This is a genomic window from Mesorhizobium sp. M0166, from assembly GCF_040322255.1.
In the GTDB taxonomy this organism is placed as follows: Bacteria; Pseudomonadota; Alphaproteobacteria; order Rhizobiales; family Rhizobiaceae; genus Mesorhizobium.
Genome location: NZ_JAMYTD010000007.1, coordinates 1 through 57,291, shown reverse-complemented (window position 1 = coordinate 57,291; position 57,291 = coordinate 1). Strand labels below are relative to the sequence as shown.

At 64.0% G+C, this 57,291-nt stretch carries 52 protein-coding genes (1 of these 52 only partly in view); 46 read left to right on the top strand and 6 right to left on the bottom strand.

The window, feature by feature from the left end; translation table 11 throughout:
- The 12 genes from ligD to NKJ46_RS11095 form a co-directional block, all read left to right on the top strand.
- Nucleotides 1-1,900, top strand: the 3' portion of a protein-coding gene (gene ligD / locus NKJ46_RS11150; protein WP_502903385.1) for a DNA ligase D. The gene continues 38 nt to the left of window position 1, outside the view; only the last 1,900 of its 1,938 coding nucleotides appear in the window; its start codon lies off the left edge, out of view; its stop codon occupies nt 1,898-1,900.
- Between the two features lie 191 nt (nt 1,901-2,091).
- Nucleotides 2,092-3,048, top strand: a complete 957-nt coding sequence (locus NKJ46_RS11145) for an ArdC family protein (protein ID WP_352664860.1) — start codon at nt 2,092-2,094, stop codon at nt 3,046-3,048.
- On the top strand, nt 3,045-3,416 hold the full coding sequence (locus NKJ46_RS11140; RefSeq protein WP_352664858.1) for a DUF2958 domain-containing protein: 372 nt from the start codon (nt 3,045-3,047) through the stop codon (nt 3,414-3,416). The genes NKJ46_RS11145 and NKJ46_RS11140 overlap by 4 nt, the downstream gene beginning before the upstream one ends.
- A gap of 174 nt (nt 3,417-3,590) precedes the next feature.
- Nucleotides 3,591-5,717, top strand: a complete 2,127-nt coding sequence (locus tag NKJ46_RS11135) for a ParB/RepB/Spo0J family partition protein (RefSeq protein ID WP_352664856.1) — start codon at nt 3,591-3,593, stop codon at nt 5,715-5,717.
- Nucleotides 5,718-5,803: 86 nt separating this feature from the next.
- Entirely contained in the window at nt 5,804-6,280 is a 477-nt protein-coding gene (locus NKJ46_RS11130; RefSeq protein ID WP_352664854.1) for a UCP036055 family protein, read from the top strand.
- Between the two features lie 89 nt (nt 6,281-6,369).
- On the top strand, nt 6,370-6,795 hold the full coding sequence (locus NKJ46_RS11125; RefSeq protein ID WP_352664852.1) for a hypothetical protein: 426 nt from the start codon (nt 6,370-6,372) through the stop codon (nt 6,793-6,795).
- A complete protein-coding gene (locus tag NKJ46_RS11120) occupies nt 6,792-7,058 on the top strand; it encodes a DUF6117 family protein (protein WP_352447728.1) in 267 nt (88 codons plus the stop codon). Before NKJ46_RS11125 ends, NKJ46_RS11120 begins: the two co-directional genes overlap by 4 nt.
- Before the next feature lie 172 nt (nt 7,059-7,230).
- Nucleotides 7,231-11,559: a strawberry notch-like NTP hydrolase domain-containing protein gene (locus NKJ46_RS11115; protein WP_352664850.1), complete on the top strand. Its 4,329-nt coding sequence runs from the start codon at nt 7,231-7,233 to the stop codon at nt 11,557-11,559.
- Nucleotides 11,556-12,593 (top strand): DUF7146 domain-containing protein, encoded by a 1,038-nt coding sequence (locus NKJ46_RS11110; RefSeq protein ID WP_352664848.1) that lies wholly within the window; start codon nt 11,556-11,558, stop codon nt 12,591-12,593. Before NKJ46_RS11115 ends, NKJ46_RS11110 begins: the two co-directional genes overlap by 4 nt.
- A 340-nt stretch (nt 12,594-12,933) precedes the next feature.
- Entirely contained in the window at nt 12,934-13,860 is a 927-nt protein-coding gene (locus NKJ46_RS11105) for a DUF2493 domain-containing protein (protein ID WP_352664846.1), read from the top strand.
- A 57-nt stretch (nt 13,861-13,917) separates the two neighbouring features.
- Nucleotides 13,918-14,379, top strand: a complete 462-nt coding sequence (locus tag NKJ46_RS11100; RefSeq protein WP_352538295.1) for a hypothetical protein — start codon at nt 13,918-13,920, stop codon at nt 14,377-14,379.
- Nucleotides 14,380-14,578: 199 nt separating this feature from the next.
- On the top strand, nt 14,579-14,746 hold the full coding sequence (locus NKJ46_RS11095; RefSeq protein WP_352504281.1) for a hypothetical protein: 168 nt from the start codon (nt 14,579-14,581) through the stop codon (nt 14,744-14,746).
- Between the two features lie 113 nt (nt 14,747-14,859).
- On the opposite strand, the gene NKJ46_RS34740 is transcribed toward NKJ46_RS11095, so the two are convergent.
- Nucleotides 14,860-15,186, bottom strand: a complete 327-nt coding sequence (locus NKJ46_RS34740; protein WP_502903384.1) for a hypothetical protein — start codon at nt 15,184-15,186, stop codon at nt 14,860-14,862.
- Between the two features lie 741 nt (nt 15,187-15,927).
- Between NKJ46_RS34740 and NKJ46_RS11085 the strand changes: the two genes are divergently transcribed.
- The 11 genes from NKJ46_RS11085 (at nt 15,928) to NKJ46_RS11035 (ending at nt 21,781) form a co-directional block, all read left to right on the top strand.
- Nucleotides 15,928-16,254: a DUF736 domain-containing protein gene (locus tag NKJ46_RS11085; protein ID WP_352547069.1), complete on the top strand. Its 327-nt coding sequence runs from the start codon at nt 15,928-15,930 to the stop codon at nt 16,252-16,254.
- A 172-nt stretch (nt 16,255-16,426) separates the two neighbouring features.
- On the top strand, nt 16,427-16,687 hold the full coding sequence (locus tag NKJ46_RS11080) for a DNA -binding domain-containing protein (RefSeq protein WP_023715497.1): 261 nt from the start codon (nt 16,427-16,429) through the stop codon (nt 16,685-16,687).
- Nucleotides 16,688-16,822: 135 nt separating this feature from the next.
- A complete protein-coding gene (locus NKJ46_RS11075; protein ID WP_352664844.1) occupies nt 16,823-17,026 on the top strand; it encodes a transcriptional regulator domain-containing protein in 204 nt (67 codons plus the stop codon).
- A 16-nt stretch (nt 17,027-17,042) separates the two neighbouring features.
- The gene (locus NKJ46_RS11070) at nt 17,043-17,588 is read left to right on the top strand and encodes a DUF2285 domain-containing protein (protein ID WP_352664842.1); all 546 of its coding nucleotides are present in this window, start codon (nt 17,043-17,045) and stop codon (nt 17,586-17,588) included.
- Nucleotides 17,589-17,728: 140 nt separating this feature from the next.
- Nucleotides 17,729-18,010, top strand: a complete 282-nt coding sequence (locus NKJ46_RS11065) for a helix-turn-helix transcriptional regulator (RefSeq protein WP_352664840.1) — start codon at nt 17,729-17,731, stop codon at nt 18,008-18,010.
- Nucleotides 18,011-18,028: 18 nt separating this feature from the next.
- The gene (locus NKJ46_RS11060) at nt 18,029-19,189 is read left to right on the top strand and encodes a replication initiator protein A (RefSeq protein ID WP_352664838.1); all 1,161 of its coding nucleotides are present in this window, start codon (nt 18,029-18,031) and stop codon (nt 19,187-19,189) included.
- Entirely contained in the window at nt 19,186-19,542 is a 357-nt protein-coding gene (locus tag NKJ46_RS11055; protein ID WP_352664836.1) for a hypothetical protein, read from the top strand. Before NKJ46_RS11060 ends, NKJ46_RS11055 begins: the two co-directional genes overlap by 4 nt.
- Nucleotides 19,539-20,060 carry a DUF2840 domain-containing protein gene (locus NKJ46_RS11050; protein WP_352664834.1) on the top strand — a complete coding sequence of 174 codons (522 nt, stop codon included), beginning with the start codon at nt 19,539-19,541 and terminating at the stop codon, nt 20,058-20,060. The genes NKJ46_RS11055 and NKJ46_RS11050 overlap by 4 nt, the downstream gene beginning before the upstream one ends.
- A complete protein-coding gene (locus NKJ46_RS11045) occupies nt 20,057-20,602 on the top strand; it encodes a S26 family signal peptidase (RefSeq protein ID WP_352664832.1) in 546 nt (181 codons plus the stop codon). Before NKJ46_RS11050 ends, NKJ46_RS11045 begins: the two co-directional genes overlap by 4 nt.
- A gap of 66 nt (nt 20,603-20,668) precedes the next feature.
- Nucleotides 20,669-21,004: a DUF736 domain-containing protein gene (locus tag NKJ46_RS11040; RefSeq protein WP_352664830.1), complete on the top strand. Its 336-nt coding sequence runs from the start codon at nt 20,669-20,671 to the stop codon at nt 21,002-21,004.
- Nucleotides 21,005-21,007: 3 nt separating this feature from the next.
- Nucleotides 21,008-21,781 (top strand): lytic transglycosylase domain-containing protein, encoded by a 774-nt coding sequence (locus tag NKJ46_RS11035; protein WP_502903383.1) that lies wholly within the window; start codon nt 21,008-21,010, stop codon nt 21,779-21,781.
- Between the two features lie 107 nt (nt 21,782-21,888).
- Here NKJ46_RS11035 and tnpC read toward each other — a convergent pair whose 3' ends face one another.
- The 3 genes from tnpC to tnpA form a co-directional block, all read right to left on the bottom strand.
- Nucleotides 21,889-23,418 (bottom strand): IS66 family transposase, encoded by a 1,530-nt coding sequence (gene tnpC, locus NKJ46_RS11030; protein WP_352664826.1) that lies wholly within the window; start codon nt 23,416-23,418, stop codon nt 21,889-21,891.
- 72 nt (nt 23,419-23,490) lie between these two features.
- Entirely contained in the window at nt 23,491-23,844 is a 354-nt protein-coding gene (gene tnpB / locus NKJ46_RS11025) for an IS66 family insertion sequence element accessory protein TnpB (RefSeq protein ID WP_352664824.1), read from the bottom strand.
- The gene (gene tnpA / locus NKJ46_RS11020; RefSeq protein ID WP_502903382.1) at nt 23,841-24,737 is read right to left on the bottom strand and encodes an IS66-like element accessory protein TnpA; all 897 of its coding nucleotides are present in this window, start codon (nt 24,735-24,737) and stop codon (nt 23,841-23,843) included. The genes tnpB and tnpA overlap by 4 nt, the downstream gene beginning before the upstream one ends.
- 254 nt (nt 24,738-24,991) lie before the next feature.
- Between tnpA and NKJ46_RS11015 the strand changes: the two genes are divergently transcribed.
- From NKJ46_RS11015 to NKJ46_RS10940, 16 genes are all read left to right on the top strand, one after another.
- Nucleotides 24,992-26,731, top strand: coding sequence for a relaxase/mobilization nuclease domain-containing protein (locus NKJ46_RS11015; RefSeq protein WP_352664820.1), 1,740 nt, complete (start codon nt 24,992-24,994; stop codon nt 26,729-26,731).
- Between the two features lie 25 nt (nt 26,732-26,756).
- Complete coding sequence (locus NKJ46_RS11010) at nt 26,757-28,742, top strand: conjugal transfer protein TraG (protein WP_352664818.1); 1,986 nt, start codon at nt 26,757-26,759, stop codon at nt 28,740-28,742.
- Between the two features lie 6 nt (nt 28,743-28,748).
- The gene (locus tag NKJ46_RS11005) at nt 28,749-29,204 is read left to right on the top strand and encodes a CopG family transcriptional regulator (RefSeq protein ID WP_352664816.1); all 456 of its coding nucleotides are present in this window, start codon (nt 28,749-28,751) and stop codon (nt 29,202-29,204) included.
- A gap of 363 nt (nt 29,205-29,567) precedes the next feature.
- Entirely contained in the window at nt 29,568-29,915 is a 348-nt protein-coding gene (locus NKJ46_RS11000) for a type II toxin-antitoxin system RelE/ParE family toxin (RefSeq protein WP_502903391.1), read from the top strand.
- Nucleotides 29,912-30,226 carry a helix-turn-helix domain-containing protein gene (locus NKJ46_RS10995; RefSeq protein WP_352664812.1) on the top strand — a complete coding sequence of 105 codons (315 nt, stop codon included), beginning with the start codon at nt 29,912-29,914 and terminating at the stop codon, nt 30,224-30,226. The genes NKJ46_RS11000 and NKJ46_RS10995 overlap by 4 nt, the downstream gene beginning before the upstream one ends.
- 217 nt (nt 30,227-30,443) lie before the next feature.
- The gene (trbB, locus tag NKJ46_RS10990; RefSeq protein WP_352664810.1) at nt 30,444-31,460 is read left to right on the top strand and encodes a P-type conjugative transfer ATPase TrbB; all 1,017 of its coding nucleotides are present in this window, start codon (nt 30,444-30,446) and stop codon (nt 31,458-31,460) included.
- 35 nt (nt 31,461-31,495) lie between these two features.
- Nucleotides 31,496-31,789 (top strand): TrbC/VirB2 family type IV secretion system protein, encoded by a 294-nt coding sequence (locus tag NKJ46_RS10985; protein ID WP_352665095.1) that lies wholly within the window; start codon nt 31,496-31,498, stop codon nt 31,787-31,789.
- Nucleotides 31,790-31,818: 29 nt separating this feature from the next.
- On the top strand, nt 31,819-32,085 hold the full coding sequence (locus NKJ46_RS10980) for a VirB3 family type IV secretion system protein (protein ID WP_269906768.1): 267 nt from the start codon (nt 31,819-31,821) through the stop codon (nt 32,083-32,085).
- Between the two features lie 14 nt (nt 32,086-32,099).
- Nucleotides 32,100-34,538 (top strand): conjugal transfer protein TrbE, encoded by a 2,439-nt coding sequence (gene trbE, locus NKJ46_RS10975; RefSeq protein ID WP_352664806.1) that lies wholly within the window; start codon nt 32,100-32,102, stop codon nt 34,536-34,538.
- Complete coding sequence (gene trbJ, locus NKJ46_RS10970) at nt 34,535-35,293, top strand: P-type conjugative transfer protein TrbJ (protein ID WP_352664804.1); 759 nt, start codon at nt 34,535-34,537, stop codon at nt 35,291-35,293. Before trbE ends, trbJ begins: the two co-directional genes overlap by 4 nt.
- Nucleotides 35,280-35,699 (top strand): putative entry exclusion protein TrbK-alt, encoded by a 420-nt coding sequence (trbK-alt, locus tag NKJ46_RS10965; RefSeq protein ID WP_352664802.1) that lies wholly within the window; start codon nt 35,280-35,282, stop codon nt 35,697-35,699. Before trbJ ends, trbK-alt begins: the two co-directional genes overlap by 14 nt.
- Nucleotide 35,700: 1 nt before the next feature.
- The gene (trbL, locus tag NKJ46_RS10960) at nt 35,701-37,062 is read left to right on the top strand and encodes a P-type conjugative transfer protein TrbL (RefSeq protein WP_352664800.1); all 1,362 of its coding nucleotides are present in this window, start codon (nt 35,701-35,703) and stop codon (nt 37,060-37,062) included.
- A 2-nt stretch (nt 37,063-37,064) separates the two neighbouring features.
- Nucleotides 37,065-37,748 (top strand): conjugal transfer protein TrbF, encoded by a 684-nt coding sequence (gene trbF, locus NKJ46_RS10955; RefSeq protein WP_352664798.1) that lies wholly within the window; start codon nt 37,065-37,067, stop codon nt 37,746-37,748.
- Nucleotides 37,745-38,884: a P-type conjugative transfer protein TrbG gene (gene trbG / locus NKJ46_RS10950; RefSeq protein WP_352664796.1), complete on the top strand. Its 1,140-nt coding sequence runs from the start codon at nt 37,745-37,747 to the stop codon at nt 38,882-38,884. The genes trbF and trbG overlap by 4 nt, the downstream gene beginning before the upstream one ends.
- Nucleotides 38,881-40,137 (top strand): TraB/TrbI/VirB10 family type IV secretion system protein, encoded by a 1,257-nt coding sequence (locus tag NKJ46_RS10945; protein WP_352664794.1) that lies wholly within the window; start codon nt 38,881-38,883, stop codon nt 40,135-40,137. Before trbG ends, NKJ46_RS10945 begins: the two co-directional genes overlap by 4 nt.
- Before the next feature lies 1 nt (nt 40,138).
- Nucleotides 40,139-40,363 (top strand): DUF2274 domain-containing protein, encoded by a 225-nt coding sequence (locus tag NKJ46_RS10940; protein ID WP_352664792.1) that lies wholly within the window; start codon nt 40,139-40,141, stop codon nt 40,361-40,363.
- 27 nt (nt 40,364-40,390) lie between these two features.
- Here NKJ46_RS10940 and NKJ46_RS10935 read toward each other — a convergent pair whose 3' ends face one another.
- Together NKJ46_RS10935 and NKJ46_RS10930 are read right to left on the bottom strand one after the other, a co-directional pair.
- Complete coding sequence (locus tag NKJ46_RS10935) at nt 40,391-41,335, bottom strand: LysR family transcriptional regulator (RefSeq protein WP_352664790.1); 945 nt, start codon at nt 41,333-41,335, stop codon at nt 40,391-40,393.
- Nucleotides 41,336-41,346: 11 nt separating this feature from the next.
- Complete coding sequence (locus tag NKJ46_RS10930; protein WP_352664788.1) at nt 41,347-42,342, bottom strand: class I SAM-dependent methyltransferase; 996 nt, start codon at nt 42,340-42,342, stop codon at nt 41,347-41,349.
- 278 nt (nt 42,343-42,620) lie between these two features.
- Here NKJ46_RS10930 and NKJ46_RS10925 point away from each other — a divergent pair, with 278 nt between their 5' ends.
- From NKJ46_RS10925 to NKJ46_RS10895, 7 genes are all read left to right on the top strand, one after another.
- Nucleotides 42,621-43,508, top strand: a complete 888-nt coding sequence (locus NKJ46_RS10925; protein WP_352664786.1) for a helix-turn-helix transcriptional regulator — start codon at nt 42,621-42,623, stop codon at nt 43,506-43,508.
- A 107-nt stretch (nt 43,509-43,615) separates the two neighbouring features.
- A complete protein-coding gene (locus NKJ46_RS10920; protein ID WP_352664785.1) occupies nt 43,616-44,821 on the top strand; it encodes an MFS transporter in 1,206 nt (401 codons plus the stop codon).
- Between the two features lie 394 nt (nt 44,822-45,215).
- Nucleotides 45,216-46,223: a hypothetical protein gene (locus tag NKJ46_RS10915; protein ID WP_352664783.1), complete on the top strand. Its 1,008-nt coding sequence runs from the start codon at nt 45,216-45,218 to the stop codon at nt 46,221-46,223.
- A 1,096-nt stretch (nt 46,224-47,319) separates the two neighbouring features.
- Nucleotides 47,320-49,056 (top strand): hypothetical protein, encoded by a 1,737-nt coding sequence (locus NKJ46_RS10910; RefSeq protein WP_352664781.1) that lies wholly within the window; start codon nt 47,320-47,322, stop codon nt 49,054-49,056.
- Nucleotides 49,053-49,937: a hypothetical protein gene (locus NKJ46_RS10905; RefSeq protein WP_352664779.1), complete on the top strand. Its 885-nt coding sequence runs from the start codon at nt 49,053-49,055 to the stop codon at nt 49,935-49,937. Before NKJ46_RS10910 ends, NKJ46_RS10905 begins: the two co-directional genes overlap by 4 nt.
- Complete coding sequence (locus NKJ46_RS10900; protein ID WP_352664777.1) at nt 49,938-55,439, top strand: DEAD/DEAH box helicase; 5,502 nt, start codon at nt 49,938-49,940, stop codon at nt 55,437-55,439.
- Between the two features lie 90 nt (nt 55,440-55,529).
- The gene (locus NKJ46_RS10895; RefSeq protein WP_352664775.1) at nt 55,530-57,227 is read left to right on the top strand and encodes an ATP-binding protein; all 1,698 of its coding nucleotides are present in this window, start codon (nt 55,530-55,532) and stop codon (nt 57,225-57,227) included.
- Nucleotides 57,228-57,291: the final 64 nt, after the last annotated feature.

Sequence of the window (57,291 nt, the reverse complement as noted above, 5' to 3'; positions counted from 1 at the left end):
ACGGCCCAGAGACTCAGACTCTGTCCCTACATATCGGCTCCCGGAGTTTCGTCCCTTCCAGCTATGCACGCTGACAGACCACATACCGGTGGGCGAGGATTGGCTCTTCGAGATGAAGTTCGACGGGTATCGTGCCCAAGTCGCCATCGCCGGCTCGAATGTCGTCGTCTATACCCGCAATGGCCACGACTGGACCCGACAGTTCAAGGTCATCTTGCCGCCGCTTCAGAGACTGACCAAGGGCGCGGTACTGATCGATGGTGAGATCGTCGCCATCGACAGCCAGGGCCGCACGAACTTCTCCATGCTGAAAACCGGCATTGCCGCGGGTATGCCCCTCAAGTTCTACGCCTTCGATCTGCTTGAATTCGATGGCGAAGATCTGTCGAACCAGCCGCTCCTCGAGCGCAAGGCGCGACTTGAGTCCCTGCTGGGCGCGCGCCGCCCTGACGACAGCCTGCAATTCTCCAGCCACATCGTCGACCAAGGCAAAAGGGTGTTCGACGCCATGTGCGAGGGCGGCCAAGAAGGCGTCATCGCGAAGCGCGCCGACAGCTCCTACGTCGGCGACCGCACCGGGAGTTGGCTCAAGATCAAGTGCACGAAGCGACAGGAATTCGTTGTCGGCGGCTATCGCCCAAGTGACACAGGACATGGCATGGCCTCGCTAATCCTCGGCACTTACGACAATGGCAAGCTCATCTATCGCGGCCGCGTCGGCACGGGGTTCACCGAGGCGATGCGCAAGGACATCCTCGCAAAGCTCGAGAAACGCCGTGTTGAGAAACCGGCTTTCGTCTCCGTTCCGAGAGACATTGCCCGCCGTGCCCGGTGGGTGAAGCCCGAGCTTGTCGCCGAAGTGACCTATGCCGAGGTGACACCGGACGGCAGCTTGCGACATCCAAGCTTTGAGGGCATGCGCGAAGACAAGCGAGCCGACCAGGTGGTAATGGAAATGCCGAAGACGCCGGCAACTCCTGGCTCCGCCAATCTCGATCCCGGAATCGGCAAGGAGATCGCCGCTGCTATCGGCGTCAAGCTGACGCATCCGGACAAGGTCATGTATCCGGGGACCAAGGTGACCAAGGCCATGCTCGCCGCCTACTACGCCGTGGTCGCCGAGAAGATGCTGCCGCACATCCAGGATCGGCCGCTGTCGCTGGTGCGCGATACCGATGGCGACCTGCAGCAGACTTTTTTTCAGAAGCACAAACTGCCAGGCATGCCCAAGGCCATCCATGACGGCCAGTTGGAGAAGATGTCGGGCAAGGAAAGCCGCATCTTGTGGGTCGATGACCTGGCTGGGCTGATCGCAGGCGTCCAGATGAACGTGCTCGAATTCCACATCTGGGGAAGCCGTCGTCAGCAGCCGGATCTGCCGCACCGCATGATCTTCGACATCGACCCCGACGAGGGCTTGGGCTTCACTGCCGTCAAGCAGGCAGCCCTCGACATTCGGGCCATTCTGGAAGTGCTAGGACTGCAATCGTGGCCGTTGCTGTCCGGCGGGAAGGGCGTTCATGTGGTCGTCCCGCTCGTCCCGGAGGCAGACTGGGACGAGGTCAAGAGCTTCTGCCAAGATTTCGCCGAACTGCTGGCCCGTACGGATCCGTCGCGCTTCGTCGCCAATATGAGCAAGGCGAAGCGCAAGGGCCGAATGTTTCTCGATTACCTGCGCAACGGCCAGGGCTCCACCGCAATCTGCCCCTGGTCGACTCGGGCACGCGCGGGGGCGTCGTGCGCGGTGCCCGTCAGCTGGGAGGAGTTGCCCACCTGCGAAAGCGCCAATGGTTTCGATGTTTTCGCCGCCGCCGCGCGGGCTCAGTTGCCCGAAGCCTGGGAAAGTTATTTCGACGTCGAACAAACGCTTACCGACCGGATCCGCCACGCAGTCCGGTAGCCGTGACCATACCTAGATAGTCAGCGACATTTGCTGATTTGGCGCGAACCGCCTTTGCCCCAAGTTCGAGAGCGTCCCCCCTTCTGCGGGAGGCCCCCGCAACGCCGTCTAGAGTGAGAGTACGTACCCGTTTGCCGTGACGGGTTGAGAGCTGGAGGGAAGGCCTCCGGCGCCCGTCGCGGAGAACTGCGATGTCCAGACATTACGCTCGCGCCGGCGCCGACCGGACAAGCCTCTATGACGATATCACCAACAAGATCATCGCCGAGCTGGAAGCTGGGCGCTTTCCCTGGGTGCAGCCCTGGGGCACGGCGGCGGCGCGAGCGCCGCTCGCCTTGCCGGCCAATGCCGCCTCTGGCCGCACCTATTCAGGGATCAACGTGCTAATCTTGTGGGGTGCGGTCGTCGAGCATGGGTTTCCCTTCCAGGGCTGGCTGACTTTCCGCCAGGCGCTATCGCTGGGCGGCCATGTCCGCAAGGGCGAACACGGGACCACCGTCGTCTATGCTGACCGCTTCATCCCTAACGACGAGAAGAACCGCGCGCGGGAAACCGGCGAGGCAGCACAGGCCATACCGTTTCTGAAGCGCTTCATTGTGTTCAACGTAGCGCAATGTGAAAATCTGCCCGACGATCTGGCCGTGGCTCCGCCTGCACCAGAGCCCGGACTGATCGAGCCGGCCGTCGACGCGCTAATCAAGGCGACAGGGATCGATTTCCGCATCGGTGGCAACAGCGCCTACTATGTGCCGGCGCACGACTACGTGCGGGTGCCGCCACCGCAGGCCTATTTCGAGACCATCGACTGGCACCGCACCGCCCTGCACGAGCTTGGGCATGCAACCGGCCATGCCTCCCGCGTCGGCCGTGATCTCGGCGGCGCCTTCGGCACCAAGAGATATGCTTTCGAGGAACTGGTTGCCGAGATGAACGCGGCCTTCTGCTGCGCCTCGCTTGGCATCGTACCGACCGTGCGCCACGCCGACTACCTGGCCTCCTGGCTCGAGGTCCTGCGCAAAGACAACCGCGCCATCGTGCGTGCCGCCTCCCAGGCCAGCAAGGCGGCCGACTGGCTGCTCGCCTTCCTGTCGCAACCCGACAGCGGAGCCAAGGCAGGTCCGGCCGAGATCGACAGGAGGGTAGCATGATCCTCCTCACCGACGAACTGCGCGAGCGCCTGCTCACCAATGGTCGCGAACGCAACGCCGATCACGTCCCGGTCGTGAAGTTCTTCAATCCGCTCGGCGAAGGAACCTGGCTCGCGACCGAGCTGGATGCCGATGGCGACGCCATGTTTGGCCTCGCCGACCTCGGCTATCCCGAACTGGGCAGTTTCTCGCTCCTCGAGATGACGTCGGTCCGGCTGCCCTTCGGCATGGGCATCGAGCGTGACATTCTCTTTGCCACAGCCCTGCCGATTTCGGTCTGGGCAGAGGCCGCCCAGCGGGCCGGAAGCATTCGCGACGCGGAACGCATCCTCTACAACGCCGCCCGGTCCGGCCGAGACGGCGAGTGAGATCTCAGTTTGAGATCCGCAAAGCCGCAGATGCGCGGAGTCGTGTCTGCGGCCCTTTGCCCCTCCAGATCTTCCGTGTGCGGCGTAGTTCTCAGAGTGAGAGGGCTGCGCCCGTCTTTTTGACGGGTTTGGAGGTCGAGAGAGTCTCGGCCGCCCGTCGCGGAGATAATCCCCATGGCAACCGTCAAGCAGAAGATCACCCTCAACACATCGCGCGACATCCCCTTCAACAAGCTGATGCTGAGCCAGTCCAATGTCCGACGCATCAAGCGCGGGGAAACGATCGAGGACCTCGCCGCCTCGATCGGACGGCGCGGCCTGCTCCAGAGCCTCAACGTCCGGCCAGTGCTGGATGGCGAGGGCAACGAGACCGGCATGTTCGAGGTGCCGGCGGGCGGGCGCCGCTATCGCGCCCTCGAATTGCTGATCAAGCAGAAGCGCATGGTCAAAACCGAGCCCGTGCCCTGCGTCGTCACCGACGCCCACAGCGCGGTGCCGATCGAGGAGGATTCGCTGGCCGAGAATTTCCAGCGCGAGGATCTCCATCCCCTTGACCAGTTCCGGGCCTTCCAGACCCTGCACGACCAGGGCGCCAGCCATGAGGAGATCGCGGCACGCTTCTTCGTATCCGCAACGTTCGTGCAGCAGCGCCTGCGCCTCGCCAGGGTCTCGCCCAAGCTGCACGATATCTACGAGCAGGAGGGCATGAAGCTTGAGCATCTCATGGCCTTCACCGTGACCGACGATCACGCCCGTCAGGAGCAGGTTTGGGAGGCGCTCGAAAACTCCTGGTCGAAGGAGCCGCAGCAGATCCGGCGCCTACTGACGGAGACCACGGTGCGCGCGAGCGATCGCCGGGCGCTGTTCGTCGGTGTCGAGGCCTATGTCGCCGCCGGCGGCGTGGTGCTGCGCGACCTGTTCGAGGCCGACAATGGCGGCTGGCTGCAGGACCCCGCTTTGCTCGACCGCTTGGTCCGCGACAGGTTGAAGTCGATCGCCGACGAGATCGCGGCGGAGGGCTGGAAGTGGATCGTAGTCGATGCCGATTTGCCCTACGGGCACAATCACGGTCTGCGGGCACTGGCCGGCACCCCCGTCGATCTGAGCGACGCGGAGCGGGCGGAACGCGAAGCCCTGCGGGCGGAGTACGATCGGCTGGAAGCCAAGTATGGCGAGGCCGACGAACTCCCCGACGATGTCGATCAGCGCCTCGGTCAGATCGAGACCGCGCTTGAGGCCTTCGAGAGCCGGCCGATGAACTATGATCGGGCCGAGATCGCCCGCGCCGGTGTGTTCATCAGCATCGATCGCGATGGCGATCTCGTCGTCGATCGGGGCCATGTACGCCCCGAGGACGAAGCGATGCAGGCGGTTGATGGCGACTCCGCCGAGCCAGCAACCGAGAACGACGATAGCAGACACGATCCTTTGGTCAGCCGCGCCATTATCACCATCGGCGCGCAGGCGTCCGAGCCTGAGGAGGATGACGGCGACACCATCAAGCCGCTGCCCGAGCGCCTGGTCATCGAACTCACCGCCTATCGCACGTTGGCGCTGCGCAATGCCGTGGCCGAGAACCAGCATGTGGCCATCACGGCGCTGTTGCATCGGCTCGTCCTCGACACCTTCGGTCATCGCTCCGCGACCGGCTGCCTCGAGGCGTTCGTCCGACATGTCCACTTGCCGACGCAAGACGCCGAGCTGAAAGACAGCCCCGCGGCCAAGGCGATCGACGAACGCCATGAGGCGTGGAAGGGCGACATTCCGCTCGGTGACGACCAGACTCTGTGGGCTTGGCTCGACAGTCTCGATGAAGCCAGTCAGCACGCACTGCTGGCGCATTGCGTCAGCTATGGGATCAACGCGCTGTTCGAGCGACCTAACCCCTATGGCAGCGGCGTTTCCCAGCACGGGCTGGAGCAGCGCTTGCGCGAAGCCGACCGGCTCTCCCACGCCACCGGGCTCGACATGGTGGATGCGGGCTGGCGGCCGACGGTCGATAATTATCTCGGCCGGGTCACCAAGTCCCGCATCCTCGAAGCCGTGCGCGAAGGTGCCAGCGAGCAGGCGGCTCAACTCATCGACCACCTCAAGAAGGGCGACATGGCCAAGGAGGCCGAACGCCTCCTTGCCGATAGTGGCTGGCTACCCGAACCGCTCCGTCTGATCGATCATGACGCACCGCCCGCGCAGCCGGGCGAGGGCGAGGAACCTGACCTGCCCGAATTCCTCGCCGGCGATGACGAAGACGACTCGGCGGCAGCCGATGAGGTCATCGCACACGCTGTCGCTGCCGAATAGCACCCATCGACGGGGCGACTCCGGTCGCCCCGTTCCACCCTCATGGCCCGACGCCCTGTCGGGCCTTTTCGTTTCAGGAGACATCCATGTCCGCCCACATCGTCTATGACAACGCCCCGCTCGGCTCGCTGATCCAGTACTCGGACGGCACCCCCAAACCGCCGGCGCGCTTTACCCGCAAGCTCGCCGACTGGGGCCGTCGCAACGGCCTCGGCCGTCTGGTCCGCAAGGCATCGCCGCGCGACCGTCCGACCTACAGCGCACCGGCCTCGATCACGCTCAATGAAGGTAACTTCTCCTCCGGCGGCGTCATCCTCGTGACGGTCATGCGAACCTACTCGGTCGACAGCGACCTCAGCTTCAAGATCGTCGAGCCGCCCGGTATCGGCATGGTCCGGGTCCTGCAGCAGATCGGCGACGACGACGAGTTGTTGCACCTCGCCGAGAGCCGGGAGGCGGCCGCACTCTGGTTGGCCAAGACCGGGTACCGCAATGCGCGTCTTGAAGACGTCACCGCTGACGAAGTCGGCGCCGACGTCGTCGAGGGGCGGGCGGCCGCGTAACACCTGCACGCATGGACATCAACCTCGACCCGCCACGGCCGGGGCTCGGAGACGAACGCCGGGCCGCCCTTTTTTTTTAGGAGCAGCAAATGCCGCAATTCACCATCGAGACGACGTACCACCTACCAGTGTTCCGGCATTCAACCTATTTGGCTGAGACACCCGACGTCGCGTGCCGATATGCCATCGAGGACACTGACTGTTCGGGTCAGCGGGAGGATTGCGAGTCCTCGGGCGAAACCCATGTCACCGGCATATGGGAGGGTGCCGGTGCCGCGTATCGTGGACAGGCCATTCCGGTTCATGCACATTTTGGGGAAGCGGTGCAGCGCAAGGCCGCACAATTCGAACTCATGCTGGGCTTGCTCAAGATCATTGTCGGCGATGCTAAGGCCCGCCGACCGACGCCGCCGGGGTGGCTCGGCAAGGCCGAATGGGCGATCGCGCGCGGCGAAGCGATCCTCGCGGGCGCCCGCGATCCAGTTGAACCCGGAGATGCGAAGGACTTGCCATGAGCATTCCCGACCATGCCCGCAGCAACTTCCAGACGCTGCTTCGTGCCGCCAGCGACGGCAACCTCGCGTTGATGGAATGCGCCGACGCGGCGACCGGGCAGCGGCGTTATGTAATCTGCGCGGTCGGGCGGGAGGGCGCGGACTACGTGTTCACCCCGTTCGGTCATCTTGCCGACGGCAATCCCTATGATGCCTACCTGCCGCCCGATCCCGACGACGCCAAAGGTTTCCTACAGAAGTCGGAGCCTGACGGCGGAATATGATCGAGATCGGTTGATACCGGCAAGCGCTCCACCTCATGGCGGGGCGCTTGTTTCATTTTAGCTTCGGCGGGACCTGAGAGGGAGAGGCGGGCCGGGATGGGTTTGAATCCGTGCGGTCCAGAGAGAGCGCCGCGCGGCTCGGTCCTGTCCCCGCTCTCCCGAGGTTCACACCATGTACATGATCTCGCCCGCTGCGGCGGTTCCAACCGCCGCGCCGCTCCCGCTCGCCCAAACCCGTGCAGCCGGCGCTATCTTCGCCGCCGCCGGCCTGCTGCTTCCCCGTCTCGAACGCGGCGAGTGCATCGACGCGACAAAGCTCCGCTCGGCGATGGAAGCCGCATTCGGCGCCTCCGACGCCGCCGGCGCCTGGGACTGGAAGCAGGCCTACGATGCCTGCGAGGCCGCAACGGTCCTTTTCCTCCGCAAGTACGGAAAGGCGCTCTCCCGCAAAGCCGAATCTCCGGCTGCACGGCTGTCCGCTTTGTCGAAGATCGCAGGGCTGATGCCGACGCATACGCGCCGGTCCGAAGAAGCACAGACCTTCCAGCAGTTCTCGACGCCGATTCCGCTCGGCCTGGTCGCCGCAACGGCCGCCGCCATCACGCCCGGCGACCGTGTGCTGGAGCCTTCCGCCGGCACCGGGCTGCTCGCCATCCTGGCCGAGATAGCCGGCGCCTCGCTCATCCTCAACGAGCTTGCCGAGACGCGCGCGGCACTTCTCTCGTGTCTCTTTCCGGGCGTCTCCGCCAGCCGCTTCGACGCCGCCCAAATCGACGACCATCTCGATCCCGGCGCCGTGCCGAGCGTGGTGCTGATGAACCCGCCCTTTTCGGTCATGGCCAATGTCGAGGGCCGCATGGCCGACGCGGCCTGGCGGCACATCGCCTCGGCGCTGTCGCGCCTTGCGCCCGGCGGGCGGCTGGTGACGATCACCGGTGCGAACTTCGCGCCCGACCATCCGACCTGGACCGCCGCCTTCACTCGCCTGCAGGAGCGTGGTCGCATGGTCTTCTCCGCCGCCATCGATGGCTCGGTCTATGCCAAGCACGGCACGACCTTCCCGACGCGCCTCACCGTCATCGACAGGGTGCCGGCGGACGATCCCTCGCTCTTCCCGGATGCTCCCGGCATCGCTCCGGATGCGGCAACGCTCCTCACGTGGATTGAGGAGCGCCTTCCCGCGCGGCCGCCGGTCGTGATGGCCGCCCTTCCCAGCGCGACATCGGCGGTCGCCGCGGCCCGCAAAGTGCACGGCTATCTCACACGCTCGGCGAGTACCACGCCACGCATGTCGATCGCCGAACCGGAAGCCATCGACCTCGCCTATGAGGCTGTCGACTGGCAGGCCGCCGAGAACGGCCAGATCAGCGACGCCATCTATGAGGCCTACGGGCTTCAGGCGATCCGCATTCCCGGCTCGCGGGCTCACCCCACCAAGCTCGTTCAATCGGCGGCCATGGCCTCGGTAGCGCCACCCAAGCCGGGCTACCGGCCGCGCCTACCGAAGAACGTCCTTGACCTGCTCTCGGACGCGCAGCTCGAGACCGTCATCTATGCGGGCGAGGCTCACGCCGAGTATCTCGCCGGCGCCTGGACGCTCGACGAGACCTTTGACATGGTTAGCGCCGCGGCCGATGACGCGGCGGGGGCCGTGCGCTTCCGGCAAGGCTTCATGATCGGCGACGGCACTGGGGTGGGCAAAGGCCGGGAATCCGCCGCCGTAATCCTAGACAATTGGATGCAGGGCCGTCGTAAGGCGGTCTGGATCTCCAAGTCCGACAAGCTCATCGAGGATGCGCAGCGCGACTGGTCCGCGCTCGGCATGGAGCGCTTGCTGGTCACCCCGCTCTCCCGCTTCCCGCAAGGCAGGCCGGTCACGCTGGCGGAAGGCATCCTATTCACCACCTATGCCACGCTACGCTCAGACGATCGCGGCGAGAAGGTTTCGCGGGTCAAACAAATCGTCGAATGGTTGGGTCCGGATTTCGATGGGGTCATCATTTTCGACGAGGCGCACGCCATGCAAAACGCCGGTGGCGGCAAGGGCGAACGCGGCGACGCCGCTCCCTCCCATCAAGGCCGTGCCGGCCTGAGGCTACAGCACGCCCTGCCGAATGCCCGCATCGTTTATGTCTCGGCCACCGGCGCCACTACCGTCCACAATCTCGCCTATGCCCAGCGGCTAGGCCTCTGGGGCGGCGAGCTTTTTCCGTTCTCGACGCGGGCCGAATTCGTCGAGGCGATCGAGGCCGGTGGCGTCGCGGCGATGGAAGTGCTGGCACGCGACCTCAGGGCGCTCGGTCTCTATACGGCGCGGTCTTTGTCATTCTCCGGCGTCGAATACGAACTGCTCGAGCATGAGCTGACGCCCGAACAGGTCTGCATCTATGACGCGTACGCTGGGGCCTTCGGCGTCATCCATAACAATCTCGATGCGGCGATGCAGGCGGCCAACATCACCGGCAGCACCGGCACGCTCAATGCCCAGGCCAAGTCGGCCGCGCGCAGCGCCTTTGAAAGCGCCAAGCAACGCTTCTTCGGCCATTTGTTGACCAGCATGAAGACACCGACCCTGATCCGCTCCATCGCCCGCGATCTGGGGGAGGGCCATGCGGCCGTTGTCCAGATCGTCTCGACGGGCGAGGCGCTCATGGAACGGCGGCTGGCCGAACTGCCGACCGAGGAATGGAACGACGTTCGCGTCGACATCACGCCCCGCGAATATGTCCTTGACTACCTGGCCCATTCCTTCCCGGTGCAGCTCTACGAGCCGTTCACCGACAGCGAGGGCAATCTGTCGTCGCGCCCGGTCTACCGCGATGGCCAGCCCGTCGAGTGCCGCGAGGCGGTCGCCCGGCGCGACGAGCTGATCGCCAAACTCGCCAGCTTGACGCCTGTCCCCGGCGCGCTCGACCAGATCGTCCAGCATTTCGGCACGGACATCGTGGCCGAAGTCACAGGCCGCTCGCGGCGCATTGTCCGCAAGGGCGAGCGCCTGATCGTAGAGAACCGCGCCGGCTCGGCCAACCTAGTCGAGGCACAGGCCCTCATGGACGATCACAAGCGCGTTCTGGTTTTTTCGGACGCGGGCGGAACGGGGAGGAGCTACCACGCCGAACTCTCAGCCCGGAACACGCGGCTGCGTGTGCATTATCTGCTCGAGGCCGGCTGGAAGGCCGACACCGCCATTCAGGGCCTCGGCCGCACACATCGCACCAATCAGGCGCAGCCGCCACTCTTCCGGCCGATCTCGACCAATGTGAAGGCGGAAAAGCGCTTCCTTTCGACGATCGCCCGCCGCCTCGACACGTTGGGCGCGATCACCCGTGGCCAGCGCCAGACCGGTGGCCAAGGCCTGTTCCGGCCAGAGGACAATCTGGAAAGCCACTATGCCCGCGATGCGCTGCGGCAACTCTATCTGCTGATCGTACGCGGCAAGGTCGAGGGCTGCACACTCGAGCGTTTCGAGGCGGCGACGGGTATCAAGCTGATGGATGCCAATGGCATCAAGGACGAATTGCCGCCGATCACCACCTTCCTCAATCGCCTGCTCGCACTGACCATCGAGTTGCAGCGCGTGCTGTTCGGTGCCTTCGAGCAACTGCAGGCGGCGCGCATCGAGGGCGCGATCGCGTCAGGCACCTACGATGCCGGGCTGGAGACGCTGCAGGCCGAAAACTTCGTCGTCACCGATCGGCAGGTGATCTACACCCATCCGCGCACCGGCACCGAAAGCCGCCTGCTCACGATCACCGAACGCAAGCGCAATCGGCCCGTCACGCTCAATGCGGCGCTCGATCATCTCCGCGATCCGCGTGCCTTACTGCTCATCAACAAGCAATCGGGCCGCGCCGCGGTACAGATCCCGACCCCCAGTGTCATGCTCGACGATGGCGAGGTCGAGCGCCGTGTCCGCCTGATCCGGCCGATGGAAAGCCAGAACATGCCGCTCAAGGCTATGGGCGAAACACGCTGGGTCGAGGCCGACCGCGAGGCGTTCACAACTGCCTGGACCGCCGAAATCGCCGGGGTGCCGGAGTTTTCGGACTCGGTCTTGCACATGGTCACCGGCCTGCTGCTGCCGATCTGGAAGCGCCTGCCCAGCGAGTCGACCCGCGTTTATCGACTTCAGACCGACGAGGGCGAGCGCCTCATCGGCCGCCGCGTCTCGCCGGCATGGGCCGCCAACGCCTCTGCGACGAACGTGGTTGCGCTGTCGCCGGAACAGGCGTTGGCGGCTCTGATGGACGGGCGGACGATCCTCGATCTCGCCGAGGATCTCCAGCTTCGCCGCAGCCGCGTCATGGGCGCATGGCGCATCGAATTGTCCGGCTTCACCGACACGATGCGCGAGCGCCTCACCGCCTACGGTCTCTTCCACGAGATCATTTCGTGGAAGCTCAGGATGTTCGTGCCGATCGACGCCAACGGGCTCGCCGTGCTGGAGCGCGTGCTCGACCGCTTCCCAATCGAGGGGGTCAGTGAGCGGGAGGCTGCATGATTCCGCGTCACGCTGCATCCAACCTCGCACATCGCCTCGGCGAACATGCCGAGGCGGTGTGCCGCCACTACCTCTCCAATGGCCGTCGCCAAGGCAACTATTGGACCGTCGGCGACGTCCGCAATGCGCCGGGCCGGTCGATGTTCGTGCGTCTGCGGCCATCCCCGAAGGGACCGCCAGGCAAATGGACCGACGCCGCTACCGGTGAGCATGGCGACCTGCTCGATGTCATCCGCGAATCCCTCGGACTGGTCAACTTCCGGGAAGTCGCCGACGAGGCGCGCGTGTTTCTCGCGATGCCGGATGCCATGCCACCCCGACCGGCCGAGCCGATCACGCAGGTCCCCGTTGGATCTCCAGAAGCGGCTCGCCGACTGGTCGCCATGTCGAAGCCCATTATAGGCACCCTCGTGGAAACGTATTTGCGTGGACGCGGCATTACGACTTTGTACGGCACCGGATCGCTGCGGTTCCATCCGCGCTGCTACTACCGGCACGACGATCAAGGACCGACCGAGACCTTGCCGGCAATGATCGCCGCTGTCACCGACCTCGATGGACATCTGACCGGCGCGCACCGCACCTGGCTCGCACCGGACGGCACCGGCAAGGCACCCGTCGACACGCCGCGTCGGGCAATGGGTGACCTTCTGGGTCACGCCGTCCGCTTCGGCGCACCCGGCAGCGTCATGGCGGCAGGCGAAGGCATCGAGACGACGCTATCGCTCAGATGCGCCTTGCCCGACATGGCGATGGCTGCGGCACTCTCGGCAGCCCATCTTGCCGCCATCCTGTTCCCTCCGAACCTGCGGCGGCTCTATGTCATTCGCGACAACGATCCGGCCGGTGACGGTGCCCGAGACAGCCTGCTCGAGCGCGCGACGGACGCCGGAATCGAGGCAATCGTGCTGTCGCCGGCGATGCAAGACTTCAACGAAGACCTTCGCCATTTCGGACTTGCCGCTTTCCGCGCCTCGATTGCGGACCAACTCATGCGCCGGGATCGCCTGCGCTATCTGACACGGGCAGCATGAGCCGGGAGGGAGAGCGTGTGGCGCACGGTGTAGCCGCATCGCATGGCTGGGAGCCCGCCGGCAGAGAACCGCGACCCGGCCTTCAAGAGGGCGATCGGGCCCACAAACTGGCCGGCCAGGCAATGGCGGCCGCCGACTATTTTCCGGCGGCGCGCGACTGCTCGCGAATGGCAGCGATTGGGCGCGACGCCTTTCCATCGCGAGGCAAAATAGTCGGCCGCCGCCATCCTCCGCTGCGCTCCGGCCCTCCGCTTCGCTGCGGGTGTCGGACCGTCCCGCCCGTGGACTCTCGTCGCCATGAAGGCCGCGAGCGTCGCGGTCAAACCGACGGGAGCATCCCATGAGCGAGCACGACGACACCGAACCGCACCACGCCGCTTCTCCAACCGATCACATCCTGACCGAACTCCAGCTCTATGGCTGGCGCCCATTTGCGGATGAGCCAGATCCGCGACCGCTCCCCGGTGGCGACCACGTGGCCGGAGCCGTGGCCGACATCTTTGACGCCCTCATCGCCACCCTGGTCGACACGCGCCTCGAACCCGACCTCGATGACCTGCTTTGGTCCGTCACCAATGTCTTCCACCGAGCTGTTCAACGGATCGAGCGGCAACTGGACGACAACGAACTGGCCCAGCGCCGCCTGCAGCGCGAACAGGACGGCAGCGAGATCAAGGCGGTTGAACTCGAGACACTCACAGCCCAGGGCCAGACCATGATCGAACGGCGCGATGCCTTCGAGCTGATGCGTGACCAGGCCGCCGACCACTACGATCAGTACACTGGCTCGGCCTGGCGACCGCGCACGGGATCGATGATCAACCACCACCATCTCACCGCCGCAATGATCGATAGCCGCGACTTCCTCGCGGCCCGGCGGCGCGCGGAAACTGAAGTCATGTTGCCGGCTGGCCCCAAGATCGCCTTCTCCGGCGGCGATACCGCCGATCACGAGCTGATCTGGGAAAAGCTCGACCAAATCCGCGCCAAGCACCCCGACATGGTGCTGATGCACGGCGGATCACCGAAAGGCGCCGAAAAGATCGCCGCCCGCTGGGCCGATCATCGCAAGGTTCCGCAGGTCGCCTTCAAGCCCGACTGGAGCAAACATGCCAAGGCCGCTCCCTTTAAGCGCAACGACCAGATGTTGGCGGTCATGCCGATCGGCGTCATCATCTTTCCGGGCACCGGCATTCAGGAGAACCTCGCGGACAAGGCTCGCAAGGTCGGCATCCCGGTCTATCGGCTCGGAAACGGCGGCGCGTAAGCGCCGTCGGAACCTACCCCCTATAAATAGCAGGGGAGGCACGGCATTCTTCAAGCCGTGTCGTTCGAATCCTTTCCCGAAAGCTTCACGCCGGACATCGCGCTCGCCGACACCTTCTTGCGCAATGCCGCCGCCCACCTCGATGGCGCCGACCGGGCGGCGGATCTAGGCAGGCACAATGCGGCCCTTCACGCCATCGCCATCGCCATTGAATTGCTCCTGAAGTCGCATCTTCTCAGAGTCGTGACCGACGATCCCTGGAACCGCCGCCATATCGGGCACGATCTCGGCAAGGCGGCTCTTTACGCCGAGAGAGCTGGATTGGGCCTGCCACCGCAATTGCACAGCGTCATCGCCAAGCTCCATCCTCATTTTCAGCGTGGCGGCTTCCAACGGGACCCATCGCGATCATGGCCGTCCGGTTTCTCGCTCGACGCCCGCCACATCGCGCGGCAACTCGCTCACACTCTCATGGAACATCAGCGTCGCGCCAACGACTCCCGCCCGCTCCTGACTTGAAGATGACCACACCCCGCGATCCATTGCGCTGATCCTTGGTCCGACCGACGGCCTGAAGCCATCAACCCGCAAGGGGTCGGACTACGCGAAGCGTGCCGCCGCTCCGGCTTCGCCTTCGCGGTCATTGCGGCCATCGGCCGGACGCATCGGGCGCCTGTCAGCGGGGGATGGTCCTCCGCTTCAAACAGGAGCCGGGTCGATGTCCTTCGCCGACGCACATGCCTTCGCCTTCAGCCTCGCCGCCACCCTCATGGTCGCCATCGTCATCTTTCGTGCCGGCGACGGCACTCTCTCGGTCGTGCCGGCAAACGAGTATGACGGCGACGACACCGCCATCATCAGCGAAATCGACCCGTTCGCCCCATGACGGGGCGGACATCGCGCCTGGCGATGCAAGAACACCGGCGGGTTTCGCCCGCGCTTCTCTTTTGCTATGCTGTGCACTGCGCCAGGTGGTGGTGGAAGGCGCAATCGCCAGAGCTATTCTCTCGGAGACACCATCATGATCCCGGCATTTTCCTTTGTATCGCGGCCATCGGCATCCTGTGCTGGTTGCTCTTCACGCTTGCTATCTTCGCCCTGCCGTTGTTCGTCGGCGTCAGCGCAGGCACTTGGGCATTCAACACCGGCGCCGGCTGGCTTGGCGCGATCCTCGTCGGCAGCCTCACGGCCGGGCTGACGCTCGGCGTCGGCCAAATCCTCCTCGGCGTTATCAGGCCCATGTGGGCGAAGCTGGCGACCGCGATGGTCTTCGTCGCTCCCGCGATCGTTGCCGGCTACCATGCCACTCATGGCATCGCGAAGCACATGATGCCTTCGGAAATCTGGCAGGTCGTCTTTTCCGTCATTGGCGCGACCGCCGTCGGCGTCACGGCATATCTACGGGTCGCGGGCATGACAGCCGCCGACCAATCCGGCAGGGACGTGGTTCGACCCGCGCGGGCGAGGCGGATGGACCAGACCGACGAAGGCCTAGCCTCCTCCTTATCGGTGGTTGGAGCGATCGGGCTCCATGCCAGGATCGAGCAACGGCCACGTGCCGGCGCGGCCCCGTGTGTGGACTTGGACTTTCTTCGGTCAATGCCCATGGCAGGCCGACCAGTCGGTAGCAGGACGGCAGCGCGGGCGGTGGCGGCGGCGTTGAAGGTGCGTGCGGTTCCCGGCACCTGGAATGCCTGGGCGATGCCGGAGAAGCCTGTAGCGATCTGCCGGAGGCGCGTTGCACGCCAACGTCTCCGTTGCCAATCTGTCCCAAGAGCGCTCCAAACGGCCTCTTCAATGGGCTGATCTGGCCGAAGGACGGCTGAGCCTCGACCGCCTAGGCCGCAACGGCGCGTCTCGACTTTCTTCCCCTGCCGGCTCCCACCCCATGCCGCAAGCGCATGGGGACCCCGAGCGCCGCCATTCCTCGCGAGACAAGAAAGCCGTTCCTGCGCCGTCCTCCGCGCTGCTCCGGTCGCAAGCGATGCGTCATCGGTCGCCTCCGGCCACGTGATCGCCATCGAGGCCGCATGGTGCGGGCTCGGGAACAGAAAACGGAGACTTACAATGGCTACCATCGGCACCTTCAAGAAGACCACCGCGAACGAGTTCACCGGCGAAATCGTAACCCTCAGCGTCCAGGCCAAGAACGTGCGCATCGTCCCAGACACACGCGCCACTGGCGAGAACGCTCCCAGCCACCGGGTGCTGGTCGGCCGCGCCGAGATCGGTGCCGCATGGTCGAAGACCTCCAACGAGGGCCGCGACTACCTGGGTCTCAAGCTCGACGATCCGAGCTTCAACGCCCCGATCTACGCCAACCTCTTCGACGACGAGGAAGGCGAGGGTTTCTCGCTCATCTGGTCCCGTCCGAACGCGCGGCGGGGTGACTAAGGACCCGCGCAGGCCCCGGCTGGAAGGCCGGGGCCTTCTTCCGCGGACGTCGGTTCGGTTCTCCCAAGCCGAGAGCGATGCCGAAACCGCATCGCCTGATGCTTATCAGCTATCCTCCGTCGGCGCTGTTGTTTCTATAAAATGCTTTCACTCTGTGAAGACGAGGCAAGCGATGATCGAGCCGTTTGACGAAACCGCGCCGACCAGTGACGAACTCACCGAATACGATCGGGAACACGTCAAGCTCTATATGCGCCTGCTTGACGCCGCCGACGACGGCGCGGACTGGCGCGAGGTGGTCGAAATCCTCTTCGGCATTGATCTGACGAAGGAGCCACAACGCGCCCGGCGCATCCATGACAGCCATCTGGCGCGAGCGCGCTGGATGGCGCGTGCAGGCTACCGTCATCTCTTGCGTCGACCCGGCAACTAGCACCACAGCGCCTGTGGTTTCGCGGGTGATGCCGAAGTGGCATCACCCGATGCCCGGCAAGGGTCTTCCGCCAATCGCTACAACCCGGAATCGTTTGGAGGCGGGGTCTACGCGTTTTTTGCGAGGAGCTCTTGGATGAGGCCGGATACGTCGCATTGGCGAGACAATGACAGCTACGATTATTTCGATACTTTACCCGTCGAAGGGCTCGCCTGGGAGTGTCTGAGGCGTCACGAACCCTATCAACGGCACTACCAAGCGCTCCTGACCACAAGAGCTGAAAAAGCACCCTTCCACCCTGAGGCACAGCGGCAGTGGGGGTTGCGATTTTCCGGCTAGGCCGGATTTGTCCGCCTTGGCGCAGGACGTTCTGTGGTCGCCTGACGTCGACCCAGCTGTGGTTTCTCTCGTGCCGGCGCCGGAATTCCTGTCGTCCTTGCGATCGGCGCCTTTGACCGGCCTGGGCGTGCTCCACGACAGCCCGGAAGGACGCCACACTGTCCATAGTGCAGGTGTCGCGACCCAACTTCTCCTTCTGCCCGGCAGTGACCCGCACGGTCACCTCGCGGCGCTGATCCCCTTGGACGCAGAAACATTGGGACGGATCGAAGCACTCACCCGTTTCTGGCGTTCCTTGCAGGGGCGCCCGACGGCTTCGGACACGCGTATGACCCCACAGCAGCGGCGCCGCTTTCGTCTGATGATGCAGGCCGCTGACGGCCGTGCGAACGGCGTGAGCTATCGCGACATTGCCGTCGCCCTTTACGGGTCCAAGCGCGTCGCTGCCGATCCTTGGAAAACCTCCGCACTGCGCGATGCGGTGATCGGCCTGGTCGAAGGCGCCACCGCCATGATCGGCGGCGGCTATTTGCAGATCCTGCGCCATCGCCGCCGATTGTAGCGGTTGTGACCCTGGACAGGGGGTGGGATTTTAGCCCCCCTCAACTTCCCCATCCCTTGCGAAGGCCATTCTCCGCCACCGTGGTCGCCGTCCACCGCTGAACGCCAGCGGCTGCCCAAAACCCCACGGAGGCCCGATCCATGCGACCCGATATCGCCGTTTTGCCGCCGCGCTTCCTGCGCACCAAGGAAGCCGCGGATTTCCTAAGCCTGTCCGCCCGCACGCTCGAAAAGCACCGGACCTATGGCACCGGTCCGGCCTACCGAAAGCTCGGCGGGCGTGTCGTCTATGCCGTCGACGATCTTCAGGCTTGGGCCGAACGCGGCGCCGTCACCTCTACATCCGATCCGCGTGGGTCGGTCCTGCCGGCCAAGCGTCATACACCGACGCCGCCGGCGCATGGCGGACGATACGCACGCTGACCGCGCGCGGATTTCCAAATGGTGGCGCGAAACCAAACCCTTTCGGAGCGCGGGCAGCTCGACCTGTTCCGAGCGCTGCCTGGCGACTTCGCCCCACGAGACGCGCAGGATCTCATGGCCTATCCGTTCTTCTCCCTTTCCAAGACCCATCGCATCAGCCCGATCGATTTTGCGGCCGGCAACGTCACGATCCGGATCGAGGCCGTACCCGATCACGGCATGGCGACCATCTGGGACGCCGACATCCTGATCTGGGCCGCCAGCCAGATCGTCGAGGCGCGTGACACCGGGCTTCCCACCGCGCGGCTGATGGCCGCCACGCCCTATGAGATTCTCACCTTCGTGGGCCGAGGCAAGAGTCTGCGCGACTATCAGCGCCTGAAGGCGGGGCTTGATCGGCTGCAGTCGACGACCGTCTCGACGACCATCCGTCAGCCCGCCGAAGGCCGGCGTCACCGTTTCTCGTGGATCAATGAGTGGCAGGAGCGCATCGATCGCCATGGCAAACCCGCGGGGATCGAGTTGATCGTCCCCGACTGGTTCTACCAGGCAGTCCTCGATGACGCGCTCGTGTTGACGATTGATCGCGCCTATTTCGATCTGACTGGCGGGCTGGAGCGCTGGCTCTATCGGCTGGTGCGCAAGCATGGCGGACGCCAGCGCGACGGCTGGCGCTTCGACTTCCGTCACCTTCACCAGAAATCCGGCAGCCTGTCGCCCTACAAGCGCTTTGCCTTCGATCTGCGCGACATCATCCGCCGCCAGCCGCTGCCCGGCTACACCCTTGCGCTGGAAGTGGAGATTGGCGGCCGGGTTCTGCTTGCCTTCGAGCGGATCGGCTCCTGTGGAAGGCCTGTGGACGGCCTCGTGCTATCGGGAACCGGACCTATCGTGCCATCGGGAACCGCAGGCTCGTGCTATCAGGAACCCAAACGGGGCCTAACCTCCAGAAAGCAAAACCGAAATCGCGCCCTTAACTTAGAGTCTAACCCAGAGTCTAACTTTGAAGAGCGCGCGCGTAGTGTGCAGAGGCTCGTCCGGCAAGCCAGCGACGCGCTCAGCATAGACACCGATAAGACCTGGAATGCGTCATCGGTTTCTGGCGGTTGCACCACGGCAACCAACCCTTCCGAAGCCCCCAAACCGCCTCTTGATCCCCGCTCGGGAGGCCCGCGATGATCGTCGCACTCCTCAATCAAAGAGCGGTGTCGGCAAGGCCACTGGTTGCTTCTCGCCGGCAAATTGGCCTGCAAGGGGAATCGGGTCGGCTCCTCGCCGCCCTCATGCTGCCCCGGTGCAACGGTCGCCGTTCCACGGATTGGCGTTGGCCGAGATGCTGGCGCTTCTCCAAGCCCGCCGTCGGCGCGTTGGGGACCGTCGACCAGTCTGCCTTCGTCGTGCGCCCGACCACCGACATGACGCCGCAGCTGCGCGACCGCGTCGCCGCTTTCCAGCACCACGTCACCGTCGCCGACACGCTGCGCGCGAGGCTCGCGCACGAATTTCCCACCGCATCAGGAGAACCGAAATGATTGGCATTGCGGCTCACCGCATGCGCGGAGCCTTCGCGGCCACGCACCACGCTCGCGACGATCTCGTCCATGTCGAACTGACCTGGGTCGAGAAGAGGATCGAGAACTGGATACGGTTCGGCACGCACGTCAAGGAACAGATCGTTGATCGTCGCCGACGCGTCCTGTCCTATCGCCCTGGCACGGTCTTCGCGTTCGTTCGCTGGGCGGCGAACGATTTTGGAACGATCATCTCACGCATCGACATCGTGCGTGCGGTCGCACATGGCGAAGCCTATCAGACACTGCCCTTCGTGCGCCCCGGAGGCGACATCCTGCTGAAGGTCGAGGGCTGGCCCAAGGTCGAGCGCGTGCTGCAGGCGATCGACGCCATCCAGCGCCTCGACATCGAGCCTGAGTTGGTGTCGCCCGATCATTGGCGGCACATCCACAACCGGATAACCGCCGGCCACGCGCCGCGCCGCTACACACTCGACCAACATCGCGCCTTCCTGCTGCGCAAGAGGACCGAGCCGTGACGCGCGCCGGCATCATCCTCGCCAGTGTTCTCGCAACTATGGGCGTCGGCTATCCCGGCCTCACTTCGATGCCCACGAAGCTCATCTGGAATGCATCAGCTAGCGCACCGATCGGCTTCTACACGATCGACTTCCACCGGCCGTTCGAGGTCAGCGATCTTGTCGCCGTGGACGCGCCCGAGCCACTCGCTGCGTTCCTCGATGAGCGCGGCTATCTGCCGAGGGGCGTTCCACTCCTGAAGCGCATCCTTGGCGTATCCGGGCAACGGGTCTGTCGCTCGAACCTCACCATCACTGTCGATGGAATCGAGGCGGGCGCGGCGCTCGAGCGTGATCGGGCCGGCCGTGACCTTCCGGTCTGGCAGGGTTGCCGCCGCATCGCGACCGGCGAAGTCTTCCTGATGAACTGGCAGGTCCGCGACAGTCTCGACGGCCGCTACTTCGGCCTCACCTCCACCGCCCAGATCATCGGCCGCGCCGTCCCACTGTGGACAGACGAGGACGGCAACGGCCGCTTTGAATGGCGCGCGCCGACGCGGTGAGCGCGCGACCGGCGGCGCGCGTCGTGCCGCCAGCCTTCACCGCACCACTGAAAACAGGAGCCAAACATGCAACAGATCGGGGAATTCACGCGCCAGAAGACTGGCTATAGCGGGCGCATCCACACGCTCAGCCTCAACCTGGATATCGCCATTGTGGCGGCAGAAGCGAGCGAAACGGAGAATGCGCCTGACTACCGCATTCACGCCGGAAACGAGGACGGCCCCGGGATTGGTGCCGGCTGGAAACGCTCCAGCGAAAAGGCCGGAGACTATGTCTCGATCCAGCTCGACGACCCGACCTTCGCGCAGCCGATACGCGCGAACCTCTTTCGCAATGGCGACGACAAGACGTCCTGGTCGCTGCACTGGGCGCGACCGCGCGACCGCAGCGAGAAGGATTGAACGATGCGCGCTCGCCGTCCGTCGACGAGCCATCGCGGTGCGCCCGGGCCGCTTCGCGCTGCCCGGCGCATGGCTCTGCTCCTGCTTTGCGGCCTGTCCGTCGCGACCGTCATGCCGGCTGCGACCGTGGCGCAGGACTTGGCCGTCCCACGGTCGTCCCAACGCGATCCGTTCGGCGCGCATATCGCAGAAGCCTCGCACCGCTTCGGCGTTGCGACCGCGTTGATACGCGCCATCATGCGCAAGGAGAGTGCGGGCGATGTGCGCGCCGTCTCCAGCGCAGGCGCCCGCGGCTTGATGCAGATCATGCCCGGTACATGGGACTATCTGCGCGCCCGCTGGTCGCTCGGCCATGATCCATTCGATCCCCGGGACAACATCCTGGCCGGAACGGCGTACCTGCGCGAACTGCACGATCGCTTCGGCTCGCCCGGGTTTCTGGCCGCCTACAACGCGGGACCTGCACGCTACGAAGCCTACCTCACTGGGCGTCCGTTACCGGCCGAGACCCGCGCCTATGTCGCGACGCTCGCCCCGCTTGTCGGAGGCCGCGCGACCACCCGCCCTTTCGCCGTCACGTCTGCCGAGGCCATTCCGTGGAAGCATGCCTCGCTCTTTGCAGGTCAGCCGAGTCGCCAACAGGCTGTCGCCTCCGTACCGGCCGAGCGACCGCCAAATGACGCTGGCTCCGCACCCACCGTGCGCGATGTCTCCGCCATCGTGCCGCTGTCCGAAGCCCTCTTCGTGGCGCGAGCGGGCGAGGGGATCCAGCCATGACCGCGCATGGGCGTCTTCGCACAGCCGCGAGCACCAGCGCACCGTGGCGTGGATGGAGGCGGAAGGTGGGCAGAACAACCGTAAGCGTCCGGAGCTTGCACGTGAGGTCAGGTCTTGACAGGAACTTGGGCTTTCCAGTTCCAGGGGATGAGTTCATCCAGTCGATTGACCGGATATCCATCGACCATGCGGCTGAGCACATCGCGCAGCCAGGCGTAGGGCTCGACGTCGTTAAGTTTGCAGGTTTCGATCAGCGAACACAGCACCGCCCATCGATGGCCGCCGCCGTCGCTGCCCGCGAAGAGGTGGTTCTTGCGGCCGAGACTGACCGGGCGGATCGCGCGCTCGACAGGGTTGGTGTCGAGCTCGATGCGACCGTCGTGCAGAAAGCGGGTCAGTCCGTCCCAGCGCGAAAGCGCGTAGCGAACCGCCATGGCGAGCGTGCTGCGTCCCGACAAAAGCGGAAGCTGTGTTTCGAGCCAGACCCGCATGGCATCGACAATGGGTTTCGAGCGGCTGCGCCGAGACGCCAGCCGGTGCACCGGCGATTGACCGCGAACATCGGCTTCTACTGCATAGAGTTCGCCGATCCGTCGCAGGGCTTCCATCGCTATCGGCGCGTTGGTGGCCTGCGACACATCAAAGAATTTGCGCCTGGTATGGGCCCAACAGGCAGCAAGAACTATGTCTCCCTTGACGGTGAGCTGCTCGAAGCCGGCATAGCCGTCGACGTGCAGCACGCCCTTGAAGTGCTGAAGGTGCGATACCGGACGTTCGGCCTTGCGGTCCGGCGCGAACAGATAGACCGCAGCCGGCGGTTCCGGTCCGCCCCATGGCCTCTGTTCACGGGCATAGACCCAAAGCCTGCCGGTCTTGGTGCGGCCGCGGCCAGGATCAAGCACCGGAACCGGTGTGTCGTCGGCAAAGAGATAGTTGGAGGCGAACACGCTTTTGGCAAGCCGGTCGTGCAGGGCTTCGAGCCACCAGCAGGCCCCGCCAACCCAGCCGGCGAGTGTCGAGCGCGGAAGATCGACACCGCTGCGGGCGAAGATCTGCGATTGTCGGTAGAGCGGGGTATGGTCGCAATATTTGCTGACCAAAACCTGCGCCAGCAGCGCCGGCGTGGCCATGCCGCCGGCGATCAGCCGCTCCGGAGCCGGCACTTGCACAACCGTCTCGCAAGTCCGGCAAGCATATTTGGGTCGCGTCGTCCTGATCACGCGAAGCTGCGCTGGTACCCAATCCAGCATCTCGCTCACGCTTTCGCCGATGCTATGCAGCGCGTCACCGCAGCCCGTGCAGACTGTGCTGCCGACATCGAGCAGGACATTCTCGCGCGGCAGATGATCGGGCAGCGACTTGCGATGGGACGGCCGCTCGACCGACGGCTTGCCGACAATCGGGCGGCTCTCCTTGATGCGCGCGATATCGCCATCGAGGTCTTCCAGCGCGAGCGCGAGTTGGTCGGGATCGAGCTGCTCGGAGCTGCGGCCGAACTGCGCCCGCTGGAGCTTTTTGATGATCGACTGAAGCCGCTCGATCTCCCCGTCGCGGCTCTCGACCGCAGCCGCCATGTCGCGCACGAGACGCTGCAAAAGCTGCGGGTCGGAAGGCAGATTCGCAATATCGATCAACATGACCGAATCTATCACAAACAGCCCCAAAACCCAAGGATTCCGCGCCTGTTTGGGCCAGTCGACGAGCAGATTTCAGCCTGCCAGGGCAGGCCTCCAAACACGCTCGGGAGCGCGCCAGTCGATGCCTTCGATCAGCATCGCAAGCTGCGCCGGCGTCAGCGTGATCGAGCCATTGAAGCCGGCCATCACCGGCCACGCGAAGCTGCCCTGGTCGAGCCGTTTTGTGAACAGGCACAGGCCGTTTCCATCCCAGAACAGGATCTTCAGCATCGACGCCTTCTTGCCCCGGAAGGCAAACAGATGGCCCGAGAACGGGTCCTGCTTCAGCGTTTGTTGCACCAGCATGGCGAGCCCGTCGAGACCTTTGCGCATGTCGGTATAGCCCAGAGCCAGATGCACTTTCACGCCTGCGGGAACGATCATCATCTTCCTGTTCCTCCGCTTCCGAGATGCTCACGAACGGCATCCGGATTGCTGCCGGCGGGCGCAAATACGCGCCGGCCGTCGGGCAGATCGATCGCCGTCATTCCATCGGGCGGCTGCACGAGGTCACGCAGCAGAAGTGCCGCTGGCGTGCCCTCAGTCAGCGTGACGGGCGCAAGCTTCGCGCGCTTCTTCTGCGCCACGCCGAACTGCACGCGCCAGCGGAACAGCATGCCGGTGACGATCCCGTGCTTGCGCGCGACCTGCGAGACGCTGACACCAGGCTGGTCGCTCTCCAGCGCAATGGCGTGCTTTTCCGCGTCGCTGAAGAAGCGTCGGGCAGGTTGCCGGCGGGCGCCTGGATCATCCTTCGGGGCGGCGGTCAAGCTCGATTCCGCTAGCGTTCCGCTAGCACTAGTGCCAACGACCGGGCGGGCGGAGGGATGAAGATGCGCCCGCCAGTCGATTTCGACCTCGCCCTCGTCCAGTCGGTCACGCCATGTGCGCAGGCTCGTCGGCGAAAGATGCAGCGCGGCGGCGTATTCACGGATGCCCATGCCGCTCCAGTTCATCGCCTCGACATGCATCGCCCAGAACGCCTGGACAGCACGGTTACGCACATCCGTGCTCACCGCAAAGCGCAGCCGAGCACGCTTTTTCTGCCGCTTCGCTCGCTCTTCCAGGCGCTTCTGGCGGCGCAATTCCACCTGATATTCCGCATGTTTGCGCGCTGCGTCGTTGCCCGCGAAGTACTTCAGCCAACGATCGAGCGTGTCCTTCGTCAGGCGATGCACACGGCAATATTCCGTCCGCGTCAGACCGCTGCGCCGCCACGCCTCGACGTGAACCACCCAGTAGGACTGCCGCGCGTTGTTCTCGAAATGTCTCAAATTCACCGGAGATCCTCCATGCTACGAAGGAGCCCGACATGTCGCGCAATTGCACTACTCGATCAGGGTGCAGAGACCGGACGCTTACGAACAACCGGAAGATGGCTAGATAAAAGGCCGCGAGGTGCGGCGTCGATCGGTCGTGTTGTTTCAAGTGGTTATGCCGCATTTCCGCGAGGTGCGAGTATCTGGCGCACCGCGCTAGAACAACGATTTGCGCGTGATTTCCGTGCCTTGGCACGATGTGCGGATCTCTTTAGATGACTGGCGAGGACGATCTTCGAATCCGCCCCGGCCGCATCCGCTCGTCAGGCACCCAGCGCGCCAGGCCCTTTATCGCGCAGGCGCTTGCCGCCGCCCAGAAGGCCGGCGCCCGCATCTCTCGCTCGGGCCGGATCAGTCCGGGCAATCGCTCGACCTTTGGGCGTGGCCGCTCGGCGAGTGTGCGCGCCAATCGTCTCCTCACCGGCCGCTCGCGCATTGTGATCATCAAGACACGGCTGGTGCGCCATCACTCGCGCGCAGCGCCGCTTGCGGCCCATCTCACCTATCTGCGCCGCGAGGGCGTCACCCGTGACGGGGAGAAGGCAAGGCTGTTCGGGCCGGAAGGCGAGGAGGTGGATGGCGGTGCTTTCGCCGCGCGGTGTGGCGATGATCGGCACCACTTCCGCTTCATCGTCTCGCCCGAAGATGCCGTCGACATGGCGGACCTCAAATCCTTCGCCCGCGATCTAATGGGGCAGATGGAAAAGGACCTCGGCACGAAGCTCGATTGGGCGGGCGTCGATCACTGGAACACCGACAATCCGCACCTTCATATCATTTTGCGCGGCCACACTGATGACGGGCAGGATCTTGTGATCTCCCGCGATTACATCAAGGAGGGGATGCGCGCCCGTGCGGCCGATCTTGTTACCCAGGAACTCGGCCCGCGCACCGATCTCGACATCCGCCGCAATCTGCAGCGCGAGGTCGAAGCCGAACGCTGGACCCGGCTGGACCGGCAGCTTGTTCGCGATGGCCGCGACACAGGCGTTGTCGATCTTGCGTCCCCGGCGAACGCTCAGCCCGATGAGTATCACGTGCTGAAGGTCGGGCGAGCGCGCAAGCTCGAAACCCTTGGTCTTGCCGAACAGGTCGGCCCGGGCCAATGGATGATCGACGACAAGGCCGAGGCGACGCTGCGCGAGCTTGGCGAGCGCGGCGACATCATCAAGCGGATGCACCGCGCCTTGACAGAACAGGGCATCGAGCGCGGCACGGCGAATTATGTGCTGGCGGCGGAGCGCCTCGACACGTCGATCGTCGGTCGGCTGGTCGACCGCGGCCTCGATGATGAACTGAAGGGCAGCGCGTATGCCGTGGTCGATGGCACCGACGGCCGCACACATCACATCAAGCTGTCCGACCTCGACGCCGCCGGCGACAGCGCTCCGGGTTCGATCGTCGAACTGCGCAAGTTCCATGACGCGCAGGGACATCCGCGCGCAGTACTCGCCGTCCGTTCCGATCTCGATATTGAGCGGCAGGTTACCGCCGCCGGCGCGACTTGGCTTGACCGTCAGAATATTGCCCGCGAACCGATTGCGCTATCGGAATCCGGTTTCGGCGCGGAGGTACGGCAGGCAATGGAGCGCCGTACCGACCACCTCGTCCAACAGGGCCTCGGCGAGCGGCATGGCCGACGCACAACCTTCGCCCGCAGCCTGATCGACACGCTGCGTCGCCGCGAACTGGAGGCGCTCGGCGAAAAGCTCTCGGCCGAAACCGGCCAGCCTTTCAACCGCGCCCGCGGCGGCGAATATGTCACCGGTTCCTACCGGCAGCGCTTCATGCTCGCGTCGGGCCGCTTCGCCATGATCGATGACGGCCTCGGTTTCCAACTCGTGCCCTGGACGCCGTCCCTGGAAAAACATCTTGGCCGCCACGTCTCTGGCGTCGCTCGCAATGACGACGGCATCGACTGGAGTTTTGGCCGCAAGCGAGGCCTCGGCCTCTAACCATGTTGAAGAAAGGACCGCTTCTATGTCCGCCACCAAAATACTCTGGGGCCAGATCCTCGCGGTCTCGATGATCGTGCTGATCACAACCTGGGGCGCGACGCAATGGGTGGCCTGGCGCCTGGCGTTCCAGCCCGAGCTCGGCAGGCCATGGTTCCATGTCCTGGGTTTTCCCTTTTACCTTCCGCCGTCCTTCTTCTGGTGGTGGTATGGCTTCGATGCCTACGCGCCGTCGATCTTCGTGGAGGGAGCCTTTATCGCGGCTTCCGGCGGTTTCGCCTGCGTCGCCGTCGCCATAGGCATGTCGGTATGGCGGGCACGCGAGGCCAAGAAGGTCGAGACCTACGGTTCGGCCCGCTGGGCCAACAAGCAGGAAATCAAGGCAACTGGGCTTCTTGGGTCAGATGGAGTGGTGCTTGGGCGATATGACGGCGCCTATCTGCGCCACGACGGACCAGAGCACGTGCTGTGCTTCGCGCCAACACGTTCGGGCAAGGGCGTCGGCCTTGTCGTCCCGTCACTGCTGACCTGGCCGAACTCCGCAGTCGTCCATGACATCAAAGGCGAAAACTGGCAACTCACCGCAGGCTTCCGCGCCAAGTATGGCCGGGTCCTGCTGTTCGATCCAACCAATCCAAAATCCTCATCCTACAACCCACTACTCGAGGTGCGCCGCGGCGAATGGGAAGTCCGCGACGTCCAGAACATCGCCGACATTCTGGTCGATCCCGAAGGCTCACTCGAGAGGCGAAACCATTGGGAGAAAACCAGCCATGCCCTGCTGGTCGGCGCGATCTTGCATGTCCTCTACGCCGAGCCGGACAAGACGCTTGCCGGCGTCGCCGGCTTCCTCTCCGATCCAAAGCGTCCGATCGAATCGACGTTGTCCGCAATGATGAAAACGGCGCATCTGGGTGAAGCTGGTCCGCACCCGGTCATCGCCAGCGCCGCGCGAGAACTCTTGAACAAATCCGACAACGAGCGCTCCGGCGTCCTGTCCACCGCCATGTCTTTCCTTGGCCTCTATCGCGATCCCGTCGTGGCAGAGGTCACGCGCCGCTGCGAATGGCGCATCACAGACCTTGTCGACGACAAGCATCCGACGACGCTCTACCTCGTCGTGCCGCCGTCCGACATCAACCGGACCAAGCCGCTCATTCGCCTGATCCTCAATCAGATCGGTCGCCGCCTGACCGAAGATCTGCAGGTGAGGGCGCAAGGGCACCGGCTGCTCCTGATGCTCGACGAGTTCCCGGCGCTTGGCCGTCTCGACTTCTTCGAGTCGGCGCTCGCCTTCATGGCCGGCTACGGGCTGAAAAGCTTCCTGATCGCTCAATCCCTCAATCAGATCGAGAGGGCTTACGGTGCGAACAACTCGATCCTCGACAACTGCCATGTCCGGGTAAGCTTTGCCACGAATGATGAACGCACCGCCAAGCGCGTGTCCGACGCGCTGGGAACAGCGACCGAGATGAGGGCCATGAGGAACTATGCCGGCCACAGGCTTTCGCCGTGGCTCGGCCATCTCATGGTCTCCCGCTCGGAGACGGCTCGCCCTCTGCTCACACCGGGTGAAGTGATGCAACTGCCGTCAACCGACGAGATTGTCATGGTCTCGGGTGCGCCGCCGATCCGCGCCAAAAAGGCGCGCTATCATGAGGATGCTCGCTTCCGGGAGCGTATCTTGCCGCCGCCGGTGCTGACGGCGGGGGCAGAGCAGGGAAGGCCCGACGACTGGACCAGACTGCCTCTGCCTTCCCGTCCCCAGATTGCTGAAGCCATGTCGGCGCCGTCGGCCACGGATGACGACACGACTGATTCCGAGCGTCGTCGGCAACCTGAGCTCAGTCGCGTCGAGCAGGTCGTGAAGCCTTCGACCGAGAACGAATTCGAGATCGATCACCTGGACGACGTGGAGGACGAGGTTGCCCGCAACCGTCGACTGACGCGCCTCATGCAGGGCATTGCGCGGCAGGCGTCGCTCGACCCCGGCGACGGCGTGGATATGTGAGGCTCCATGGTAAAGCCACCCCGCAAACAACGCCTGTCCGTCTATGTCGATCCGAAGGTCATGAGCAGGCTGGCCGAACATGCGGCCCGCCGAGACTTTTCACGGTCGCTCGTCGCGGAGGCGGCAATCGAGTCGTTCCTGTCACCCGATACCGCCGAGCGGCAGGAGGCGGCGATCACCAAGCGGCTTGACCAGCTGGATCGGCGTATGACGCGCCAGGAGCGCGATGTCGCGATTGCCGTGGAGACGCTCGCTGTTTTCGTCCGCTTCTGGCTGGCGACAACACCAGCGTTGCCCGAGCCTGCGGCGCAGGCAGCCCACGCCAAGGCTGGCGAGCGCTATGATGCCTGCGTCACCGCGCTCGGCCGGCGCCTGGCGAAAGGTCCAAAGCTCCGACAGGAAATCTCCGAGGATATCGATGGCGGCCTGGACACAAACCAGCCCGGCAGGCCCGTGGGCTAAATGGACGGGCGGACTGAGATTTTGCAAGCATCGATATGTCAAAGCATATCAAAGCGTTGGAATGATATGTTGTCATAGAACATGCTTTGCCAACCTGTCGAGTTTGGCAGACGAGAGCTAGAGAGCCGCAGGGCGGGGTCGCTGATACGGGAACCATGTTGGGCGCGAAATCCGCAATTTAAGATCCGTGATTGCATGAGGGACCACGCCTTTATGAGCTTCTATGATCACCTGGAAAAAACAGCCGTCTGAGCCGAACCAGTATTTTCAGTGGCTAGGCGGTGTCAGGATTTTTCGTTGAAAAATTATAGTCTGTATGCTATAAGGCAAGGGAGAATGAAGAACCAAAAGCCCGCTGTATGGATGGGGTCGTCGAAGGCCGACCTGCGCGAGTTTCCGGTCGATGTTCGCCGGTTGATGGGTATCGCAATCAACGACGCCCAGAATGGTGAGGAGCACCCGGCTGTCAAAGCCCTGAAAGGGTTTGGGGGCCGCAGCATCCTCGAGGTGATCGACGACTTCGACGGAGATACCTATCGGGCCGTCTATGCTGTGCGCTTTGCCGGGGTGATCTACGTGCTTCATTGCTTCCAGAAGAAGTCGAAGAAGGGCAGGGAGACACCCAAGCACGAAATCGATCTCGTCACAGTACGATTGAAGGCGGCCGAGGCGCACTATCGCGAAAACTACGGGAAAGGAACAAAGTCATGACAGAAGACATCACCGCCGAAGTGAGCAGCGGCAACGTGTTTGCGGACCTGGGCTTTGACAATCCCGAAGAGGAATTGCTCAAGGCTAAGCTGGCCCGCGAGATCCGCGCCATTATCAAGCGCCGGCGCCTGACCCAGGCGAAGTCGGCTGAACTGCTCGGAATGAAGCAGCCCGACGTCTCCGCGATCGCCACCGGGCGCACGGGTAAGTTTTCAATAGACAGGCTGGTTCGCTGTCTGGACCGGCTCGACTACAAGGTCGACGTGGTGGTTCGCCACAAGCCTCGACGGTCAACTCGTGAGGCCGCTTGACCAGACCGCTTTGCCGACGAGCGCACAATTGACGGCGAGCGCCGCCCTTGCCTGAAGATCGTCAGCCTGTGATTGCCGGTCGGCACCGCCGATCTCCTGTATTTGCACGCTACGCCACTACGCTTCGACATAGGTGTTGAAACCACTCGAGATGTGGCTCTCTTAATCATCCCCGTCCAGGGGTCGCCCATGTCCCCCGGATCGAAACGGGGACAGGATGGCAGCTTCCCATCACAATTCAGAAGGTCTGGCGCGCGGCGCACGTATGTTGCGCACAGCGCTCGGACCTGCGATCGCGCGCTATCTCGACGACGCGGGCGTCGTCGAAGTGATGCTCAACCCCGATGGGCGCTTGTGGATCGATCGCCTGTCCGAGGGGTTGTCCGACACAGGAGAGCGTTTGTCGGCAGCGGACGGCGAACGCATCGTTCGCCTCGTCGCTCATCATGTGGGCGCCGAAGTCCATGCCGGCGCCCCACGTGTCTCGGCCGAGCTGCCCGAGACGGGGGAGCGGTTCGAGGGGCTTCTTCCTCCCGTCGTCGCGGCGCCCGCCTTCGCGATCCGCAAGCCCGCCGTCGCCATCTTCACCCTCGAAGATTATGTCGCGACCGGGATCATGTCGGCGCGCCAGGCGGACGCGCTGCGCCAGGGCGTTGCCAACCGCGCGAACATCCTCGTTGCAGGCGGCACATCCACGGGCAAGACCACGCTGATCAACGCGCTGCTCGCTGAGGTGGCCAAGACTGCCGATCGCGTCGTCATTATCGAGGATACGCGCGAGCTGCAATGCGCCGCGCGCAATCTCGTGTCGATGCGCACGAAAGACGGGGTCGCGTCGCTCTCCGATCTTGTTCGCTCATCGCTGCGCCTGCGCCCCGACCGCATTCCGGTCGGCGAGGTGCGCGGGGCCGAGGCGCTCGAGCTGCTCAAGGCCTGGGGCACCGGCCACCCCGGCGGCCTTGGCACGATCCACGCCGGCAGCGCCATTGGCGCGCTCCGCCGCATGGAACAGCTCATCCAGGAAGCCGTCGTCACGGTTCCACGCGCTCTGATCGCCGAGACGATCGACCTGGTTGCCGTCCTTTCCGGCCGCGGCTCCGCGCGCCGTCTGTCCGAACTCGCCCGTGTCGATGGCCTGCGCCCGGACGGTGATTACCAGGTCGCGTCAGCCGTCCTCGAGGGCGACGACAGCCCGACCTTGCTCATCCAAAGCCCTGAAGGAGAAAATCCGTGATCCAACGCCTGCGCCTCTCGCGCCATCGTCTCGCCATGACCGTTTCCGTTCCCACGCTCGTCCTGGTCATGGCCGCGCCCGCCCATGCCTCCGGCTCGTCGATGCCGTGGGAACAGCCGCTGCAACAGATCCTCCAGTCGATCGAAGGCCCGGTCGCCAAGATCATGGCGGTAATCATCATCATCGTCACCGGCCTGACACTCGCCTTCGGCGACACGTCGGGTGGCTTCCGCCGGCTCATCCAGATCGTGTTCGGCCTGTCCATCGCTTTCGCGGCGTCGAGCTTCTTCCTGTCGTTCTTCTCGTTCGGCGGCGGAGCGCTGGTCTGATGGCGGGTTCGGTCGAACAGAGCGGGTCAATGCCGGACTACGCAGTGCCGGGTTATGCGGTCCTCGTGCACCGGGCGCTGACCGAGCCGATCCTGCTCGGCGGCGCCCCGCGCGCCATTGCCATCATGAACGGGACGCTCGCCGGCGCCGTGGGGCTGGGACTGCGTCTCTGGCTCGTCGGCCTCGCCATCTGGGCGATCGGCCATGTTGCCGCCGTCTGGGCCGCCAAGCGCGATCCGCTTTTCGTCGACGTCGTTCGCCGGCACCTGCGCATCCCGGCGCATCTCACGGTCTGAGCGAGGTCGCGCCGATGATGAACCTTGCCGAATATCGCAATCGTAGCAGCCGGCTCGCCGACTTCCTGCCCTGGGTGGCATTGGTCGGCGCCGGCATCATCTTAAACAAGGACGGCAGCTTCCAGCGCACCGCGCGCTTTCGCGGACCCGATCTCGACAGCGCCGTGCCGGCCGAACTGGTCGCCGTCGCCGGCCGGCTCAACAATGCCTTCCGCCGTCTCGGCTCCGGCTGGGCGATCTTCGTGGAGGCGCAGCGCCATGCCTCGACCCGCTATCCCGACAGCCGCTTTCCGGATGCGGCCTCGACGCTGGTCGATGCGGAACGCAAGGCGGGCTTCGAGGAGGCCGGCGCGCATTTCGAGTCCAGCTACTTCCTGACGCTCACCTATCTTGCGCCCGCCGAAGACACCGCGCGCGCGGAAAGCTGGCTCTACGAAGGCCGCGAGAAGAAGGGCCTCGACCCCAACGCGGCGCTGACCGGGTTCGCCGATCGCAGCGACCGCGTCCTGCGCCTTGTCGAAGCCTTCATGCCGGAGTGCCGCTGGCTCGATGACGCCGAGACGCTGACCTATCTGCATGGCTGCGTCTCGACCAATCGCCACCGTGTCCGCGTTCCCGAAACGCCGATGTATCTCGACGCCATGCTGGCCGACCAGCCGCTGACCGGCGGGCTCGAGCCGCGGCTTGGCGCGTCGCATCTGCGCATTCTCACGGTCACGGGATTCCCGACCGCGACCACGCCGGGTCTGCTCGACGAATTGAACCGCCTGGCCTTCCCGTATCGCTGGTCGACACGCGCGATCCTGCTCGACAAGACCGATGCCACCAGGCTGCTGACAAGGATCCGGCGTCAATGGTTCGCCAAGCGCAAATCGGTCGCCGCGATCCTCAAGGAGGTGATGACCAACGAGGCGTCCGTTCTCGTCGACACCGACGCTGCAAACAAGGCCGCCGATGCCGACATGGCGCTTCAGGAGCTCGGCGCCGACTATGCGGGCATGGCTTATGTTACCGCGACGGTGACGGTGTGGGATGATGATCCCGGCACCGCCGACGAAAAACTGCGCCTGGTCGAAAAGGTCATCCAGGGTCGCGATTTCACGGCGATTATCGAAACCATCAACGCCGTCGACGCCTGGCTCGGCAGCCTGCCGGGTCACGTTTACGCCAACGTCCGTCAACCTCCCATCTCCACCCTCAATCTCGCCCACATCATTCCGCTTTCCGCGGTGTGGGCGGGGCCGGAACGGGACGAGCATTTTGCAGCGCCCCCTCTGCTCTTCGGCAAGACCGAAGGCTCGACCCCGTTCCGGCTTTCGCTTCACGTCGGTGACGTCGGCCATACGCTGATCGTCGGCCCGACCGGAGCCGGCAAGTCCGTGCTGCTGGCACTGATGGCGCTCCAGTTCCGCCGCTATCCAGGGTCACAGGTTTTCGCCTTCGATTTCGGCGGCTCGATCCGCGCGGCGGCACTCGCCATGGGCGGCGACTGGCACGATCTCGGCGGCGATCTCAGCGATGGGGCCTTCGACAGCGTCAGCCTTCAACCGTTCGCGCGTGTTCATGATGTCCCCGAGCGCGCCTGGGCCGCCGACTGGATCGTGGCGATCCTGACGCGCGAGAATGTGGCGATCACGCCCGAGGTCAAGGAGCATATCTGGACGGCGTTGAGCTCTCTGGCGTCCGCGCCTGTCGAGGAGCGCACGATCACTGGTCTGGTCGTGCTGCTGCAATCAAATGATCTCAAGCAGGCATTGCGCCCGTATTGCGTCGGGGGTCCCTATGGCCGGTTGCTCGATGCCGAGCGCGAGCATCTCGGATCGGCGTCGGTCCAGGCATTCGAAACCGAAGGGCTGATCGGAACGGGTGCCGCGCCCGCGGTCCTGTCCTATCTCTTCCATCGCATCGAGGACCGGCTCGATGGCTCGCCAACCCTTCTCATCATCGACGAAGGCTGGCTTGCGCTTGACGATGAGGGTTTTGCCGGCCAGCTCCGCGAATGGCTGAAGACGCTGCGCAAGAAGAACGCCAGCGTCATCTTCGCCACGCAGTCGCTCAGCGACATCGATGGCTCGGCGATCGCGCCCGCGATCATCGAAAGCTGCCAGACCCGGCTTCTCCTGCCCAACGAGCGCGCCATCGAGCCTCAGATTACCGCGATCTATCGCCGCTTCGGCCTCAACGATCGGCAGATCGAGATCATCGCGCGGGCGATGCCGAAGCGCGACTATTACTGCCAGTCCCGTCGCGGCAACCGGCTGTTCGAGCTCGGTCTGTCGGATGTGGCACTCGCGCTTTGCGCCGCGTCCGCGAAGACCGACCAGGCCGCGATCTCCAGCATCGTGGCCGAGCACGGCCGCGACGGTTTCCTCGCAGCCTGGCTCACCTACCGTGGTGTCGGCTGGGCCGCTGAACTCGTTCCCGTCCTAACCAGCAAGGAGAAATCCCCATGAAACTGCTCCGTTCCGTTGGCATGCGGCTCGCTGCTGCCCTGCTTGTCGCGCCCGTCGCGCTCTCGCCCATCCTGGCGACGCCGGCACACGCCTTCATCGTTTTCGATCCGTCGAACTATTCGCAAAACGTCCTGACGGCGGCGCGCTCGCTCGAGCAGATCACCAACCAGATCACCTCGCTTCAGAACGAAGCGCAGATGCTCATCAACCAGGCCCGTAATCTCGCCAGTCTGCCGTTCTCCTCGCTGCAACAGCTCCAACAGTCCGTGCAGCGCACGCAGCAGTTGCTCGGGCAGGCGCAGAACGTTGCCTACGACATCCAGCAGATCGATCAGGCCTTCCAGCAGAAATACGGCAACGTCTCGCTGTCGGCTTCGGATCAGCAACTCGTCGCCGACGCGCGCTCGCGCTGGGGCAACACGGTTGGTGGCCTTCAGGATGCCATGCGGGTGCAAGCGGGCGTTGTGGGCAACATCGACACCAACCGAACGCAGATGTCGGCGCTGGTCGGCCAGAGCCAGGGTGCGACAGGCGCGCTTCAGGCAACACAAGCTGGCAACCAGCTCCTCGCACTTCAGGCGCAGCAGCTCGCCGATCTCACCGCTGTCGTCGCCGCGAACGGTCGGGCGCAGGCGTTGCAATCGGCCGAACAGGCCACCGCCGCCGATCAGGGCCGAGAGCAGCGCCGGCGCTTTCTGACGCAGGGCTCGGGCTACCAGCCCGGCAGTGCGCAGATGTTCTATGGCAAGAACTGAGGCCGGCGCGATGGAGGGCAAGATCCTCGCTCGCGTCGGCGCAGTCGTCTTCATCGCGGTCGCTTTAACGGTCACTGCAATCGAGATGAGCAGTAAGCACGATGAGCCTGACGTTCCTGCGACGCGAGACCGTCCCCTGGCGTCACAAGACGCACTTGCGACCGAATTGCGCCGCTGTTCCGGGATTGGCGAGGCCGGTCCTCGCGATCCCGGCTGTCTGAAAGCGTGGGCAGAGAGCCGGCGCCGGTTTCTCGGTCAACGTGACTCGGCAACCGCGCCTGCTCCGGTAGCGCCGACAACGCTGTTTCCGAATGTGCCGGCGTCAGCCGACCGGAAAGAAGGGACGCGGATGGATGTGACCGCTCCCGCGATGCAGGTCGAGCCGCCCCGGCCGGAGGCTCGCTGACATGGGCGGCATGGGCGTCATCGACCATTTCCTCGAAGTCTTCACGCGCTACATCGACAGCGGCTTCGGCCTGCTCGGCGGCGAGGTCGGCTTCATCGCCACGACCCTGATCGTCATCGACGTGACGTTGGCTGCGCTCTTCTGGTCCTGGGGTGCGGACGACGACATCATGGCGCGCCTCGTCAAGAAGACTCTGTTCGTCGGCGTCTTCGCCTATCTCATATCCAACTGGAACAATCTCGCCCGCATCGTCTTTGAAAGCTTCGCCGGGCTTGGCCTAAAGGCTTCGGGTACGGGTTTTACCGTCAACGATCTCATGCGCCCGGGCAAGGTGGCGCAGACCGGGCTCGATGCCGGCCGGCCGTTGCTGGACTCGATCTCGGAACTGATGGGCTATTGGTCCTTCTTCGAGAACTTCATCCAGATCGCCTGCATGTTCTTCGCCTGGGCGCTGGTGCTGCTCGCCTTCTTCATCTTGGCAATCCAGCTTTTCGTCACGCTGATCGAGTTCAAGCTGACGACGCTCGCCGGTTTCGTGCTGATTCCCTTCGGTCTGTTCGGCAAATCCGCGTTCATGGCCGAGCGGGTGCTCGGCAACGTCATCTCGTCCGGCATCAAGGTGCTGGTGCTCGCCGTCATCATCGGCATCGGCTCGACCCTCTTCTCCGAGTTCACTTCCGGATTCGGCGGGACCACGCCGTCGATCGACGACGCCATGGCGATCGTGCTGGCCGCACTGTCGCTGCTCGGCCTTGGCATATTTGGACCTGGCATTGCCAACGGCCTCGTCTCCGGCGGCCCGCAGCTCGGCGCGGGGGCGGCGGTCGGCACCGGGCTCGCCGCCGGCGGCATGGGAGCAGTGGGCGCAGCGGCCGGCGGCGCAGTCGTGTCCGGAGGTGCGGCTGTCAGCGGCGGTGCTGCGGCGGCGGCCCGTGGCGGTGCCGCCACCGCGGGCAGGGCATCCACAGCCTACGGCCTCGGCGCGGCGGGACAGTCAGGCTTTCCCGGGGTTGCATCCGGGCTCGGCGGTGTGATCAGCGCCGGCGCCCAGGGTGCCATCTCACCGCTGAAGCGCGCGGCTAACAATGCGGCGGGCAGCATGAAGCAGAGCTACCAGTCCGGCGCTCGCGCTGCCTTCGAGGCGACGGGCGGATCATCCACTGCTGGCACAGTCGGCGCCAACGCCGCCGAAGCCGGCTCCGCTCCCCTGGCGTCTCCCGCAACCGAAAGTCAGCCCGCCTGGGCGAAGCGTATGAAGCGCTCGCAACGCATGACCCATGGCGTTCAGGCCACCGCTCACGCCGTTCGCAGTGGCGACAGCCATGGCGGCGGCTCCTCGATCAACCTCTCTGAAAGCGACTGAGCATGTTCAAACGACCGTCCACGCATTACGGCAAGTCCCCACAACCCGAGACGCCCTATCAACGCGCTGCCCAGGTCTGGGACGAGCGCATCGGTTCGGCTCGCGTGCAGGCGCGCAATTGGCGCACCATGGCTTTCGGTTGCCTGGCGCTTGCCGCGGGCTTCTCCACCGCACTCGTCTGGCAATCCGCCAACGGCTCGATCGTGCCCTGGGTGGTGCAGGTCGATCGTCTCGGCCAGGCGCAGGCTGTGGGACCGGCGGTCGGCGACTATCAGCCGAACGATCCGCAGATTGCCTTCTACCTGGCGCACTTCATCGAACAGGTGAGGTCGATCCCTGACGATCCGATCATCGTGCGCCAGAACTGGCTGCGCGCCTACGACTTCACGACGCAGGGCGGGGCGCTGGCTCTCAACGACTATGCGCGCGCCAATGACCCGTTCACCAAGGTCGGCAAACAGCAGGTCGCCATCGACGTGTCGTCGGTCATCCGCGCATCGCCGGTGAGCTTCCGCATCGCCTGGGTCGAACGCCGCTATCAGGATGGTTCACTCGCTTCCACGGAGCGCTGGTCCGCCATTCTCACCATTGTCGTGCAGCAACCGCGCGACGCCGACGCGCTGAGAAAGAACCCGCTTGGCATCTACATCAACGCCATCAACTGGTCGAAGGAGCTTGGACAATGATGCCCGCACTCTGCAAAGCCGCCCCCAGGGGGCGTCCGGCTTTCGTCATTCGCGCAATGCCGGCGTTCCGTAGGACAGCCTTTCCAGCACTTTTGCTTTTGACCTCAGCGCTTGCGGGCTGTGCCTCCAGGCAGAAGCCGCCGGAGATTTCCTATGACGATCCGGTCCCGGCCGTGCAGGCCTTCGATCCGCCCCCGCCCGTCAAGGTGGTAGAGCTGTCAAAGCCGCTGCCGCTTCCCGGCCAGTTGAAGCCGGTCGGCAAGGCCGCAAAGCCCGAGCCGGAACCAACCGATCCGGCCGCGCGCGTGAACCTGGCTAACGCCGCAGCGCGCGTCCAGCCTGTGCGCAACGGCTTCATCAACTCGATGCAGGTCTATCCGTTCGTCGATGGCGCGCTTTATCAGGTCTATGCATCGCCGGGGCAGATCACCGACATCGCGCTCCAGTCCGGCGAGCAACTCGTCGGCTCCGGTCCAGTCGCCGCCGGCGACACCGTGCGCTGGATCATCGGCGATACCGAGAGCGGAGCGGGCGGGGCCAAGCAAGTCCACATCCTCGTCAAGCCGACGCGCGCCGACCTTCTCACCAATCTCGTCATCAATACCGATCGGCGTACCTATCACATGGAACTGCGCTCGACGCCGTCGACATACATGGCATCCGTTTCCTGGCAATACCCGCAGGACCAACTCATCGCCTTGCGCAGGCAGAACCAGCAGGCTGAGGCTGCACAGCCGGTCTCGACAGGCATCGATCTTTCTCGCGTCAATTTCCGCTACCAGGTGACAGGCGATCGCGCACCATGGCGGCCGTTGCGCGCATTCGACGATGGCAAGCAGGTGTTCATCGAGTTCCCGCGAGGCATCGGCCAGGGCGAGATGCCGCCACTCTTCGTGGTCGGGCCGGAAGGCGACACGTCAGAGTTGGTGAACTATCGCGTGCGCGGCAACTACATCATCGTCGATCGGCTGTTTGCCGCCGCCGAGTTGCGCTTCGGCGCCGGCAAGAACCAGCAGCGCATCCGCATCTCCCGCACCGATGGGGTGCGGAGCAGTCGATTTTCATGGATGCGTGGCCCTGGTGAGACCCCGCCAGCGACGTACCTCCGAACAGACAGGGGAGGGTCGTCATCATGAGCGACAAAATGGATCCCGGGAAGGAAGAAGGCCTGGGGCCGGCGAATGACGCCCGGCCGGAGGCACCGGTCGACGATGACGCCCGGCCGTTGACAGGCGAGCCGGCCGCGGCCATGCGGCTGCGCGCCGAGCCGCCGCGCGTGACGCGTCTGTCCCGCAAGGCGCTGGCCGGATTGGGGCTCGCCGCTAGCCTCGGTGTCGGCGGTGCCCTGATTTACGCGCTGCAGAACCGTCAACAAGGCCAGGGTCAGGAGCTGTATTCAACGGACAATCGTTCGACGCCCGATGGGCTCGCCGGCCTGCCAAAGGACTATGCCGGCGTTCCGAAGCTTGGCCCACCGCTTCCCGGCGATCTCGGCCGCCCGATCTTGAACGCGCAAAATGGCGGCGCCGCGCCATCGACCGGCCCCGCAGGACCGGACCCGCAGGAGCAGCGCCGGGAGCAGGAGCTGGAAGCGGCGAGGACCGCGCGTCTGTTCGCGTCCACGCAAACACGGCCCGCTAGTGACGCGGCTGTCGCGCAGCCTGGACCAGGCACGACAGGCACCCCGTCATCACAGACCGACCTCGCCAGCCTTGGCCTCACGCCGCAGCCGGCGACGCCCTCGGCGCAGGACCGCCAGCGCGCGTTCCTCGATCAGCCGCCGGACAAGCGCACCGTCTCGCCTGACCGCGTCGCGGCGCCGGCGTCGAAGAACGTCCTGCAGGCGGGCGCCGTCATCGCGGCCGCTCTCATCACGGGCATTCGCTCCGACCTGCCGGGTCAGATTACCGCGCAGGTAACGGAGAATGTCTATGACAGCCCCACCGGACACATCCTTCTCATTCCGCAGGGCACGCGCCTCATCGGCCAGTATGACAATGGTGTCGGCTTCGGCCAGCGTCGCGTGTTGCTGGTCTGGACCAGGCTGATTTTTCCTGACGGCCGCTCCATCGTTCTGGAACGCGAGCCCGGCGCGGATCCCGAGGGCTATGCCGGCCTCGAGGATGGCGTCGATTATCATTGGGGCGAGCTGTTCAAGGCTGCCGCGCTTTCCACGGTTCTGAGCATCGGGGCGCAAGCAGGCTCATCGGGCGAAGAGAGCGACATCATGCGCGCTCTGCGCCAGGGTGCTTCCGACAGCATCAGCCAGACAGGCCAGCAGATCGTCCAGCGACAGCTCAACATAGCGCCGACACTCACCATCCGACCGGGATACCCGGTGCGCGTCATCGTCACGCGCGATCTCGTGCTTGAACCTTACGGAGGCTGAAATGGCCAAGCTGAAACTGGGGCCAATTGCCGACGACAAACCCGTCAAGGTCATGGTGGAACTCCCCGCGTCACTGCATCGCGACCTAGCCGCTTATGCCGAGATACTTGGCCGCGACGCGGGGCAACGGCCCGCCGATGCGCCGCGCCTCATCGTTGCGATGTTGGAGAGGTTCATTGCGACGGATCGGGGCTTTGCCAGGGCAAAGCGTTCGGAAGGTGGCTAAGGGCCGGACGACTGAAGTCGAACCGCGTTAGTCGCGCCTCCGAGTCATGGGAGTTTCGCGCTTAACGTGGGTAGCCTCAGGTCGCGTTGCAGTCACCATGTTTCTTGCGGTCCCAACCAGCCGCAGAAGCGCACGCTTCGGGTTCGATTCCAGCCAAACCGCCTTAATCGAACTGATGCTGTTCTGACCGTCGATGGGTTTCCACACTGTAGCGTCGACGGCGACTGTCCTGGCAAAACCGTCGCCCGCCAAAGTAACGCCGTGACCGAGTTGGACCTTGAGGATGACCGTCGCTTCGCTCGCGCAACATATTTGAATAGCGGGGCCACCATCTGCGGCAATCTTTTCCAGCAAAACCGGATCCTGCGGCGATCCGCCCGAAACCAGCAGACAAGTATCTGCAAGATCCCTCCATCTGACTGCCGGCCTTTCAGCGAGAGGATGGCCACCGGGCAGGAGAACGAACAAGCGCTCGTGCCCAAATAGCTCGCTGCGGCATAAGGCGCCGTTCTCGAGCCCGTGCGTGAAGACGATGTCAAGGCGCCGGCGACGTATTGCCGCCAGACACTGTTCATGGGGAACGTCCTCGATGGCGATGCTCACGTCCGGATGTAAGCTGCGAAATCGATCGACAAGGCGCGCCACGAACGCCCGGCCCATCTGGCCGCACAACCCTATCTTGACTGTTTTGGCATCCTGGTCGCCAGGACCACCTCCGGCCATGGCATCTTGCAAGCCTTCATAATGGGCCCGGACGAGGTCAGTCCAGGCCCGGCCTGCTTCGGTCAGCCGAACACCATGGACGTCGCGATCAAACAACTGCATGTCCAGCAATTGTTCGAGAGCAACGATGTTGCGGCTGACACAGGATTCCCTGACTCTGAGAACTCTTGCGGCCTGCCTGAGGCTACCATGGTCGACAGCTGCGAAGACATGGTCCAAACGGCGCAACGTGTTGTTGACCTGTCTCAAGGCACAGGAGCCTATTCCTGCGCGGCGGCGACGCTAACCGGCAGGGTCGGATACAAGCTGGTTTCGTAGACGTACTCGTGCGGAATGGCTGGAGTGGCCATCTGGGAAAGGTACCGGTTCAGGTTTTCCTCGCTATTGCTCGCCGCGAGGCTACAGAAGTTTCCGCTGTTCCACGTCAGGGCGCAGTAGCTGAAATGCGCGCGTATTGCGTCAGCCATCTCTGCCAAAGTCACCTCATTGCCGAACATCGTATCCAGAACGAGGGTTTGCTTCTTCTCGATTTCGTCTGGGGGAAAATAGCGCGCTTTGAAGCCGAAATCCTTTTGATATTCGCGACGCCTGTAGTCCGGCTCCTCGGTCGCCCGGAACTTCTCGACGAAGACGAAGATCCCGTCCTGCTTGAGGTGCTGGGTCACGAATTCGATCTGTCCCATCCTGTTGGGCGAGTACATCTGGAAGGTCGTATCTTCGAGAATGATATCGAACCCGTGAGCGAAATTTGCCAGTCGCGGATCTGAACGCAGGACATGCTCCGTCAAATGATGAAAGGGGCCGACGAAAAAGTCTGCGTGCGGCGGTTCGCCATAAGCCATGAAGCATTTGTAATTCTCCGCGTTCGGGCTGCACGACAGTGAGCGTATCTGTCCCTCGGAGAGTTCGGACAGAGTTCTCGCCATCGTGCCTTCCGCTGTTCCAAGGCTGTATAGTGAAAGCGGAGCGCCACGGTGCCGTGCGTATTTCAGCACTGCGTGGGTCATGCGGCACTCTTCCTCCAATCTGTAAGGAATGCTGCCGTTATAGTGCTGGTCGAAAAACCCTTGTCGTGCCGCATGCAGGCTGACCAGGTCGCGCAGCAGTTCATCGCTCGGCAGCAGGCGGGCGTCGGCGACGGGCTTGCGGATTGGCATCCCGCTCTTGCCCGCGGCGGTCGCGGCGAAAAAGCCAGCCAGTCCGTTGATCCGTGGGCCATGGTCGCACTCAGCCAGAAAGTCGTCGAGTCCACGCATCGCAGTATGCCTCCAGCACCGTTTCATTGGTGAGATGCCGATACGTCGATGGGGGAAATTCCACTAAGATAAGTGGGGTCTAATATTTCACCGGGCTCAAGTATTGGCTGAGCCAACTCGTAGGCCTGCCGGATACAGGCGGCTTTCACTCGTTTGCCATTTTTTCGCTAAAGTCACATCTTCTACCAATCCAGAGTTATTTGCGTGTTGTTCAGCAACCCCTGGTTCGCCACATCATGCGACGACTGGCCACTCGCCAGTAAGGAGGCTGTGAATACGTGAATACTCTTGCCCTCGACCCGACCGAGAATCGCCGTTCACGGCACCAATCGCTTGCCCACAAGTATGAGAATTGGGGGAGCGTGCGGGCGGACGTGGTCAAAAGAACCGGGCTTGAGCGCCAGGAGACAAGAATCCTGCAGCCAAACCATGTGTTCTTGATGAACCTCAAGGGCACAGCGTCCCGCGGAGAAGACATTGTGGATGGGCGCCGGATTGCCTTTTTGCCGCGCCGGGCCGGTTCGATCATCTTCATGCCCGCGGGCAGTGATTGGAATGGGTGGGACGAGGGAGACGCGACCGCTTCCTACCTCCTGGTCTCAATTGAAAAAGGGTTCGCCGACGATGTGTTTGCGGGAATGGCTCGCCATCGTGCGGCAGTGCTGCCGCCTTCGATCGGATTTCGGGACGGCACTGTAGAGTTGGCGTTGCAGAGGATTGCCATGGAGCTCAAGCAGCCTGACCCCATCAGCGCAACGATGGTGGAATGCCAGGCCACCCAATTGCTCGGGCAAATGTTCAGGTTGAACGGCTTCCATCAGGAACCGGCAAAAGGCGGTTTGTCATCGTTCGATCTCAAGCGCGCGGTGGGAATGATCGAGGCGTTGTCGGACGGCAGACCTACGCTCGCCGATCTGGCAAAAGAGATTGGGGTTAGCCGGTTCCATTTCTGGAGGGCCTTCAAGCAGTCGACAGGCATGACGCCGCACGCATTCATTGCGCAGCGGCGGTTGGAGCAGTCCGCGGACATGCTGCGATCGACCAATCTGTCGGCGACGGAAATCGCGATGGAATGTGGTTTCGGCAGCTCGAGCCATTTCACGACCGCCTTTAAGCGGGCTTTCGGCGCGGGCCCCACGGAATTTCGTCGTAAGTGGAGAATCTAGGCCGCCGCCTGTCGGTTCTCAGCAAGTATCGGAAAACCCCAACATCACAGTAAAGCAGGCTTGGCGGAAGAAGGTATCCATCGGCGGTCAGCCCGGATACGCCGCTCATGTCAAACCTGGTTCGAAATCATCATGCCAAAGGACGGGCCGAGCGGTCCAACTCCGGCTTCGCATTCCTGGCCAGCACGCTATCGGCGGCTGTTGCCCGAAACGGCTACTACATCGCATCCGCCTGGATTCTCGTCGAGCGAGGGTACGGAACCGCCGGCGTGGCGACATTCCTTGCGATCGCAAGCATTGTCGAATTCATCGCGAGCCCTTTGGCCGGCGTGGCGGCGGATCGATTTGACAGGCGATGCTTGAACGTTGCGGCAGACCTCAGCCGCTTCCTCGTTATGCTGGCTACCGCTTGCGGGCTCCTCTACATGGACGTGTTTCTGATCATCTGCCTGTCAGCGGCCCTCTTTTCGTTTTGCGACCGTGTCGCGCTAACGAGCTCGCAATCAATGATCCCCGTGATAGCTGACGGCCGCGATCTCGTAGCCACGAATTCCGCCGTCTTCTTCGTCATGCAGTTCGGCAACCTCGGCGCAGCTCTGCTTGCAGGGCCTTTGCTGCATGAGCGCCTACCAGTCCTGCCATTCACCGTTCTTGCTGCCTTCTTCCTGTTTTCAGCGGGTTGCCTGACCATGATGCGGCTGGAACCGGTTTCGCGCGATGTCCGCATCGCCAAAATCCCTGCAGCGGAAATCGATCCGAGCCTGCGTCGTCTCAATGTCGTCTACGCGCTTCTCTATACAAGCGCGGTGCTTGTCAGCGTCATGGGATCGAGCTTCGTCTTCCAGGAGCAGAAGGGTACTGCCGTGGATTTCGGCTACCTCGAGGCTGCATGGTCGGCGGGCTCACTGATCGGCGCGGTCTCTCTATTCCGGATTGAAAGAGCGATGAGTAGCCACGCGCGGCATCTCATGCTTTTGGGCTTAACGGCGCTGGTTCTCATGGCGCTGACATCTCTGCGCACGCCCTGGACAGCAATCCTTTTTGCCGCGCTCGGATTTCTGTACAATCTTGGACGCGTCAGCGTTGAAGTCACATTGCAGTTGCGAGTGTCGGTCTATCTGTTGGGCCGGGCAAAAGGCATTATGCACAGTGTGGCCGTGGCGCTCGGATTACTCGTCTTCGGCATCGCCGCCGCTGTAGGAGATCGAGCATTTCCTTCGACGATTTTCTTCAGCTTCGGAGTGGTGCTCCTCATCAGTATTTCGTGTTTGAGCGTCGGTGTAATTCAGACACAAGAAAAAGGTGAATCGTGAGGTGGAAGAGCTAACAGCAGGCGTAGATGCGAAACAGGCAGTCCTGGGGTCGCTGACGGCACTCTACCCCTGGATGAGCCCATACCATTCCCGGCCGATCCGCGATTATGCGTTTCGCCTGTTCGAGGCACCAGCTACTAGGTCCGTGCCAGAAATCCGCTTTCGCGCCTTCACCAAACTGCTCGACATCATCAGGAAGGCAGCGACACGAAACGGGTTGTCGACCGATGCCGCCTCGAAGATCTGCAAGGATTTCGAAAGGCGCCGCGTGTTGCAGACAGGCCCTCATTTGTTTCTCCTCCTGGAGCCGGAAGCCTATTATACGCATATCTTCAGCCTCCTTGGTCTCTCGGCGCATGGCTGTTCGACCTACGTTTCCTACGCCGTTTCGACGGTGAATCTCGTCGAAAAGCCACGCAAGGGACCAGGCTGGATCACCGTTGACGGCAAGCCGGTCAACGTCTTTGGCCTGAGCCGAAGCCGGATGATCGGATACAGCCTGCTAGCTGGGCCGGGACCTTACAGGTTCGAGATGTTACCAAGGGAGCCGAACGCTGAGTGCGACGCGCTCAGGCTGCTTCGTAGCCTTCTGCCGAAGACGCAATTCGAGCGGCCGGCGCACGCCATTAAGGCAGCCAATCTCATCCTTTGGCCAAAAATGTTCGGAGGCCGCTTTGCCTTCCTGCAGATCGACGACGAGGATATCGCCGACCTGGTGGCGGACCATCTGTCGGACGAAAATTCCTGGCTGCGCATGAGATTGCTGGAAGACCCGAAGTTCGCTTCCAATATCCTTGCCGGCCTCGACGGGCTCGCGTCCGGCCCCTGGAGTGGCTGGCTCGCTCGCGGTACTGATTTCTTCTGGTTCTATGAAAATGGCAAACGCCTGCCGCTGCGTCTGATCGCCGGAGAACTCATCGATCCGGCGACCGGTATGAAGGTGGCGTGCTTCACAGCCCCCGACATCCTCGAGCGGCTGGCAAACCGCAGCCTTGTCCCGAATCTCCTGCTGATGTTTCTGGTTTTGTCGATCCTGCCCGGCGTGCGCGCGCTTGGAGGCAGCTATCAACCGATCTACTACCCCCTGATGCGCTATGTCGTCTGCCGGGCGCTCGAGGCCGCAGGCGTGGATGAAGATCTTCGGCAGGCTCTCGCAACCGACGACGTACCGGGTGCTTGGGGACATCGGGTAATTGAGTGTGATGATGATCCTCTCGAGCTATTCCTAAATGGCAGGAACGGCGGGATGAGTGATCTTATCGACCGTCTGGGCGACATTTCCTTCGCCGAGGCATGTGGAAGCATGAAAGGCTTCGTGACGGACCCGTCGTGGCATGAACTTCAGAGACGACTTCGGCAGGGGTTGGTCACGCCGGCCGATGCGGAATGGGCCTTTTCCTGAAATGTTTTTGTGCGACCCAGAACCTGGCATGTATGCGCCGAAACGGCAGCGTCTTTGCTAGATCGCGCTTCGTGTAGACGCGTAATTCCCCGCTCTCTTGCATCGTCGCGATCCCCGAGCCTGCATATGTTCTCGCCCGGGTCCATTAGGAAACAGCTTCGCGGCTATCCAGCAATACAGCAATATAGAAAGCCCTCGTGAGATACCGTCTCGGATGCGACGCGACCGCGATCTTCCACCGAGTGGTAAACGGGTCGCGGACCGAATTTATGGACATATTGGCTGCTCACGGCAAGTAATGTCCGAGTAGTATTGCGCGACGTCAGGTTTGGTTTAAGTTGTGCCTCGGTTGGGGGAGATTGTCGGAATGTTGAGGTTGTCGAAGGAAAATGCAGGGGCGAATCTTCGAGGTTGCCTCAGCTTCTCGAGAGGGATTCAGTCGGCACCTACCATCTTACAACTGCGACTCGCGCTGCGCTGCCCCGCCGAGGCGTGGAGCTGACGGGTGCTGGGGTTCCTCCGTTCGGCCGGCCGTTTCGCTGAGAGGCTGCTCCGTCGCACGCTAAATATGTTCGGCGGCCGGAAAACTGAGCCGTTCGCGCCAGTTTCAGCCCGTGAGGGCAGGGCGGCGGCGGTAGCGAAACGGGGAGGACCTTCTCTCCCGGCTCACGTCGAGGCATCGGCGGTGGGTTTGACGCCGGGCGAACTGAGCAGCAAGGACGATGTCGCCGAGATGGCTGACATGTCCGTCATCGCGGACTCCGATATGGAAGACATAGCATCGGTCGGCATCACTTCGCCCGACGCAGGGCCATTGGACGCGGCCGGGTCTCACGACTCACCCGGGGAGGAGCAGGTTCAGGCTGAGGAAGTCGAAACTGGAGGGCGGCGGGGTCATGAGACAGCGTGTGATCTCGCCGTCGTCGCTGCACCCCGTGTGCTGCCGGAGGCGGAGTGGCTCACGCCCGGGAGTGATGCCCGCCCCTCTCTAGATGAGTCGGCAAGCGTCACAAGTGCTGAATGCATCGGAGGCGGGGAGGTGCCGCCTCCCGCTGCAGCCGCGATCGCAAGCTCCGAGGTTGCCTGCAGCGTGCCGATGGATGTCACCTTGACCGCTCCACTTCCCATTGGCGTGATGGAAGAGGTATCTGCGGACGCAGCCGATGCTCCCCAGAGTGCCAGCACCAAGGGTCCGGACGACGAGCCAGCGATCGATCCTGCGTCCTGCGCCGATTTACCCGACATTTCCGATGAGGGCGACCACATCATCCCCCCGAGTGACCCACGCCAGCCGGCGGCCGGGGATGCCGGGCGACTTGCGATCACCAGAACGGAAACGGCCGGGGAAACTCAAGAGGCCGCGTCGCCTGGCGGGAGCCCCGGAGCTCCATCGGACGGGGGTGGCCCGGCCGTGACGGTATCCGGTGCCGAATCTGATGCAATCGAGACGCTTCATGCGGAGATAGCCTCGGACATCATCGATCCAACGTCCTCAGGACCCGAGCGGTCCGCCCCCCAAGGCCGGGTCGCACCTGGCGAGAATGAAGCCGGCGGAGAGTCGGGGCCTGGAAGACCGCCGATCTACCACCCAAGGCTGGAACGGTCGCGGACCAGGCGCGAGCCTCGGCTTTCGGCTGCCAACGCGGAACGTGAGTATCAGGATCTAGAAGCTGACCTTCAGCTGCTATTCAGCCCCGGTGATTGGGGAATCGAACTCAGCGCGCTGCTGCGCCAGCCGGTCGGCGCTGAAGAAGTCGCGGTACAGGAAGGCGGAGAAGAGACTTGGCTTGGCGCGCTGGACGACCGCCTCCTCGAGCCGCTTGCGCTAGAGGATGGTGCCCGTGTCCTCTCAGAAGGGCTGTCAATAGCGGCTATCGGTTTGCCCGTTCGATGGCACCGCTCAGCGCGCGACATTCACATATTCGGGGAGCATCCAAGCGTCGCAGGATTCGTCAGCCAACCTCGCATCGCGATCGGGCGCGAGAACGTGGTCATTTGCAGGGAAGAGCTCGTGGTCGCTGCGCTCGCCCAGATCGCAGCCACAGGCGCGATCGCTCCCTTGAGGATTGAGGGTCCGGGAATCCCGTTCGGTTGGTTCTGCTGGCGTGACGTCCGCCCGGCCCGGCCTTCAGCTCCGCAGGATGGCCCGGCGATCCTCCATGCACTCGATCCGCTGCCTGCCGTCTCGATCGAATTGGCGGGAGGCCTGCAGCTTGCTCGTGGAAGGTGGCTAGAGGGGCACCCGCCTTCGATCCGTTTGCTGGGGCTGTTGGAGCCAGGCGAACCCGTGCGTATCGACGGCCGTCCCGCGTCGCTCGAAGGCGATGGTACCTGGGCCGCAGAGGGCTGGGATCGCCGAGGTGGCCATCGAATCGAATACAGCGGCATTACCGCCACCTACGAAGTCGAACCGGGTGCCGTCGTTTGGGATTGGTGGCCCGCCTGGGGTGAGAAGACCGCTCTGGCAGGTGCGCTCGCCTCGACGAGAGGAAGCGAGTACTTCCACACCGATCCCTCCGCGCACCTCATCGGCGCGATGCCCGGTGAGATATGCAACTTCAGCGTAGCGATCGGCGGCATCTACGTCGCTCGGCCGGCATTCGCCCCGGTATGGCTTCTGGCGCGCGCTGCGGGCATGCGAAACTCAAGACCCTCTCTGATCAGCGCGCCGCTCGCTCCCTCTACCGCGGCCCACGCGGTGGCTTCGACGATCTCCCTGTGGGCACGGACCATCTGCTCCGTTGGACGCAGCGGTGCTCACGGATCGGCGGAGCGGCAGCTGTGGGACCAGTATCTGGCGGTCGCCAAAAGAAAACGAAGGCCGCCGCGATGAACGAGCTTCTCCTCTGGATGTCGGCGGTCGCGTCCGGCACCGACGCTACGTTCAAGCGCAAAGCAGCGGAGCTGCTTTCCTCCCTGCGCGGCGGGCCAGCCGCGCACAACCGGGCGATGTGGGCGTTCGGCAGCCTGGCGCACTGTGAGTTCGGCCAGGCAGCCGGAGGCGGGTGGCGCGTGGCACCGCCGGTGCTTGCCGCGGGCGATCCCGCGACATCGGCGACCGCTGTACTGTGCGGTGCGCGCAGCGACGCACTCCTCGCGAGCCTGGCTTCCGCAGCAGCGGGAAGGATGTTCACGCTTCCGCAGAGAGGTGCCCCTGATCTAGTGCGCGTCGAGGCGGTATCGGCCGGAGAGATGATCGGCTTGGCACGTGAAGTGGGCATCCCCGTGCAATGGAACGCCGCGCTGGCCGTGCTCGCAGCCTATCGAGTCCCTTCGCCTGAGAGCTTTCCGGAGACGGCGCTGCCCAGTGGCGGGTGGAAGGTGTTTCGTTTCTCCCGCTCGCAAATGATCTGGACCGCCTCCACAGTGGCGGAGGCCGGCAGCACGCAGCGCGGCCTTTTCCGATTCACCTCCGACTACGGCTCCCGCCATATCTTCAGGCACGGCGGAATCTCCCGCGAGGTGCCTCCCGTCGTGGCGAAGTTCTGGGTCCTAGGCCGCCGGCAGCGTGCGATGCGGCTCGACCTCTCCAAGGGCATTGCCAGCTTTCCGATCACGGTTCGGCCGCCAGGCCTCCTCGACCGCGCGCTGGTGATCTGCTCCGGCATGCTGCCATCCATTGCCGACCGGCACCTCGTTTACTCTGGGGTGACCGCCCCGGTTGCTGCGGCAGTGTCGGCCGCCCTGCGAAACATTGGAGAGGGAGCTAAGTAGTTGACGAACCCGGTTTCGATTTTCGAGCGCATGCGTGACGTCTATCTGCGTTACCTCGATAGCCCCTTTGACCTCCGCTATGACAGCCTGGTCGCCGAGCGCCGAGCGCTTCTCGATACCGATGGGCGCCTCTACCGCCGCCCACTTATCGAACCGGCACCGCCATACGCTATGAGTGGCCGCAATTTCGCCTCCGCGGCGGCCGACATTCTTGGCGGACTCGTATCGCCCCCGCTCATCACCGACATATCGGATTTCGTGTCACAGGGCCTGTTCTCTGCCGGGCGCGAGCTCTACGAGCACCAGTTCAGGGCACTCGATGCGTCGATGCGTGAGTGCAGGGACGTCATCGTCACCAGCGGCACGGGTTCGGGCAAGACCGAATGCTTCCTCCTCCCGCTCGCCGCGGCACTTGTCGCCGAATCCGCCCGCTGGGGAGCTCCAGGAGCCCCACCGGCCGAGCACGACTGGTGGAACCACGACGGCCCGCCCGGACGGCGATACCACCCGCGCGTCTCTCAGCGAGGTCACGAGGATCCCGTCGCGCGCCCGCCGGCGATGCGCGCATTGGTAATGTACCCTTTGAACGCGCTGGCGGAGGACCAACTCGTCCGCCTTCGCCTGGGCTTCGACAGCATCAATGCGAAAAGCTGGCTCGACAGTCACCGCCATGGCAACCGACTCTATTTTGGTCGCTACACTGGTCGCACGCCGGTTTCGGGCGATCCGTCATCCACGAGCAAGGAAGGGGAACTGCGGCGCGAGCTTGCATCGCTCGAGCGGGATGCACTCGCCGTCGCCGGATCACCCGAAGCTGTCCGTTTCTTCCAGAGCATGGACGGTGCGGAGATGTGGTCCCGGTGGGACATGCAAGACAGCCCGCCTGACATCCTGATCACGAACTACAGCATGCTGAACATCATGCTGATGAGAGGTGTTGAGGCGCCCATCTTCGATGCCACCCGTCATTGGCTGAGCCTCGACACGCGGAACGTGTTCCATCTCGTAGTCGACGAGCTGCACACTTATCGCGGCACGCCTGGAACAGAGGTGGCGTATCTTCTGCGGGTGCTGCTCGATCGCCTCGGGCTCCGCCCGGACCACGATCAGCTCCGTATCATCGCGTCGTCCGCTTCTCTTTCTGACGATGTCGCCGGGCGCGACTACCTGCACGGGTTCTTTGGCCGCGACAGGTCGCGATTCGCCGTGATCGGCGGCACGCAGCGACCGCTGTCAGCGACGGCGGTGTCATCCATCGCGTCGCACGCGGCTGCGTTTGCCGCCTTTCCCGCGGCGGCCGCCTCGACAGGGATCGACGGAGCGGTCGGCGCGCTCGAAGCCGCGGTCGGAGTCGGCCAGAATGGCCATCTTTTGGCCGGGGACAGACTTGGCCGCGCGCTCGCGCGCGTTGAGGCGGCCGACGCGCTGCGATCGGTCTGCAGATCCGACGATGGCTCTGGCAGACTGGAGCCAAGACAGACCGCCGACATCGGTGTCCGCCTATTTCCCGCGGAGACTCTGCAGGTAGCGACGGCTGCGGCCGAGGGCCTGGTAAATGCGCTCGCCAGCGCCGAACTGCCGAACACCGATCCATTGCTACCGGTTCGCGCCCACATAATGTTCCGGAATGTGCAAGGGCTTTGGGCTTGTGTCGACCCCGCCTGTGGGCACACCCCACAGCGCTCTGATGCCCCACCTGTCGGAGCGCTCCATCACATTCCGGCCTCTGGATGCGGATGCGGTTCGCGTGTGCTTGAGCTCCTGTATTGCGAGCCGTGCGGCGAGGTATTCCTGGGCGGATATCGCGGCGGTACCAACAATCCGAACCAGTGGCGGCTGACACCGGACTTCCCCGATCTCGAGCAGGTGCCGGACCGGGCCGGCGCGGAGCGCGACTACGGCAACTACGCGGTGTTCTGGCCATCCGCCGGGCGCACCCCGCGGTCAGCGAGCTGGAGACAGGGGAACGTCCTGCGGGAATGGCGGCGGGCGCGGTTGGATCCGCGCTCCGGTATCTTGACAGCGGGCGTGATTGGCAATGGGCATGTCTATTACGTTCCTACCCAGCACCAGCCGCAGCGCGCCGGCGGCGCAGCTCCGCCGACAGCGGGAGCATTTCCCTCTCGCTGCCCGCGCTGCGACGCGGACTGGGCAGGCCGCAACGTCGGCTCGCCAATTCGAGGGCAGCGCACGGGTTTCCAGAAGGTCGCCCAAGTACTTGCGGACTCGCTCCTGCGTGACATCGCTCCTCCGGGCAGCGAGCAGAACCGGAAGCTTGTCGTCTTTTCCGATAGCAGACAGGACGCGGCCAAGCTCTCAGCCGGGATGCGCCAGGCCCACCATCTCGACGCAGTTCGCCAGGCAGTGGTGGCTGCACTGGAAGTGGCAGGCCAAGGACCCGTCGCCTTCCAAAGCCAAGTCGCTGGCGCACAGCTCACACCACAGGAGGCCGCGGCAGCGGCCGCCTTCGTGTTAAGCTCACCGCAGGACGCGATGGTCATCGGATTTGCAGCCGGTCCGTTGGCGGGGCAGCCGTGCCCCTATTCGCCCGGCTCCACTTTCGCGCAGGCGGCGGCGGCGATCCTCGCCCGGACAGCGGGTCCGTTTCTCGTCGGCGACGTGTTTCGCGATGCAGAACTCCAGCTTCTTGCGTCCGGAATCAATCCGGGAGGGTACGCCCAAGACAGCCTTTGGACCGCTCCAGATCGGAAGACGGGCAGCTGGCGGGAGCTCTTCGACTGGGCAACAACGCCGCCGTCGCCGTTACCGGGAGGGCTGTCCGTCGAGCAGGACGAGCATCTTCGGCGGCTGCGCCGCAGCGCTCATGCGGCGGTGCTGAACGTGATTTTCGCCTCGGGACGCCGCGGACTGGAAGCGCTTCAGATCGCACACGCCGCCGTCGGGTCGGGGGCACCGGGGGACGGCGACGCGGTCGTCGTCCAAGCAGCAGACGGCACGCTTCGGCTTCTCGGCGAGCGCCGCCGCATCGATGGCGAGCCCTACACCGCGCTGGGTGCACCGGCCGCGCCAGGGTTCGTCCGAGATTATCTAGACGAGGTCGCGAGGGTCAACGGTCGGCCGGCCGCGGCATTGGTGGCGGCGGTTGAGAACCGGCTCTCCCATGGCGGTCTAGTCACGAGCTGGCTGATCCAGCCGAACCGACTACGGATCGCCCGTGCCGGTGCGGGATCGTGGGAATGCGATGCCTGCCGGCGCGTCCATCTCCATCCGAGTGCGTCGGTATGCACCGATTGCCAAGGCCAGCTGGTAGGCCCCCAGGCTATTGGGGCCGGCGCAACGGCAATGGATTACTACCTATTCCTGGCGCGGGATGCCGGACCGCTTTTCCGCCTCAATTGCGAGGAGATGACGGGACAGACCGGCAAGGCTGAGGCGCGCATGCGTCAACGGCTCTTCCAAGGTGTCTGCCTTCCCGCTCCTGAGGAGATTCCCCTCGTAGACACCATCGATCTCCTCAGTGTAACGACGACGATGGAGGCTGGTGTCGACATCGGATCGCTGCTTGCAGTCATGATGGCGAACATGCCGCCGCTGCGGTTTAACTATCAGCAGCGGGTCGGTCGCGCCGGCCGACGCGGCACCGCACTCTCCATCGCGCTGACGCTCTGCCGCGGTCGGAGTCATGACGATTACTACTTCCAGCGGCCCGAGAAGATCACAGCCGATCCTCCGCCGCAGCCATATGTCGACCTCACAGTGGAGCCGATAGTCCGGCGAGTGCTGGCGAAAGAAGTTCTCCGCGAGGCGTTTGCGGCGCTCCAGCTGTTTCCCGCGGCATCCGGAGACAGCGTGCATGGAGAGTTCGGGGAAACCGCCGCATGGGGGCAGCCCGCAGCTGGTCTTGGCGGTGGGGCTGGCTCGATAGTTCGTGCGCAGGTCTCCGCCTGGATCGGTGCGAACGGAGTTAGGATATCCGCGATCTGCAGTGTGCTTCTTCAAGCCGCAGCTCCTGTTCTTCAGGCGAACCAGAGCGGCTTGGAAGCGTGGGCGGCCGCCAACCTCGTGGCGGAGATCGACGCTGCGGTGGCCAGCCCGCACCTGATGCAGACGCAGCTCAGCGAGCGGCTAGCCAACGCCGGCATTCTTCCGATGTTCGGCTTCCCGACCAGGACGCGCTATCTATTTCACGGTAGACCGGGCCGGGGACAGTGGCCGCCGGCCGATGTCGTTGATCGCCCCCTCGATCTCGCGATCAGCCAGTTCGCTCCTGGGTCGGAGACCGTAAAGGAAGGCATGATCCACACGGCAATCGGCGTGGTGGACTATCAACTTCGGGGAGGCATCCCCACCGAGATCGCAAACCCACTCGGACCGCCGATCCCCACGGGCATCTGCCGCCGGTGCCAGTCGATCGACGCGGCCGCCGTCCCCGCGTTCACCTGTCAAGTGTGCGGCGCCGGGGCCGCCGATTATCAGGTCGTCGATCTCTCGGAGCCGCGCGGCTTCCGAACACGCTTCGGGTCCGAGCGGGATTATGATGGGACCTTCGAGTGGACCCCGCGCGCGACGCGGCCAAAGCTTGGCCTTGCGGGACCTCCGCTCGCGACGCACTGCAATTTCGGCATCCACAGCGGCGGCCAGACGGTCCACGTGATCAACGACAACAACGGGCAGCTGTTCGAGTTCGAGAGGTTCTGGGATGAGACTTGGGCAACGCGTCAGGCCCTTAGCAAAGTCAACGCGATACCTCGGAGCCAACCCACGGGCGGTCCCGACCGCCGGGCGCTGGCCGCGATAAGCCGCACCGACGTGCTCGTCGCCGGGGTCGACGTGTGGCCATCCGGCGTGTTTGCCGATCCACTACGTGTCGAGGGACGGGCGGCACTATACTCGTTCGGGTTCCTGCTGAGGCGGGCTGCGGCGGTGCGCTTGGATGTCAGTGATAACGAGCTCAAGGTCGGGTTGCGCACGACAGTTGCGGCGGGGAACGTTGTAGGCCAAGTGTTCCTCTCGGACACGCTCGAGAACGGTGCCGGCTACAGCACCTTCCTGGGAGCGCCTGCCGAATTTGAAGCGGTGCTGCAGGATGTTCTTGGACCCGGCCTCCTCGGCCGGTTCCAGGTCATGGCCGGTCCGCACGACCATGGCACGGTGTGCCAGACATCTTGCCACGAGTGCATGCGCGACTACGGAAACCTGGCCTACCACAGCATCTTGGACTGGCGTCTCGCGGTGGATGTCGCGCGACTATGCCTCGATGCGGCGGCTCCCATCGACTTCTCGCCAGCCTATTGGGCCGGCGTTGCGCAACACGCTGCGGACCGGGTTCATGCAGCGCTTCCGGGATCGTCGCGGACGACCATCGCAGGGTTGGAGGCGGTCATCGCCGCGAGCCGCGCGATCGTAATAGGACATCCGCTCTGGGATGTCCGCCCTGGCATGACCCATCCTGCGCTGACCGCCGCCGAGGTCGCGGGCAGGCAAAATGGGCTGGCCGTCGAGTTCCGGTCGACGTTCATGGCGATCAGGAGGCCGATCTGATACTGCTCGACGCAGGGCGCGGTGCGTCGACAAAACAGCACTCGTGGGTCGCTTGCGATTGCTGCGCGCCCAGACGGGTAAGGGGGATGTATGCAGGATCGCGCTGAAGAGCTGGCGCTTGAGATACGGCGCGGCCGTCAGAGCGGAGATGTCGTCCGAACGACGCTTCGCGTCGACGATCGCGTACTCGCCCGCGTCACCGACGGCATCTACCGCCGGCCATCGTCCGCGTTCCGCGAACTGATCTCGAACTCCTACGACGCGGATGCCACCGAGGTCATTCTGCAGACCGATGCGCCGCGCTTCGAGCGCATTGTCGTCCGAGACAACGGCCTCGGGATGTCGCCCGAGGTCTTGGCCGATCTCGTGACCCACATCGGTGGCAGCTCAAAGCGGACCGCCAAGGGTAAGCGTCTCGGGACGGCGAACCCATCGGACCCAACGCTCTCCCCCGGCGGGCGGCGGCTCATTGGAAAGATCGGGATCGGGCTCTTCTCGGTCGCACAGCTGACGCAGCATTTCCAAGTGATCACAAAGCGTCGCGGGGACGAATTCCGGACCTCTGCGGTCGTTATCCTGAAGACACACACGGAGGAGATGCTAGCCGCCGCCTCCGACAAGCATGCCTTCGAGACGGGCACCGTTACGATCACGAGCGAGCCCGCGACCGACATCGAGACGCAGGGCACCGAGATTGTCCTGATGGAGATTACGCCACAGGCGCGCGAGCTGCTCCAGGGCCTGGACAGGTGGACCTTTCTTGACCGCGCAGAGGCCGGGGACGTGGATGGCGCTCCCCCGATGCCACCGAGCTACCATATCGGGCGCGTGGCACGCGACGATGCCGATGTATATCTTGAGCAGCCCCGGCTGCCATGGGACGTGTCCGACGCTCCGAGTGCTAGGTTCCGGAAGCTGTATGCAGCGGTGCGCCAAGAAGTCCGCACGCGCAAGGCTACGCCCAACATCGAGGAGTCTCTCGATCACTATCTCGGAATGATCTGGTTGCTTAGCCTAGCGGTGCCCGTCCCTTACATTGACCGGCATCCGTTCGAGCTGACGGCCGGAGATGGGATCGGCTTCTACAGCCTCACTAGCAGGTCGGCGGAGCCAGTGGAGCTGACGGGTACAGAGACCATCGGGCAGCGGCTTGGGCTGACGAGCACCGTCGACCCCGTCGGCTTGTTCCGCGTGCTCCTCGACGATGTCGAGCTGCTGCGGCCAATATCGTTCGACAGGGATCTCCACGGCACTAGCGAGATCGGTCGCCCGCTGATGTTCTTCGGCAAGGTGACATCCGGTCTGGGAGCGGTCCCCCCCGATATTGGTGGAGGGGCGCTATCCTTCGAAGCATATTTATACTGGAACCAGAAGATCACTCCCAAAGAGAACAACGGCTGCCTCGTCCGCGTGAACAACGCGAGCGGTGTCCTCTTCGATCCCTCCTTCCTGGGCTACCAGGTCTCCGAACTCACCCGTTTGCGTCAGCTCATGTCCGAGGTCTTCATCACCGAGGGACTCGACGCAGCGCTCAACATTGACCGCGAGTCCTTCAACTACAGCCATCCGCACTACCAGTATCTCCAGAAGTGGGTGCATTTCGCCGTCCGCCAGACGACGAACCGGCTCAAGCAGCTCAATAAGGAGTTGCTTGAGACGCGGCGGGCGGCTGCGGCCGGTCATCGTGTCTCGCACCTTGAGAACCTCGTCGAGCGCGTCTGGCGCGATCGGAAGGGCTTGGATGCCGAGCCCCCACCAGAGGTCCGGCTAGAGCGGTTCCCCCTTTGACGGAATCAAAGGGGATTCCAGATTTATCTGTTTTGTGATTCAAGATGCTGGCTGGAGTGGAGGC

What these genes read in the sequence shown, in the direction of transcription:
- NKJ46_RS11085 (WP_352547069.1), top strand. Translation starts at nt 15,928, where the DNA reads ATGGCTACCATCGGCACCTTCAAGAAGACCACCGCGAACGAGTTCACC.
- NKJ46_RS11035 (WP_502903383.1), top strand. Translation starts at nt 21,008, where the DNA reads ATGCGCGCTCGCCGTCCGTCGACGAGCCATCGCGGTGCGCCCGGGCCG.
- tnpB (WP_352664824.1), bottom strand. Translation starts at nt 23,844, where the DNA reads ATGATGATCGTTCCCGCAGGCGTGAAAGTGCATCTGGCTCTGGGCTAT.
- NKJ46_RS11140 (WP_352664858.1), top strand. Translation starts at nt 3,045, where the DNA reads ATGATCCTCCTCACCGACGAACTGCGCGAGCGCCTGCTCACCAATGGT.
- NKJ46_RS10920 (WP_352664785.1), top strand. Translation starts at nt 43,616, where the DNA reads ATGTCAAACCTGGTTCGAAATCATCATGCCAAAGGACGGGCCGAGCGG.
- NKJ46_RS10930 (WP_352664788.1), bottom strand. Translation starts at nt 42,342, where the DNA reads ATGCGTGGACTCGACGACTTTCTGGCTGAGTGCGACCATGGCCCACGG.
- trbK-alt (WP_352664802.1), top strand. Translation starts at nt 35,280, where the DNA reads ATGGCAAGAACTGAGGCCGGCGCGATGGAGGGCAAGATCCTCGCTCGC.
- NKJ46_RS10910 (WP_352664781.1), top strand. Translation starts at nt 47,320, where the DNA reads ATGGATGTCACCTTGACCGCTCCACTTCCCATTGGCGTGATGGAAGAG.
- NKJ46_RS10980 (WP_269906768.1), top strand. Translation starts at nt 31,819, where the DNA reads ATGCCGGACTACGCAGTGCCGGGTTATGCGGTCCTCGTGCACCGGGCG.
- NKJ46_RS11050 (WP_352664834.1), top strand. Translation starts at nt 19,539, where the DNA reads ATGATTGGCATTGCGGCTCACCGCATGCGCGGAGCCTTCGCGGCCACG.
- trbB (WP_352664810.1), top strand. Translation starts at nt 30,444, where the DNA reads ATGGCAGCTTCCCATCACAATTCAGAAGGTCTGGCGCGCGGCGCACGT.
- NKJ46_RS10940 (WP_352664792.1), top strand. Translation starts at nt 40,139, where the DNA reads ATGGCCAAGCTGAAACTGGGGCCAATTGCCGACGACAAACCCGTCAAG.
- trbJ (WP_352664804.1), top strand. Translation starts at nt 34,535, where the DNA reads ATGAAACTGCTCCGTTCCGTTGGCATGCGGCTCGCTGCTGCCCTGCTT.
- tnpC (WP_352664826.1), bottom strand. Translation starts at nt 23,418, where the DNA reads ATGTTGATCGATATTGCGAATCTGCCTTCCGACCCGCAGCTTTTGCAG.
- NKJ46_RS11130 (WP_352664854.1), top strand. Translation starts at nt 5,804, where the DNA reads ATGTCCGCCCACATCGTCTATGACAACGCCCCGCTCGGCTCGCTGATC.
- NKJ46_RS11010 (WP_352664818.1), top strand. Translation starts at nt 26,757, where the DNA reads ATGTCCGCCACCAAAATACTCTGGGGCCAGATCCTCGCGGTCTCGATG.
- NKJ46_RS11080 (WP_023715497.1), top strand. Translation starts at nt 16,427, where the DNA reads ATGATCGAGCCGTTTGACGAAACCGCGCCGACCAGTGACGAACTCACC.
- NKJ46_RS11005 (WP_352664816.1), top strand. Translation starts at nt 28,749, where the DNA reads ATGGTAAAGCCACCCCGCAAACAACGCCTGTCCGTCTATGTCGATCCG.
- trbF (WP_352664798.1), top strand. Translation starts at nt 37,065, where the DNA reads ATGTTCAAACGACCGTCCACGCATTACGGCAAGTCCCCACAACCCGAG.
- NKJ46_RS10945 (WP_352664794.1), top strand. Translation starts at nt 38,881, where the DNA reads ATGAGCGACAAAATGGATCCCGGGAAGGAAGAAGGCCTGGGGCCGGCG.
- NKJ46_RS11105 (WP_352664846.1), top strand. Translation starts at nt 12,934, where the DNA reads ATGAGCGAGCACGACGACACCGAACCGCACCACGCCGCTTCTCCAACC.
- NKJ46_RS11075 (WP_352664844.1), top strand. Translation starts at nt 16,823, where the DNA reads ATGAGGCCGGATACGTCGCATTGGCGAGACAATGACAGCTACGATTAT.
- NKJ46_RS11065 (WP_352664840.1), top strand. Translation starts at nt 17,729, where the DNA reads ATGCGACCCGATATCGCCGTTTTGCCGCCGCGCTTCCTGCGCACCAAG.
- NKJ46_RS11115 (WP_352664850.1), top strand. Translation starts at nt 7,231, where the DNA reads ATGTACATGATCTCGCCCGCTGCGGCGGTTCCAACCGCCGCGCCGCTC.
- NKJ46_RS11125 (WP_352664852.1), top strand. Translation starts at nt 6,370, where the DNA reads ATGCCGCAATTCACCATCGAGACGACGTACCACCTACCAGTGTTCCGG.
- NKJ46_RS11000 (WP_502903391.1), top strand. Translation starts at nt 29,568, where the DNA reads ATGGGGTCGTCGAAGGCCGACCTGCGCGAGTTTCCGGTCGATGTTCGC.
- trbL (WP_352664800.1), top strand. Translation starts at nt 35,701, where the DNA reads ATGGGCGGCATGGGCGTCATCGACCATTTCCTCGAAGTCTTCACGCGC.
- NKJ46_RS10995 (WP_352664812.1), top strand. Translation starts at nt 29,912, where the DNA reads ATGACAGAAGACATCACCGCCGAAGTGAGCAGCGGCAACGTGTTTGCG.
- NKJ46_RS11060 (WP_352664838.1), top strand. Translation starts at nt 18,029, where the DNA reads ATGGTGGCGCGAAACCAAACCCTTTCGGAGCGCGGGCAGCTCGACCTG.
- NKJ46_RS11145 (WP_352664860.1), top strand. Translation starts at nt 2,092, where the DNA reads ATGTCCAGACATTACGCTCGCGCCGGCGCCGACCGGACAAGCCTCTAT.
- NKJ46_RS11120 (WP_352447728.1), top strand. Translation starts at nt 6,792, where the DNA reads ATGAGCATTCCCGACCATGCCCGCAGCAACTTCCAGACGCTGCTTCGT.
- NKJ46_RS11095 (WP_352504281.1), top strand. Translation starts at nt 14,579, where the DNA reads ATGTCCTTCGCCGACGCACATGCCTTCGCCTTCAGCCTCGCCGCCACC.
- trbE (WP_352664806.1), top strand. Translation starts at nt 32,100, where the DNA reads ATGATGAACCTTGCCGAATATCGCAATCGTAGCAGCCGGCTCGCCGAC.
- NKJ46_RS11055 (WP_352664836.1), top strand. Translation starts at nt 19,186, where the DNA reads ATGATCGTCGCACTCCTCAATCAAAGAGCGGTGTCGGCAAGGCCACTG.
- NKJ46_RS11135 (WP_352664856.1), top strand. Translation starts at nt 3,591, where the DNA reads ATGGCAACCGTCAAGCAGAAGATCACCCTCAACACATCGCGCGACATC.
- NKJ46_RS10905 (WP_352664779.1), top strand. Translation starts at nt 49,053, where the DNA reads ATGAACGAGCTTCTCCTCTGGATGTCGGCGGTCGCGTCCGGCACCGAC.
- NKJ46_RS11015 (WP_352664820.1), top strand. Translation starts at nt 24,992, where the DNA reads ATGACTGGCGAGGACGATCTTCGAATCCGCCCCGGCCGCATCCGCTCG.
- NKJ46_RS10895 (WP_352664775.1), top strand. Translation starts at nt 55,530, where the DNA reads ATGCAGGATCGCGCTGAAGAGCTGGCGCTTGAGATACGGCGCGGCCGT.
- NKJ46_RS11040 (WP_352664830.1), top strand. Translation starts at nt 20,669, where the DNA reads ATGCAACAGATCGGGGAATTCACGCGCCAGAAGACTGGCTATAGCGGG.
- NKJ46_RS11110 (WP_352664848.1), top strand. Translation starts at nt 11,556, where the DNA reads ATGATTCCGCGTCACGCTGCATCCAACCTCGCACATCGCCTCGGCGAA.
- trbG (WP_352664796.1), top strand. Translation starts at nt 37,745, where the DNA reads ATGATGCCCGCACTCTGCAAAGCCGCCCCCAGGGGGCGTCCGGCTTTC.
- NKJ46_RS10985 (WP_352665095.1), top strand. Translation starts at nt 31,496, where the DNA reads ATGACCGTTTCCGTTCCCACGCTCGTCCTGGTCATGGCCGCGCCCGCC.